The sequence below is a fragment of the Shivajiella indica genome (assembly GCF_042683085.1).
Lineage (GTDB): Bacteria > Bacteroidota > Bacteroidia > Cytophagales > Cyclobacteriaceae > Shivajiella > Shivajiella indica.
Genome location: NZ_JBHUIV010000010.1, coordinates 483,685 through 541,355 on the forward strand (window position 1 = coordinate 483,685; position 57,671 = coordinate 541,355).

At 38.8% G+C, this 57,671-nt stretch carries 52 protein-coding genes and 3 tRNA genes (2 of these 55 only partly in view); 40 read left to right on the plus strand and 15 right to left on the minus strand.

Annotated features, from left to right (window positions below; translation table 11 throughout):
* Window positions 1-188 carry the 3' end of a bacillithiol biosynthesis deacetylase BshB1 gene (gene bshB1, locus ACFSKV_RS05475; protein ID WP_380800894.1) on the plus strand. It extends 529 nt beyond the left edge of the window, so 188 of the gene's 717 nt are visible here — the last part of the coding sequence; its start codon lies beyond the left edge, outside the window; the stop codon is at window positions 186-188.
* Window positions 189-210: 22 nt separating this feature from the next.
* On the opposite strand, the gene pdxH is transcribed toward bshB1, so the two are convergent.
* Window positions 211-846 (minus strand): pyridoxamine 5'-phosphate oxidase, encoded by a 636-nt coding sequence (pdxH, locus tag ACFSKV_RS05480; protein ID WP_380800896.1) that lies wholly within the window; start codon window positions 844-846, stop codon window positions 211-213.
* 88 nt (window positions 847-934) lie between these two features.
* Between pdxH and ACFSKV_RS05485 the strand changes: the two genes are divergently transcribed.
* The 9 genes from ACFSKV_RS05485 (at window position 935) to ACFSKV_RS05525 (ending at window position 7,277) form a co-directional block, all read left to right on the plus strand.
* Window positions 935-1,504, plus strand: a complete 570-nt coding sequence (locus ACFSKV_RS05485; RefSeq protein ID WP_380800897.1) for a YqgE/AlgH family protein — start codon at window positions 935-937, stop codon at window positions 1,502-1,504.
* A gap of 51 nt (window positions 1,505-1,555) precedes the next feature.
* Window positions 1,556-3,448 carry a DUF349 domain-containing protein gene (locus ACFSKV_RS05490; RefSeq protein ID WP_380800898.1) on the plus strand — a complete coding sequence of 631 codons (1,893 nt, stop codon included), beginning with the start codon at window positions 1,556-1,558 and terminating at the stop codon, window positions 3,446-3,448.
* A gap of 125 nt (window positions 3,449-3,573) precedes the next feature.
* A tRNA-Thr gene (locus tag ACFSKV_RS05495) sits at window positions 3,574-3,646 on the plus strand.
* 81 nt (window positions 3,647-3,727) lie between these two features.
* Window positions 3,728-3,801: transfer RNA gene (locus ACFSKV_RS05500), tRNA-Asp, on the plus strand.
* Window positions 3,802-3,851: 50 nt separating this feature from the next.
* Window positions 3,852-3,925, plus strand: a tRNA-Asp gene (locus ACFSKV_RS05505).
* A gap of 127 nt (window positions 3,926-4,052) precedes the next feature.
* Window positions 4,053-5,000, plus strand: a complete 948-nt coding sequence (locus ACFSKV_RS05510; protein WP_380800899.1) for an acetyl-CoA carboxylase carboxyltransferase subunit alpha — start codon at window positions 4,053-4,055, stop codon at window positions 4,998-5,000.
* Between the two features lie 84 nt (window positions 5,001-5,084).
* Window positions 5,085-5,930: an MBL fold metallo-hydrolase gene (locus ACFSKV_RS05515; protein ID WP_380800900.1), complete on the plus strand. Its 846-nt coding sequence runs from the start codon at window positions 5,085-5,087 to the stop codon at window positions 5,928-5,930.
* Window positions 5,920-6,720 carry a patatin-like phospholipase family protein gene (locus ACFSKV_RS05520; RefSeq protein ID WP_380800901.1) on the plus strand — a complete coding sequence of 267 codons (801 nt, stop codon included), beginning with the start codon at window positions 5,920-5,922 and terminating at the stop codon, window positions 6,718-6,720. Before ACFSKV_RS05515 ends, ACFSKV_RS05520 begins: the two co-directional genes overlap by 11 nt.
* Window positions 6,717-7,277, plus strand: a complete 561-nt coding sequence (locus ACFSKV_RS05525) for a 1-acyl-sn-glycerol-3-phosphate acyltransferase (protein WP_380800902.1) — start codon at window positions 6,717-6,719, stop codon at window positions 7,275-7,277. Before ACFSKV_RS05520 ends, ACFSKV_RS05525 begins: the two co-directional genes overlap by 4 nt.
* A gap of 1 nt (window position 7,278) precedes the next feature.
* Here the strand turns inward: ACFSKV_RS05525 and ACFSKV_RS05530 are convergent, their stop codons facing one another.
* Entirely contained in the window at window positions 7,279-7,872 is a 594-nt protein-coding gene (locus tag ACFSKV_RS05530; RefSeq protein ID WP_380800903.1) for a hypothetical protein, read from the minus strand.
* Window positions 7,873-8,016: 144 nt separating this feature from the next.
* Between ACFSKV_RS05530 and ACFSKV_RS05535 the strand changes: the two genes are divergently transcribed.
* Entirely contained in the window at window positions 8,017-9,591 is a 1,575-nt protein-coding gene (locus ACFSKV_RS05535) for a hypothetical protein (protein WP_380800904.1), read from the plus strand.
* A gap of 24 nt (window positions 9,592-9,615) precedes the next feature.
* A complete protein-coding gene (locus ACFSKV_RS05540) occupies window positions 9,616-10,473 on the plus strand; it encodes a bile acid:sodium symporter family protein (protein ID WP_380800905.1) in 858 nt (285 codons plus the stop codon).
* Window positions 10,474-10,518: 45 nt separating this feature from the next.
* Here the strand turns inward: ACFSKV_RS05540 and ACFSKV_RS05545 are convergent, their stop codons facing one another.
* From ACFSKV_RS05545 to ACFSKV_RS05560, 4 genes are all read right to left on the minus strand, one after another.
* Window positions 10,519-12,006 (minus strand): M28 family peptidase, encoded by a 1,488-nt coding sequence (locus ACFSKV_RS05545; protein WP_380800906.1) that lies wholly within the window; start codon window positions 12,004-12,006, stop codon window positions 10,519-10,521.
* A gap of 82 nt (window positions 12,007-12,088) precedes the next feature.
* Window positions 12,089-12,811 (minus strand): pseudouridine synthase, encoded by a 723-nt coding sequence (locus ACFSKV_RS05550; protein WP_380800907.1) that lies wholly within the window; start codon window positions 12,809-12,811, stop codon window positions 12,089-12,091.
* Between the two features lie 13 nt (window positions 12,812-12,824).
* Entirely contained in the window at window positions 12,825-14,039 is a 1,215-nt protein-coding gene (gene mnmA, locus ACFSKV_RS05555) for a tRNA 2-thiouridine(34) synthase MnmA (RefSeq protein ID WP_380800908.1), read from the minus strand.
* A gap of 93 nt (window positions 14,040-14,132) precedes the next feature.
* Window positions 14,133-14,870 (minus strand): NYN domain-containing protein, encoded by a 738-nt coding sequence (locus ACFSKV_RS05560; protein ID WP_380800909.1) that lies wholly within the window; start codon window positions 14,868-14,870, stop codon window positions 14,133-14,135.
* Window positions 14,871-15,064: 194 nt separating this feature from the next.
* Between ACFSKV_RS05560 and ACFSKV_RS05565 the strand changes: the two genes are divergently transcribed.
* The 7 genes from ACFSKV_RS05565 (at window position 15,065) to ACFSKV_RS05595 (ending at window position 22,894) form a co-directional block, all read left to right on the plus strand.
* On the plus strand, window positions 15,065-15,469 hold the full coding sequence (locus ACFSKV_RS05565; protein ID WP_380800910.1) for a hypothetical protein: 405 nt from the start codon (window positions 15,065-15,067) through the stop codon (window positions 15,467-15,469).
* Window positions 15,462-15,665: a helix-turn-helix transcriptional regulator gene (locus ACFSKV_RS05570; RefSeq protein ID WP_380800911.1), complete on the plus strand. Its 204-nt coding sequence runs from the start codon at window positions 15,462-15,464 to the stop codon at window positions 15,663-15,665. The genes ACFSKV_RS05565 and ACFSKV_RS05570 overlap by 8 nt, the downstream gene beginning before the upstream one ends.
* A 111-nt stretch (window positions 15,666-15,776) precedes the next feature.
* Window positions 15,777-16,868, plus strand: coding sequence for a 6-phosphofructokinase (locus ACFSKV_RS05575; RefSeq protein WP_380800912.1), 1,092 nt, complete (start codon window positions 15,777-15,779; stop codon window positions 16,866-16,868).
* 9 nt (window positions 16,869-16,877) lie between these two features.
* The gene (locus ACFSKV_RS05580) at window positions 16,878-17,324 is read left to right on the plus strand and encodes a DinB family protein (protein WP_380800913.1); all 447 of its coding nucleotides are present in this window, start codon (window positions 16,878-16,880) and stop codon (window positions 17,322-17,324) included.
* Window positions 17,325-17,352: 28 nt separating this feature from the next.
* Window positions 17,353-18,813 carry a sulfatase family protein gene (locus tag ACFSKV_RS05585; protein WP_380800914.1) on the plus strand — a complete coding sequence of 487 codons (1,461 nt, stop codon included), beginning with the start codon at window positions 17,353-17,355 and terminating at the stop codon, window positions 18,811-18,813.
* Window positions 18,814-18,969: 156 nt separating this feature from the next.
* Window positions 18,970-22,032 carry an AsmA-like C-terminal region-containing protein gene (locus ACFSKV_RS05590; RefSeq protein ID WP_380800915.1) on the plus strand — a complete coding sequence of 1,021 codons (3,063 nt, stop codon included), beginning with the start codon at window positions 18,970-18,972 and terminating at the stop codon, window positions 22,030-22,032.
* 283 nt (window positions 22,033-22,315) lie between these two features.
* Entirely contained in the window at window positions 22,316-22,894 is a 579-nt protein-coding gene (locus ACFSKV_RS05595; RefSeq protein ID WP_380800916.1) for a hypothetical protein, read from the plus strand.
* Between the two features lie 96 nt (window positions 22,895-22,990).
* Here the strand turns inward: ACFSKV_RS05595 and ACFSKV_RS05600 are convergent, their stop codons facing one another.
* From ACFSKV_RS05600 to ACFSKV_RS05620, 5 genes are all read right to left on the minus strand, one after another.
* On the minus strand, window positions 22,991-23,425 hold the full coding sequence (locus ACFSKV_RS05600; protein WP_380800917.1) for a hypothetical protein: 435 nt from the start codon (window positions 23,423-23,425) through the stop codon (window positions 22,991-22,993).
* 93 nt (window positions 23,426-23,518) lie between these two features.
* Complete coding sequence (locus tag ACFSKV_RS05605) at window positions 23,519-24,700, minus strand: class I SAM-dependent rRNA methyltransferase (RefSeq protein ID WP_380800918.1); 1,182 nt, start codon at window positions 24,698-24,700, stop codon at window positions 23,519-23,521.
* On the minus strand, window positions 24,678-26,081 hold the full coding sequence (locus ACFSKV_RS05610; protein ID WP_380800919.1) for a high affinity choline transporter 1: 1,404 nt from the start codon (window positions 26,079-26,081) through the stop codon (window positions 24,678-24,680). Before ACFSKV_RS05610 ends, ACFSKV_RS05605 begins: the two co-directional genes overlap by 23 nt.
* Window positions 26,082-26,277: 196 nt before the next feature.
* Window positions 26,278-27,891, minus strand: coding sequence for an ABC-F family ATP-binding cassette domain-containing protein (locus tag ACFSKV_RS05615; RefSeq protein ID WP_380800920.1), 1,614 nt, complete (start codon window positions 27,889-27,891; stop codon window positions 26,278-26,280).
* Between the two features lie 459 nt (window positions 27,892-28,350).
* Entirely contained in the window at window positions 28,351-29,112 is a 762-nt protein-coding gene (locus ACFSKV_RS05620; RefSeq protein WP_380800921.1) for a 3-keto-disaccharide hydrolase, read from the minus strand.
* 128 nt (window positions 29,113-29,240) lie between these two features.
* Between ACFSKV_RS05620 and ACFSKV_RS05625 the strand changes: the two genes are divergently transcribed.
* The gene (locus ACFSKV_RS05625; protein ID WP_380800922.1) at window positions 29,241-30,143 is read left to right on the plus strand and encodes a DUF1684 domain-containing protein; all 903 of its coding nucleotides are present in this window, start codon (window positions 29,241-29,243) and stop codon (window positions 30,141-30,143) included.
* Between the two features lie 2 nt (window positions 30,144-30,145).
* On the opposite strand, the gene ACFSKV_RS05630 is transcribed toward ACFSKV_RS05625, so the two are convergent.
* Window positions 30,146-31,180 carry an alpha/beta hydrolase gene (locus ACFSKV_RS05630; RefSeq protein ID WP_380800924.1) on the minus strand — a complete coding sequence of 345 codons (1,035 nt, stop codon included), beginning with the start codon at window positions 31,178-31,180 and terminating at the stop codon, window positions 30,146-30,148.
* 617 nt (window positions 31,181-31,797) lie between these two features.
* Here ACFSKV_RS05630 and ACFSKV_RS05635 point away from each other — a divergent pair.
* The 9 genes from ACFSKV_RS05635 (at window position 31,798) to ACFSKV_RS05675 (ending at window position 44,382) form a co-directional block, all read left to right on the plus strand.
* Window positions 31,798-33,450 carry a M28 family metallopeptidase gene (locus tag ACFSKV_RS05635; RefSeq protein WP_380800925.1) on the plus strand — a complete coding sequence of 551 codons (1,653 nt, stop codon included), beginning with the start codon at window positions 31,798-31,800 and terminating at the stop codon, window positions 33,448-33,450.
* A 768-nt stretch (window positions 33,451-34,218) separates the two neighbouring features.
* The gene (locus ACFSKV_RS05640; protein WP_380800926.1) at window positions 34,219-34,899 is read left to right on the plus strand and encodes a TetR/AcrR family transcriptional regulator; all 681 of its coding nucleotides are present in this window, start codon (window positions 34,219-34,221) and stop codon (window positions 34,897-34,899) included.
* Window positions 34,889-36,589, plus strand: coding sequence for a peptidase domain-containing ABC transporter (locus ACFSKV_RS05645; protein WP_380800927.1), 1,701 nt, complete (start codon window positions 34,889-34,891; stop codon window positions 36,587-36,589). Before ACFSKV_RS05640 ends, ACFSKV_RS05645 begins: the two co-directional genes overlap by 11 nt.
* Window positions 36,590-36,604: 15 nt before the next feature.
* Window positions 36,605-37,951, plus strand: coding sequence for an HlyD family secretion protein (locus tag ACFSKV_RS05650; RefSeq protein ID WP_380800928.1), 1,347 nt, complete (start codon window positions 36,605-36,607; stop codon window positions 37,949-37,951).
* 11 nt (window positions 37,952-37,962) lie between these two features.
* Window positions 37,963-39,357, plus strand: coding sequence for a TolC family protein (locus ACFSKV_RS05655; RefSeq protein WP_380800930.1), 1,395 nt, complete (start codon window positions 37,963-37,965; stop codon window positions 39,355-39,357).
* Between the two features lie 410 nt (window positions 39,358-39,767).
* Complete coding sequence (locus tag ACFSKV_RS05660; RefSeq protein ID WP_380800931.1) at window positions 39,768-41,336, plus strand: arylsulfatase; 1,569 nt, start codon at window positions 39,768-39,770, stop codon at window positions 41,334-41,336.
* 53 nt (window positions 41,337-41,389) lie between these two features.
* A complete protein-coding gene (locus ACFSKV_RS05665; RefSeq protein ID WP_380800932.1) occupies window positions 41,390-42,424 on the plus strand; it encodes an HAD family hydrolase in 1,035 nt (344 codons plus the stop codon).
* Window positions 42,421-42,963 (plus strand): hypothetical protein, encoded by a 543-nt coding sequence (locus ACFSKV_RS05670; RefSeq protein WP_380800933.1) that lies wholly within the window; start codon window positions 42,421-42,423, stop codon window positions 42,961-42,963. Before ACFSKV_RS05665 ends, ACFSKV_RS05670 begins: the two co-directional genes overlap by 4 nt.
* Window positions 42,964-43,212: 249 nt before the next feature.
* Entirely contained in the window at window positions 43,213-44,382 is a 1,170-nt protein-coding gene (locus ACFSKV_RS05675; RefSeq protein WP_380800934.1) for a helix-turn-helix domain-containing protein, read from the plus strand.
* Window positions 44,383-44,611: 229 nt separating this feature from the next.
* On the opposite strand, the gene ACFSKV_RS05680 is transcribed toward ACFSKV_RS05675, so the two are convergent.
* On the minus strand, window positions 44,612-45,259 hold the full coding sequence (locus ACFSKV_RS05680) for a TetR/AcrR family transcriptional regulator (protein ID WP_380800935.1): 648 nt from the start codon (window positions 45,257-45,259) through the stop codon (window positions 44,612-44,614).
* Between the two features lie 216 nt (window positions 45,260-45,475).
* Here ACFSKV_RS05680 and ACFSKV_RS05685 point away from each other — a divergent pair, with 216 nt between their 5' ends.
* The 8 genes from ACFSKV_RS05685 to ACFSKV_RS05720 all read left to right on the plus strand — a co-directional run bounded on the left by ACFSKV_RS05685 (window position 45,476) and on the right by ACFSKV_RS05720 (window position 51,249).
* Window positions 45,476-46,987, plus strand: a complete 1,512-nt coding sequence (locus ACFSKV_RS05685; protein ID WP_380800936.1) for an arylsulfatase — start codon at window positions 45,476-45,478, stop codon at window positions 46,985-46,987.
* A gap of 49 nt (window positions 46,988-47,036) precedes the next feature.
* Window positions 47,037-48,029, plus strand: a complete 993-nt coding sequence (locus ACFSKV_RS05690) for an SDR family NAD(P)-dependent oxidoreductase (RefSeq protein ID WP_380800937.1) — start codon at window positions 47,037-47,039, stop codon at window positions 48,027-48,029.
* Between the two features lie 79 nt (window positions 48,030-48,108).
* The gene (locus ACFSKV_RS05695) at window positions 48,109-48,393 is read left to right on the plus strand and encodes a Rossmann-fold NAD(P)-binding domain-containing protein (RefSeq protein ID WP_380800938.1); all 285 of its coding nucleotides are present in this window, start codon (window positions 48,109-48,111) and stop codon (window positions 48,391-48,393) included.
* Window positions 48,368-48,631: a phosphate-starvation-inducible PsiE family protein gene (locus ACFSKV_RS05700; protein WP_380800939.1), complete on the plus strand. Its 264-nt coding sequence runs from the start codon at window positions 48,368-48,370 to the stop codon at window positions 48,629-48,631. The genes ACFSKV_RS05695 and ACFSKV_RS05700 overlap by 26 nt, the downstream gene beginning before the upstream one ends.
* A 140-nt stretch (window positions 48,632-48,771) precedes the next feature.
* Window positions 48,772-49,104 (plus strand): hypothetical protein, encoded by a 333-nt coding sequence (locus tag ACFSKV_RS05705; RefSeq protein WP_380800940.1) that lies wholly within the window; start codon window positions 48,772-48,774, stop codon window positions 49,102-49,104.
* Window positions 49,101-49,463, plus strand: coding sequence for a DUF2200 domain-containing protein (locus ACFSKV_RS05710; RefSeq protein WP_380800942.1), 363 nt, complete (start codon window positions 49,101-49,103; stop codon window positions 49,461-49,463). Before ACFSKV_RS05705 ends, ACFSKV_RS05710 begins: the two co-directional genes overlap by 4 nt.
* Window positions 49,464-49,482: 19 nt before the next feature.
* Window positions 49,483-50,403, plus strand: a complete 921-nt coding sequence (locus ACFSKV_RS05715; RefSeq protein WP_380800944.1) for a DUF6624 domain-containing protein — start codon at window positions 49,483-49,485, stop codon at window positions 50,401-50,403.
* 51 nt (window positions 50,404-50,454) lie between these two features.
* Window positions 50,455-51,249: a cation efflux transmembrane domain-containing protein gene (locus tag ACFSKV_RS05720; protein ID WP_380800945.1), complete on the plus strand. Its 795-nt coding sequence runs from the start codon at window positions 50,455-50,457 to the stop codon at window positions 51,247-51,249.
* Between the two features lie 268 nt (window positions 51,250-51,517).
* On the opposite strand, the gene ACFSKV_RS05725 is transcribed toward ACFSKV_RS05720, so the two are convergent.
* On the minus strand, window positions 51,518-52,978 hold the full coding sequence (locus tag ACFSKV_RS05725; protein ID WP_380800946.1) for a Gfo/Idh/MocA family protein: 1,461 nt from the start codon (window positions 52,976-52,978) through the stop codon (window positions 51,518-51,520).
* A gap of 229 nt (window positions 52,979-53,207) precedes the next feature.
* Between ACFSKV_RS05725 and ACFSKV_RS05730 the strand changes: the two genes are divergently transcribed.
* Window positions 53,208-54,806, plus strand: coding sequence for a beta-N-acetylhexosaminidase (locus ACFSKV_RS05730; protein WP_380800947.1), 1,599 nt, complete (start codon window positions 53,208-53,210; stop codon window positions 54,804-54,806).
* A 119-nt stretch (window positions 54,807-54,925) separates the two neighbouring features.
* Here the strand turns inward: ACFSKV_RS05730 and ACFSKV_RS05735 are convergent, their stop codons facing one another.
* Window positions 54,926-55,414 (minus strand): hypothetical protein, encoded by a 489-nt coding sequence (locus tag ACFSKV_RS05735; RefSeq protein WP_380800948.1) that lies wholly within the window; start codon window positions 55,412-55,414, stop codon window positions 54,926-54,928.
* A gap of 251 nt (window positions 55,415-55,665) precedes the next feature.
* On the opposite strand from ACFSKV_RS05735, the gene ACFSKV_RS05740 reads away from it, so the two are divergent.
* Together ACFSKV_RS05740 and ACFSKV_RS05745 are read left to right on the plus strand one after the other, a co-directional pair.
* Window positions 55,666-57,012, plus strand: coding sequence for an alanine/glycine:cation symporter family protein (locus ACFSKV_RS05740; RefSeq protein WP_380800949.1), 1,347 nt, complete (start codon window positions 55,666-55,668; stop codon window positions 57,010-57,012).
* A 55-nt stretch (window positions 57,013-57,067) separates the two neighbouring features.
* A protein-coding gene (locus ACFSKV_RS05745; protein WP_380800950.1) for a glycerate kinase crosses the window boundary here: on the plus strand, window positions 57,068-57,671 show its 5' portion. The gene runs 491 nt beyond the window's last position; only the first 604 of its 1,095 coding nucleotides appear in the window; the start codon lies at window positions 57,068-57,070; its stop codon lies beyond the right edge, outside the window.

Below are 57,671 nucleotides of genomic sequence, written 5' to 3' on the forward strand. Positions count from 1 at the left end.
GGGCTTTTAAATCCCAATTTTACGATCCCAGTAACAAAGAGCCCGAAAGTTTTATTTCTTCAGCAGGCTTTTTGGAATTTATAGAGGCAAGGGCAAAAGAAATGGGTCATAGTATTATGGTGAAGTATGGGGAAGGCTTCACCGTGGAAAGAATGATAGGGGTTGAAAATTTATTTTCACTCAAATAAAAATCCTTCCAAGGATTTTTATTTAGGGTGCTAATCTAACTATTTTCCAAGTATTGGTTTCATCCAAAGAATAATGGATCCTGTCATGGAGTCTGCTTGGCCTTCCTTGCCAGAACTCCATTTCGTTTACCAAAATTCTATATCCTCCCCAGTTTTCGGGTCTTTTAATGGTTTCTGGAGAAAATTGTTCTTGAAGTTTGTTTTCTCTTTCTACCAGGAATTCCCTGTTTTTGATGGGCTGACTTTGAGGAGATACCCAAGCACCAATTTGACTTGAATAAGGTCTGGAAAAGAAATACTCATCAGATTCGTTTTCTGTTACTTTCTCAACTTTTCCGAAAATCCGAACCTGTCTTTCAAGCTCAGCCCAATAGAAAGTGGCTGCCACATAAGGGTTATCGGCTAATTCCTGCCCTTTGGTACTGTTGTAGTTGGTGAAAAATAGAAACCCGGAATCCACACCTTTCAGTAATACGATTCTTGCATTTGGTTGTCCATTTTTATTGATTGTGGCCAAACACATGGCATTGACCTCCAGAACCTTAGCATCTAAAGCTTCCTGAAACCATATTTTGAATTGATCTATAGGGGAATTCAGTACATCAGAAACGTCCAGGGATTTTAAAGAATAATCAATTCTTATGTCCGAAATTTTCATTGCTTTAATCTTTTTATCATAAAATTATGATACTTATTGCATTTAAAAAATTTAGATATAAATTAAGCGGTAAGAATACTTTGTTTTTATGAGTAATGATAACCATATTTCTCCTAAGCCTGGAAACCTTTTGATTTCAGAGCCTTTTTTGCAGGATGAGAATTTTGTCCGTTCCGTTGTATTAATATGTGAAAATAATGAAAATGGGTCTTTTGGATTGGTCCTGAATAAACTTTCCATTTTAAAACTCAATGAAATTATTGATGATGTGGAACCCTTAAATTGTGATGTTTATGTTGGGGGGCCCGTAGAGCAGAATACGCTTCACTTTATTTATTGCGGAGAGCAATTATTTGAATCTAGTATTCAGCTGGGAAATGATATTTGGTGGGGAGGAAATTTTGATGAACTTTTATCACTTTTAAAACTTGGAAAAATTAAAGAAAATACCATTCGGTTTTTTATTGGATATTCAGGATGGGCTCAAGGTCAGTTGAATGATGAGCTTGAAGAAAAAACCTGGATTGTCTGCAACACATTGGATTCTGACAGTGTTTTTTTCTCCTCACCTGAGGAATTATGGAGAATCATTTTGAAAAATATGGGTGGTGAATACAAACAAATGGCAAATTATCCAATTGACCCAAGATTAAATTAAATACTATTTATTACTTTTGTTTGGTTAGCTCTTAATAAGTACTGAATAATTATGGATAAGGATAAGGAAATGTCGGAAGAGGACAAGGTGACCAAGGCCCAAGGTGATCAAGTGGCTGAAGGTATTGAAGATAATGAAGTTACCGATCAAAATTCAGCCGAGAAAGAAAAGGAGACGGAAGTTCATGATGATGCAGGTGATTCCCAGGAAGGGCATCATGAGGAAGAACATGAGGAAATTGATTATTCCAATTTTTCTAAATCCCAGTTGATTGCTGCTTTAAAGGAATTGAATTCTTTGGGTAATTACCTCAAAACTGAATCGTCGGTAAGTGATATCAAAGCTCATTTTGATGAAATTTTCAACAAAGAAAAGGAAGATGCTGTCGAAGAGTTTTTAAAAAATGGAGGATCAAGGGATGATTTCCAGTATAGAACTTCAGATGAGGATAAGATATTCTTTGCTTTATACAATGATTACAGGGAAAAGAAATCCAATTTTTTAAAAGAACAAGAAAGGCAAAAGGAAAAAAACCTTTTTGCCAAAAATCAAATTTTGGATCGCCTTAGAGAATTGGTGGATGGGGAAGAAACTACCCATAGTATAAATACCATTAAGCAGATTCAGTCAGAATGGAAAAGTATAGGTCAGGTTCCAAGTTCCCAAAACAGAAACCTATGGGCATCTTACAATGCCTTAATGGATAGATTTTATGATAATAGAAGCATTTATTTTGAGCTAAAAGAACTAGATAGGAAGAAGAATTTAGAACATAAACTTGAAATCTGTGAAAAGGCAGAAGCTTTAATGTCTGTTGAGGATTTAAAAGAGGCAATTAAAGCCCTGAATGATCTCCATGAGGAGTTTAAGCATATAGGTCCTGTACCCCGGGAGGAACAAGAGGGCCTTTGGCAACGTTTTAAAGCCGCTTCAGATGCCATATATGATAAAAGGAAAGAGTTCTATGAAGGGCAAAAGGAAAGCTTTAAGCAAAATTTAGAACTGAAGGAAGCCCTTATAGATAAATTATCTGCCTACAAGGATTTTAAGGCTTCCAAAATAAAAGACTGGAATCTAAAAACCAAGGAAGTTTTGGCCATTCAAAAAGAATGGGAATCTTCCGGCCCTGTTCCCCGGGAATTTGGAAAGGAAATTAACAAGAAATTCTGGAGTTTGTTTAAACAGTTCTTTCATAATAAAAACCTTTTCTTCAAAGAGTTGGATGAAATAAGGCTAGCTAACAAAACCAAAGCGGAGGAATTAATTTCCAAAGCAGAAGAAATGATGGATCATACCGATTGGCAAGAAACCGCAAATAAGCTGATCAGTTTACAACAAGAGTGGAAAAAGCTTGGTCCAACCCCTGAGAAGGTAAGGGATGAACTTTACGCTAAGTTCAAACATGCATGTGACACTTTCTTCGAAAACAGGAGAAATGCAAATAAACAGGTAAATAAAGAGTTTGAACAAAACTTACAAAAGAAGGAAGAACTCTGTCAAACCATTCTTCAGGAAATTTCTGAGGCTAAGGGTTTGTCCGAGGAAAGTTTGGAGAAGTTTATCCTTGAATTCAATTCCATTGGATTTGTACCCCGAAGGAATATGAAGGAAATTATCGCCAAATTCAATGATGCTGTTGATAGTTATGTAAAAAAACTAGGTATAGAAGGAGGGGAGAAGGATGAATTCTTGTTTAGGCTGAATCTGAATAAGATACAGGCTGATCCAAATAGCAATAGGGTATTGAATAAAAAAGAGCACGGTATCAGAAAGCAGATTGCAGATCTTGAAAACAATATCACGCTCTGGAAAAATAACCTGGAATTCTTTGCTTCTTCCAAGACTGCTGATAAATTGAAAGATCAATTTGATGAGAAAATTTTGAAGGCTGAAAAGGAAATCGACAAGTTAAAGAAGAAACTTAACATACTCAGGGAATTTTAATTCACTCATAGATAAGGGAATAGTAAATATTCCCTTATTTTTTTTTAAAAACCTTTTGCAGCATTGCACTATCCCTATATATTTGCACCACTATTTAGGTCAAAGTGCTGAAAATAGTATTTAATGCCTCCTTAGCTCAGCTGGTAGAGCAACTGACTTGTAATCAGTAGGTCGCTGGTTCGATCCCGGCAGGGGGCTCTTTTTGATTTCTGGTTTTACAACTTAGAGACTTTTTGTTTCTGCCTAGAAGTAAAAGTAGATTAATTGAAAATTACATTAGGAGTGGTAGTTCAGCTGGTTAGAATGCCTGCCTGTCACGCAGGAGGTCGCGGGTTCGAGTCCCGTCCATTCCGCAAGTTTTATCGAAAGTGATAATTCATTGATGTTATTTATTATTTATCTTGGAGTGGTAGTTCAGCTGGTTAGAATGCCTGCCTGTCACGCAGGAGGTCGCGGGTTCGAGTCCCGTCCATTCCGCAAAACCTCAGTCAAAAGTTGAGGTTTTTTTATTCCTTAATAGAAGCATAAAATTTCAATAAGCTCGATTTTAAAATTTTTCTTCGAAATAATATTTTTATCTTTGCCTTAGTCAAAAAACCTAAGTATGCTACTAGAATTCGAAAAACCAATTGCTGATTTAGAGCTGAAACTTCAGGAAATGAAAGATTTGGCAAAAGGTAAGAATATAGATTTAACTACCGATATTCAGTCTTTGGAAGAAAAAATTCAGACTTTGAAAAAGGAAACTTTCCAAAATTTAACCAGATGGCAAAGAGTTCAGCTTTCCAGGCACGCTGACAGGCCATATGCTTTAGATTATATTTATGAGATCACCAATGACTTTATAGAATTACATGGTGACCGTACAGTGAAGGATGACAAAGCCATGATTGGAGGGCTTGGTGATATTGATGGCAGAACGGTAATGTTTATTGGTCAACAAAAGGGAAGGAACACCAAACAAAGACAGGAAAGAAATTTTGGAATGGCTAACCCTGAAGGCTACCGAAAAGCGCTGAGGCTGATGAAGATGGCTGAAAAATTTGGCAAACCCATTGTTACTTTAATTGATACCCCTGGGGCATTCCCGGGAATTGAGGCTGAAGAAAGAGGTCAGGGAGAAGCCATTGCTAGAAATCTGAAAGAGATGTTTATGCTGAAAGTCCCAGTTATCTGTATTATTATTGGAGAAGGTGCTTCTGGAGGTGCTTTGGGGATTGCTATAGGAGATAGGGTTTACATGCTGGAGAATACCTGGTATTCAGTTATCTCTCCTGAGTCTTGTTCATCCATCTTGTGGAGAAGTTGGGATTACAAAGAACAGGCGGCGGAAGCCCTTAAACTTACTGCCACAGACATGAAAAATAACGGTTTGGTTGATGGCATTATTGAAGAACCACTAGGTGGGGCTCATAAAGACATGAAAGCCATGGCTAAAACTTTAAAGCAGACGATTTTGGATTCTCTAAAAGAATTGGATAAAATAAAACCTGAAAAGCGTATCGAGCAAAGAATAGACAAATTCTGCTCAATGGGTGTTTTTGAAGGTTAAAAATAGATAATAGCCCATAAACCTTATCTTATCCTAAAGGATAAAGGTAAGTTTTATGGGATTTTTTTTTACAATGGATCAATCATGAATTTACACGTCATCAATACAGGTTTTTTCAAACTTGACGGTGGGGCAATGTTTGGGATCGTGCCTAAAGTACTATGGTCAAAAACAAATCCTGCAGATGAAAATAACCTTTGCAGCTGGGCCATGCGCTGCTTATTGGTGGAAGATGGTGATAGGCTGGTATTAGTGGACAATGGAATCGGCGATAAGCAGGATGCCAAATTTTTCTCTCATTACTATCTACATGGGGAGGATAGCCTACAAAAATCAATAAAGAAAAAAAGTTTTTCTTTAAAAGATATCACTGACAATTTCCTTACCCATTTCCATTTTGATCATTGTGGTGGGGGAGTCAGGTACAAGCAGAATGATACTACAAAACTTGAATTGACCTTTCCAAATGCGGTCTATTGGAGCAATAAGGACCATTGGCATTGGGCAATTGAGCCAAATGAAAGAGAAAAGGCCTCCTTTTTGAAAGAAAATATACAGCCCATGCAGGAAAGTGGGCATTTGCAGTTTTTGGATCTGGACAAAAGAAGCCTGTTTGAAGGATTTGACTTTTTTACAGCCGATGGTCATACAGACAAGCAAATGATACCAAAAATCTCCTATAAAGGACATACAATAGTATTTGCTGCAGATTTATTGCCCTCTGTCGGGCATATTCCATTACCGTATGTGATGGGCTATGATACCAGACCTTTGATTACTTTGGATGAAAAAAAGAAGTTTTTGGAAGAAGCTGCAAAGAATAACTATATTATTTTTCTTGAGCATGACCCCGTTCATGAATGCTGTACAGTAAAAATGACAGAAAAAGGTGTTAGATTAGATCAAACTTTTTCTTTAAATGAACTCTGATAAAAAAATAGGAATTGCCCTTTCAGGAGGAGGAGTAAGAGGAATATCGCATTTAGGCGTATTGAAAGCACTTAATCAAAAAGGTATTTTTCCCAACCGGATTAGTGGAAGCAGTGCCGGGGCTATAGCTGGAGCGCTTTATGCCTCCGGACTAAGTCCTGATCAAATTTTAGAGATTATCGTCAAAACAAATTATTTCAAATTTTTAAAGCCTGCGATTTCATGGACCGGCATCTTGAAAATGGATACCGTACAGGAACTATATGTAAAATATTTTCCTGAGGATTCTTTTGAAGCACTAAAGATACCACTTATCATTGCTGCCACTGATTTAAGGAGGGCGAAAGTAGTGTATTTCTCTGAGGGAAAATTGATAAGGCCCTTGTTGGCATCTTCCTGTATCCCGGGTATGTTCGATCCTATTTTGATTGATAAACATTATTACATCGATGGCGGGGTATTGAACAATCTCCCCATTGAGCCGTTGGATGGCATCTGTGATGTGGTAATCGGGGTGAACTGTAATCATTTACCTGATGAGCACAATATTAAAAATATTAAAAACCTGATTGAACGCACAGTTATCATGTCTATGAATTATAATGTCTATAGCAGAAAGGATAAATGTGATTACTTTATAGAACCCAAAGGATTGGCGAAATATGGTGTGTTTGATATTAAAAAGTCGGATGAAATATTCAATGCAGGATATGAAACCGCCTTACACTTTATTGAGGAAAATGAAAGTATTTTAGATTTTGCAACAAAACCTAAAAAGAAAAAACAATGATGAAATTCCTGTCCCGAATTGTTTTTTGGATCAGTGGCTGGACCTTGAATGTTGGCTGGCCAAAAGACCTTAAAAAAGCGGTTTTGATTGCCATTCCACATACCAGTAACTGGGATTTACTGTATGCCAGGGCTGCATTTTACCTGATGGATATCCCTGTGAAATTCACCATTAAAAAAGAAGTTATGGTTGGGCCTTTAGGTTGGTTGATCAAAGGTTTGGGTGGAATCGCCATAGACAGAAAAAGGATACCTGGCGGGAGAAAACAAACCTACACAGAGGCAATGATCAATATGCTAAAAGATACCGATGAATTGGTAATTATGGTTACTCCTGAAGGTACCCGAAGTTATGCCCCTAAATGGAAAACAGGGTTTTACCATATTGCATTAGGTGCAAATGTTCCTGTAGTAATAGGATATTTAGACTATAAGAAAAAAGAAGCCGGTATAGGACCTGTAATTTATCCCGATGGGAACATGCAGGATCAGATTGAAGAAATGATGGCTTTTGGAAGGACTGTTACTGCTAAATACCCTGAAAAAGGAATCCGATAATTTATTCAACAGTAAGTGTTACGTCATCAAAATATACCTTACCTGTTGCCCTTGGTCCCATTACCAGATAAACCATGAGAAAATCAACCTGTTCAGGTAACCTTGGCAGCGTAATTTCAAGTGGTTCCCAATCAAATGTTCCGCTAACCAAAGTTCTGTTTTGTGAAGTAACAAACCTTCCTGTAGTTGATCCATTGCTATCTTCAACTGGAAATGCTCTCATAGATATATATACATTACTACCAGGTCCTCTCAGGGTAATGTCTTCTCCTTTTATGTAAGCCTTCAATTTTAAGCTTCTTCCTTCCCTGGGCAAGGCTCCATTGTAGCTTTGCCTCCAAGTGCCCGTATTTTCATTCAGACTATCCAGATTTTCTATAAAAACCGACTGAAAGCCTGATCTGAATACTTCCTGGCTGATCCCAAGATTAAAACCTGGAGCCTGTACTGCGCCCCATGGAGAAATAGAGTTTGGACTGGCAGAAAAGTCAGTATTGACCAAAAATTGACTTCCTTTTGGAATAGGATCCTTGCTGTCAATACAGGAAAAAAGTAAGGCAAGGCTCAAGAATAAAATATTGAATACTGACTTCATGTGTTTTTAATACCCCACTTTATTTGAACGATTTCCATTCTGCCTTGTTTCATCATTTTTTTTAAACCTCTTGAAATAAATTTTGATTTTCTCATGAAATATAATTGATTAAATTGGTGCTTAACTATTCATACCTAATTATTTATGAAAAAATGGCTGAAAGTCAGTATTGGATTTTTTTTATTTCTTTTGATTTTATTCCTGGCCTTCACCTTTTATCAGTTTAGGGATAGACATAAAGGTTATGACTTGGCTATTTCATACAAATCACAGGTATCCTCCTCAATAAACTCCGGGTTTGGTAAAGTTGATATTAGCCCTTTGGGTTTTGATACTTGGAATGATGCCAATGGAGATGCCCGATTTCAGGAAAAAGATGGAGACACCTATAATGACCTCAATGGGAATGGAAAATTTGATCCTATCTGGTTGGCTGGTTTTCATCAAAACAGACCGGCATCCGACATAAATGATCCCTTGTGGGCCAGGACAATGGTATTGGATAATGGAGACTTTAGATTGGCAATTTGCGTGATTGATATGATCAGTTTTGGAAATGATGAGGTGATTTCGGTAAGAAAAAGGCTAGATCCCTCCTTGGAAATTGATTACCTCATCATTTCCAGTACACATGTCCATTCTTCTCCGGATTTGATGGGGATGTATGGTCCAAATGAGTTTACAAATGGAGTAAATAAAGATTATTTGGAATTTGTTAAAAAAGGCATACTCCAATCCGTGGAAAATGCTGTAAAGCATTTGGAACCTGCGTATTTCAGGTTCGGCAAAGAAGACCATGCTGCCTTGTCCTTGGTAGGTGATACTAGGGATCCCCAGGTACTTGACGCTGGACTTAATTTTATGCAGGTCTTAAGTGTAAAGGAGGATAGGACGCTTGGTATTATTTTAAATTGGGGTAACCATCCTGAAACCTTATGGTCAAGAAATACCATAATCAGTTCTGATTTTCCCCATTTCTATAGGAAATATGTAGAAGAAGGTATTATGAGGGGAGATTCTATTGTAATGGAAGGCATAGGGGGGACAGCTATTTTTATGAACGGAGCCTTGGGTGGTTTGATGACAACTCATCCCAGTATACCTATTTATCATCCCTATTCACAGGAAGCCTATCAAGAACCTGGTATTGCGAAAATTGATGCACAAGGGATGTCTTTGGCCAAAATCACACTTGAAAAACTTAAGTCTGATGATATTATTGACATAGATAATGCTGATTTTGGTTTAAGTGCAAGAAGTATTGAATTATCCCTTGACAATACCTTATTCAGGTTAGGAGCATGGATGGGTATTTTTGACAGAGGATTTGTCCGGTGGGGAAAAATCAGGTCTGAAGTATCAGCCTGGAGATTAGGTCCGGCTTCTTTTGTACATGTTCCGGGAGAACTTTATCCTGAAATTTTGAACGGTGGTATTGAGAATCCTGATGGTGCAGATTTCAAAATGGAGCCTGTGGAATTTCCAGCAATAAGAACGCAAATGACAGGAAGCTATAAGTTTTTCAATGGGATGTCCAATGATATGATAGGATATATCGTTCCAAAAAGCCAATGGGACGAAAAGGCACCTTTCAGTTATGGTAGAACCGAAAGACCATATGGTGAGATCAATTCATTAGGACCTGAAACTGCCCCTGCGATACATGGGGAAGTGATGAAAATACTTAAGGATTTGAATAATGATATTGAGAAAAAATAATGCAAAACCAAAAAAACCTTTACCATGCAAGATAGTATTCTGACTGCTGTTTTTTTACCCCTGGCACTTGCCTTTATCATGCTGGGTATGGGATTATCCCTTACCGCCAAAGATTTCAAAAATATCCTTATTTATCCGAAGGCAATGATCATAGGGTTATTCAATCAATTGATTTTATTGCCGGTTTTTGGTTTTGCATTGATCCAGCTTTTTGGATTATCAGGTGCTATGGCTGTAGGTATCATGATATTGGCTGCATGCCCGGGCGGGGCCACCTCCAACTTGATTACCCATCTTTCAAAAGGGGATATCGCACTATCTATCAGCCTAACGGCCGTCAGTTCCTTTATAACTATCCTGACTATTCCCCTTATTGTTAATTTTGCCATCAATTTCTTTGGGGAAGAAGGAAGTGTGACCCTTCCGGTAATGGAAACCATCATTCAGATTATGGGTGTTACTGTCATTCCAGTATCAATAGGCATGGCTCTTAAAAAAAGATTCCCAAAAATGGCTTTAAAAGCAGACAAACCGGTCAGAATTGCATCAGCTGTTATTTTTGCAGCTGTATTAATTGCTGTAATTCTTAAAGACAGAGATTCAATTGTGGAGTTTTTTATTCTTTCAGGACCTGTTATGCTAAGTCTCAATATACTTACACTAGTGGTCGGATTCTTCTTGGCGACAGTTTTTATTTTACCAAAAAGACAAAGATTGACCATATCTATAGAGTCAGGGATACAAAATGGAACTTTAGGGATAATGATTGCGGCAACATTGTTGAAAAACTCAGAAATGACTATCCCTATTGCCATTTATAGCCTGATCATGTTCATGACATCTGCTTTGATTATCTTTTTGGCCAATAAAAAAGCCCACTGAAAACAGGGGCTTTTTAATTTAGAAAGGAATAAATAGAGTCAGAGATTACTTTATACCATAAAGGGATTTACTGATTTCCTCGTATTTATCACCTTGGTTCCATTTTGGTTTTTCGTTCCAATTAGCAATATTCTCTGCAGCTAAAATATAGGACTTCCAATACTTAACTGCATAATCCAAATCAAAAACATCAACATGATCTCCAGCTTGATGGTAGTATTTTCGGATTTCATCATCAAAGGCTGTAAATCCTAAACTGAAAGTCGGTGAGGGGATACCCTTTCTGGCAAAATTCACATTATCTGAGCGGTCATACAATCCCTGTTCCGGTGCTGGATCTGAAATGGATTTCAAACCAAACTCTGCAGTTGCTTTTTCAATTAAGGGGTCAGCAGAAGTTCTACCTAAACCAACCACAGTTACAATTGAAGTATCATTATATCCGGCATTATCAATATTAAGGTTAAAAATAATCTGATTAAGCGGAACCAAAGGGTTTTCAGCAAAATAAGCACTTCCCAAAAGGCCTTTTTCTTCTGCTGTCCACGCACATAACAATACAGAGCGTTTGGGTGGGTTTTCTGCAAAAAAACGGGCAGCATTGATGACAGCAACCGTTCCCACGGCATTGTCCCTGGCTCCATTATAAATGGAATCACCTTCAGGATTCGGTCTTCCAACCCCTACGTGGTCATAGTGGGCTGACAGCATGATATATTCATTTTTCAAAACAGGATCAGTACCTTCAATGATAGCTACTACATTTTTACCGGTAATTTTTCTGTTTGATTTACCTTGAACATCAAATTCTACAGTTTTAACTGAGCCACTTCCTATAGCATTGATTTGTGTATTATCTAGGTCTTTTAACCAAATGTAGGGGATGCTTTCTTCTCCTGATGTATTATCAATGGTCAATTGGGGTCTATTCAAGAAATTGGCAGCCAAATTCCAAGGTACAGTTGGAACATTATAAATCTCAATCAAGGCAATGGCACCTTTTGCCTTTGCTAAAGCTATTTTTTCCCTTCCTGAAGCAAACAGGTCCGACGGGTTTAAACGATTTGGAGCACCCACATTGGTGACCACTACTTTTCCGTTTACATCCTTATTTTGATAATCAGTCTCAAGACCATAACCCAAGACAATCATTTCATATTTTCCTGAAATTGCACCTCCATCCAATACCAAAAGATCCTCACCCTGACTGAAGTGTTTTTCCCCCAATTTTACCTCTCCTTTTGTTGGAGGAGTTGACAGGCGAAATGGAATATGTTGGTAATATCCCTGAGCACCTTCAATTTCCTTTGCGCCATATTTCCAGAATTGCTCGGCAATATACCTAGAAGCGGCATCTATTTCTGGACGGATGGGATCTCTTCCCATCAATTCATCAGAAGCAAGATAACGGAAATGGGAAATTGTTTCTTTTTCATTAAAGTTGGCCTCAATGGCCTTTTTCCCTCCCTGACCCATCACAGGCATGCAGGAAATAGCAGTGAATAATAGTAGGCTTAATTTAAATTTCTTCATAATCGAACAGTTAAAGTGTCTAAAGTAAAAATAATTCCAGGTAGAGACAATGAAAAAAATTTATAAATGCCAGATATCCTTTTTATATGGTATCAAGCTCAATTAATTCAAGATTGATCCGGCGCATAGTTTCAATAAAATAATCCGGTAAGCCTGCTTTTATTTTAATGGTTTCCTGGCTATGAGGGTGGATAAATTCCAGCTTCCAGGCATGAAGTAACATATACTTTAAACCAAATTGATTTCTAAAAAAATTATTCTGTTTATTATCGCCATGAGCCGTGTCACCAATTATATAATGCCTGGCATGGGCCATATGTCTTCTAATCTGATGCATTCTGCCGGTATGGGGATAAGCCTGAATAAGGGAGTACCTGCTGCTCTTGTATTTTGGAGAAGATGCAAAAGGGATTTCAGTTTTCCCTAAACTCCAATACTCTGTTTTAGCTTCCTGTAAATCCCCGTATAATTTCTTTTTTAAAGGATGGTCAATAAATCCATGTCTTTCCGGCATATACCCTCTAACGATACTCAAGTAAAACTTTTTTACCTGCTCAGTAGGAAATAAGGGCTGCAATTGAGCTGCTGCTTCAGGTGATTTCCCAAAAAGCAGCACTCCTGAGGTGGGGCGGTCAATCCTATGTAAAGGATAAACTTTGCTTCCTAATTGATTACGGAGTATTTGAACAGCTAATAATTCGTTTTCTTCTTTAGCCAGCGAGGTTCTATGAACCAGTACGCCGGAAGGTTTATTGATAGCGATATAGTGATCATCTTCAAAGAGGATGGGAAGTCGTAAATCCAATTTTCAAATTTTATTAAAATATTACTCCTGAACCAATGCACTCATCTTTCTGATACCATGCTACAAACTGACCTGACGCTATTCCTCTTTGGGGTTTTTCAAATATTACGTATAGACCATTTTCTTTCATGATCAAGGTTGCAGGGCTTAGGGTTTGTCTATACCTGATCCTGGCTTGATAAGTTGCCGATTCGTCGGGTAAAAGGGAAAGATCTTTCCTGATCCAATGCACATCTTTGGAGGGTACAAAGAGTCCATACCTATTTAAACCTGGATGATTTTCTCCCAATCCGGTAAAGATAATGTTACTTTTTGTATCGGTATCAATAACAAAAAGAGGTTTCCCGGTTCCCCCTACTTGTAAACCCTTTCTTTGGCCAACGGTAAAGTAATGGGCACCATTATGTTCTCCTATTTTTTTTCCTTGAAGAGGACTGTATTTTAGGGGTAAACAAATATCATCCAGTATTTCCTTTTCCATATCCCGATATTCCATTCCAGCAGGAACCTTTAATTTTTCTGAGTAGATAGGAAGGTTTTCAGGAATGACATAAATATCCCCCTTTTTGGGTTTCAGCTGCTGTTGAAGAAATTCCGGAAGCCTTACTTTTCCAATAAAACAAAGTCCTTGACTGTCTTTTTTATCTGCGGTTACCAGACCCTGGTCTTTGGCAATTTTCCGTACTTCTGATTTTTGCAAATGGCCAATAGGAAACATAGCAATTGAAAGTTGTTCCTGGTTCAATTGGCATAAAAAATAGCTTTGGTCTTTATTGGGATCTGCTCCTGCAAGTAAACGGTAAACTTTTTTACCATTCATTTCGATACTGTCCTTTTGACAATAATGACCGGTAGCTACAAAATCAGCTTTCAGTTTTTTGGCGGCCTTTAAAAAAATATCGAATTTGATTTCTCGGTTACAGAGAATATCGGGATTAGGCGTACGTCCAGCCTTGTATTCTGCAAACATATAGTCTACTATCCTTTCCCTGTATTCTTCGCTGAGATCGATTGCCTGAAATGGAATATTTAACTTTTCTGCAACGAGCATAGCATCAGTACTATCCTCCATCCAAGGACACTCATTAGATATTGTAACCGATTCATCGTGCCAGTTTTTCATAAACATACCGATGACTTCGTATCCCTGTTCTTTTAAAAGATAGGCGGCAACTGATGAATCTACACCGCCGGAGAGTCCCACTACAACTCTTTTTTTATTGTTCATGGTTTTGAAATTGTTCATGGGGTCAAGGCCCATGAGGTTTCACATGGCTAATCAACAAATACTTCTATTGATTAAGTTCGCAAATTTAACAGATCAATCTTTATTTCTCACAAAAATAAGTTTATGCCTGCCACGCTGGCTTTCTCTTTCCTCAATTTCAAAAGCATTAATGGAGCTTATCATCGGGGTCAATTTCTGGAAACCATAGTTTCGGGAATCAAAATTAGGTTGTTTTTTCTGGATAAGATTTCCCACATCCCCCATAAAGGCCCATCCATCATCATCAGCCAAATCCGAAATGGTGTTATGGATCAATCTGATCAATTTGGTATTGATCTTATCTACCTGAGGTCTTTTTCGCTCCTTTCCTTTGATTTCAAGTGGATCCGACTCTTCTTTTTGCAGTATTTCAACATAGATAAACTTATCACATGCCACTATAAAGGGTTCAGGTGTTTTTTTCTCTCCCATTCCCAATACCAACATCCCAGCTTCCCTTAACCTTGTGGCAAGTTTAGTAAAATCACTGTCACTGGATACCAAACAAAATCCATCGACTTTTTCTGAATACAAAATATCCATAGCATCAATGATCATGGCAGAATCTGTGGCATTTTTTCCTGTTGTGTAGCTATATTGTTGGATTGGATTTATCGCATTTTCCAACAATACATTTTTCCATTTCGCCAATTGTGGTTTTGTCCAGTCCCCATAAATTCTTTTGATAGTTGGATTGCCATATTTTGCGATTTCTTCCATCATCTCCTTTATAGGTTGGGAAGGTACATTGTCAGCATCTATCAGTACTGCGATTTTTAAATCTTTTTGCATCTAAAAATTGATTGTTTATTCCAAGGTAAGGATAAAAAGTGGGATTCAAACAAGTTGGGACAACTTGGAAAATCTTTCAAAATTGGTTTGTTTTTAAAATGATGTTAAATATTCCTAACAATTTTTTCAATTTATTTGAAAGTGAAAGTTATTTATTTCTAACTTTGTGTTAGATATATTTAACAAATTTAATTATGAAAAAGGTCATCTTATTATTTGCATTAATTTTAATGGTAATAATTTCCATTGGGTTATGGTTTTATAAACAATCTTCTTTGGAAGCATCAGAAAAAATTGAAATTTTACATTTCGGAATAATAATTTTGGTAATTGCATTTGCGGTTTTTATTGGGATTAAAAGATATTTAAGCTTAAAGAGGGGAGAGCCAGCGGAAGATGAGATGTCAAAAAATATTTTGCAGAGGACAGCTGCAGTTTCCTATTATATTTCTTTGTACTTGTGGGTGTTCATACTTTTCATCAAAGACAGGGTTAATATTGATACCGAACAGTTGATTGGTTCAGGTATTTTGGGAATGGCCATCATTTATGCATCCATAGCTGTTTTTTTGAATTTTAAAGGAATGAAAGGTGATTAATAATATAAAAGAATATAGGGCAAAGCATAATTTGACTCAGGAAGAGCTTGCAAAAAAAGTTAATGTCAGAAGGGAAACAATAGTGTTTTTGGAGAAGAATAAGTACAATCCTTCCCTAAAGTTGGCATTTGACTTGGCCCGGGTTTTTGAGGTAAAAATTGAGGATATTTTCTCCTTTGAGGATGAAAAAAAGTAAGAGGCTTGATTATTTAAAATACTGTTCTTTTTATTTAATTGGGACCTAAAAACTTCTGTATTATTCCCTTCAAATTTTGTAAGTTGCATCACCACAAACATTTCTAAACTTATGAAAAAACTTTTAATTGCCACAGGTGGTGGTGACTGCCCCGGACTTAATGCGGTAATCCGAGGAATTTGTAAAAGAGCAAAAAAATCCAAAGAATGGGAAGTATATGGTAGTAAGGAAGCATTTAACGGGGTTTGGACTGACCCTACCAGAATCATCAAACTGACAGGTAAAAGGACTGCCGGAATCCATGTGCGGGGAGGTACCATTCTTAAAACCACCAATAAAGCAGATCCTTTGCATTATCCGGTTAAGGACAAAGAGGGAAATATAAGGTTTGAGGACCGGACAAAAGAATTGGCAGAAAGGATACTGTCTTTGGGTTTTGATGCGGTGATCAATATAGGAGGAGATGGATCACAGAAAATTTCGAAGGCTTTGTTCAATCATGGTCTTCCTATAGTGGGAGTACCTAAGACCATTGACAATGATCTTGCAGCAACAGATATGACCTTTGGGTTTCAGACCGCTGTTCAGATTGCTACAGACAGTTTTGATAAATTGGTGACCACAGCAGAAAGCCACCATCGGGTAATGATTATGGAAGTGATGGGAAGGGATGCAGGCTGGATTGCTTTGCATACTGCAATTGCAGGGGGTGCAGAGATTTGCCTCATTCCTGAAATTCCTTACAATGTCAATAAGTTGGTAAAAAAGATTGAATCCCGGTATGAAAAAGGAAGGGGTTTTGTAAATATCGTCATTGCTGAAGGAGCCAAGCCATTGAATGGGGATGTGGTGGCAAGGAAAGGAGAAGAAGGATCACGACATGTTAAGTTGGGTGGAGTTGCATTTCAATTGTCTCAGGAACTGAAAGATGCAGGAGTAAAAGCAGAAATCAGGGAAACCATTTTAGGTCATGTCCAAAGGGGAGGAACTCCATCTGCATTTGATAGGGTATTGGCCTCTTTATTTGGGGTAAAAGCTTTTGAAATGGTTTTAAAAGGAGAATTTGGAAAAATGGTTGCATTCAAAAACAACGATTTTATTTCTGTTGACCTGGAAGAAGCCACAAAAGGAAATCATACAGTTGACCCCAAAGGGTATATTGTAAAAGGCGCAAAGGGTTTGGGCATTTCATTCGGAGACTAAGCAATTATCATGAAAAATTCACTCATATTTTTCTTTGACCGTGACTTGAATAAGTTAAAGCAAGAACTAAAAGCTTATAAAAAGGAGGAAAATATTTGGAAGATATCCGGTGAAATCTCCAATTCGGCAGGTACTTTGGCATTACATTTAATCGGTAATCTTAATCATTATATTGGGTCAGAAATGGGTAATTCAGGGTATGTGAGAGATAGGCCCGCAGAATTCTCCAAAAGGAATGTTTCAAGGAATGACCTCTTGAATGATATTGAAGAAACCAGGCAAGTTGTTACGAAAGCACTGCTTCAGTTTCCGGAAGATTGGTTTGATCGAAAATACCCTCTGGAAGAATTTGGTTATCCCATGACCTATGAATATTTTATGGTCCATTTGGTCAGCCACCTGAATTACCATTTGGGACAAGTAAATTATCATAGGAGGCTACTGGATTTAGAATAATTGTTTTATTGCCCATAACCCAACCAAAATGCATTTAAGATTTAAAAAAAGATTTTATTCAGGTCAAGCTTTTTTAATGTTCATCTTCTTTTCATTCCTCTTGGCTTCCTGTCAAAATACTGTCGAAAAAGAGGAAATCAATGCTCCGAATATTGTTTTGATTTTCACTGACGATCAGGGATACAATGATGTCGGGGTATATGGATCTCCTGATATTCTAACCCCAAATTTAGACCAAATGGCAAAAGAAGGGGTCAGGTTTACCAATTTTTATGTGGGACAGGCAGTTTGCTCTGCCTCTCGGGCCGCATTGCTTACCGGTACCTATTCCAATAGATTGGGTATTCATGGTGCATTGGACCATAATAGTAAACATGGATTGAATCCACAGGAAACCACCATTGCAGAGATGCTAAGACCCTTGGGGTACAAAACTGCCATATTTGGGAAATGGCATTTAGGACACCATCCAGATTTTCTTCCCACCAACCAGGGATTTGATGAATTTTTGGGAATTCCCTATTCCAATGATATGTGGCCTAATCATCCTGAAACCAAAAACTACTATCCTCCATTGCCATTATATTCAAATGACCATGTGATTGATACAATTTGGAATGACCAAAGTAATTTGACCACATTGTTTACGGAAAAAGGTGTTGAATTTATCAATAAAAATAAAGAAAATCCTTTTTTCCTTTATTTGCCGCATCCTATGCCCCATGTTCCCCTTTTCGTCTCTGATAAATTTAAAGGAAAATCCGATAGGGGTTTGTACGGAGATGTAATCATGGAAATAGATTGGTCTGTTGGAGAAATATTAAAAGCTTTGAAAAATAACGGACTGGAAGAAAATACCATAGTGATATTCCTTTCTGATAATGGTCCCTGGCTTTCCTATTCAGGTCATTCAGGTTCAGCCTATCCTTTAAGAGAAGGAAAAGGCACCTCTTGGGACGGTGGTGTAAAAGTACCTGCCATCATGAAATGGAAAGGTCATTGGTCAGAAGGTCTGATACAGGAAAATCCAGCCATGAGCATTGATATTCTTCCCACAATCGCCAAAATTACCGGCGCAAAACTTCCGGAAAAATCCATTGATGGTATGGATATTGCCCCGATGTTGAAAAATAAAACCTCCAAATCTCCCCAGGAAGCTTATTTTGTCTATTACAATAGAAATGAACTTCAGGCCATGGTCATGGGTGAATGGAAATTGTATTTTCCCCACCAATACAGAACAATCGCACCCGGACAGGTACCAAGAAGTGATGGATTTCCAATTCAATATACAATGAAAGACCTGCAGGAAATGGAGCTTTACCATATTCCCTCTGATCCATCCGAAACCACAAATGTCATCAATAGTCACCCTGATATTTTGGAGAAAATGATAAATTTGGCAAAAAAAGCAAGGGAAGATATGGGTGATGCTTTAATGAAAATGGATGGGAAAAATATTAGGGAACCTGGTAGGGTAGAGGATTAAATTTTGAATTTTTATTTGGCATTACTTATCACTTTGCCTTTTATTTACGTTTTTAAAGTTAAAGTACCCAAGTATTTTATGTATTTTAGAAAGAAGCTTGTTGTTTTTGTCTTTATCGGACTTGTTTTAATACTGCCTTTGATATCCATTTTAATCTTGTACAAAAACCAAAGGCCATTCACCCAAAAAATAATTGCAAGTTTAAATGAAGATTTTCTTGGGCAGCTCGAAATAAAAGATTCTAATATCGCTGTATTTGCCAATTTTCCCTACATATCTATTGATCTTCAGGACCTGGTCTTTTTTGGGGACAAGTCAAGTAAAAGTGATACCATTTATTTTGTAAAGGATGTCTACCTGGGATTTAGTGTGATGGACCTTCTTTTGGGAAAAAAACAGATCAGATCCATCAAGCTTTCACAAGGTAAATTGGACCTTGAAAAGGATGAAGAGGGCAAACTTAATTTATTGAAATACAAAGGAATATATGAATTATCAGATTCCGGGAAAAACGATGAATTGAACCTTGATTTATCAGATATCCGTCTCAGTTCCATCGAAATTGGTTACAATGATATCACTACACGGACATCCTTAACTACATTTATGGACAAAGCCATAGCAGCCCTTAAAATTAAGGATGACCATATTTTCGTCAATTTGGACAGTGAATTTATTTTAAACCTTTTGTCGGAGAATCAACCTACTTTTTTCTCAAATAAGCATATAGCGCTTGATCTTGATCTTGACTTTGATCCCAATGAATCTTCCCTGAGCATTCAAAATTCTGAACTCATTCTGGAAGAAGCACAATTTTCTCTAACTGGTACAATCGATTTTGATGATGATGTCAATCTGGATATTCAGGTTTCAGGAGAGAAACCTGATTTCTCATTATTGGCCGCATTTTTACCCAATGAAACAGGTAAGGCATTAAAGAGATATAAGAATGAAGGTGAAGTGTATTTTCAGGGAAGTGTTCGTGGTAAAACAGGTAGCGGCCATGTACCTGAAATTTCCATTGAGTTTGGTTGCGATAATGCCTATTTCCTGAACCCTTCCGTGGGCAGAAAAGTGGAAGACTTGAGGTTTGTGGGTTTTTATACCAATGGCCCTGATAGGAGTTTGGAAACCTCAGAATTCCAATTGCTTAATTTCAATGCCAGACCGGAACAGGGAATCTTCAAAGGAAAATTGATAATCAGGGATTTTACCAATCCTTATGTAAATATTAACCTCAATACAGATTTGGATCTTGGCTTTCTCGGGCAATTCTTTGAAATTGAAGGGCTCGAAGGAATCAGTGGGCAGGTGGTAGTGAACATGGAATTTAATGAACTTGTTGATCTAGAAGTTCCTGGGGTAGCTGGGGCCGAAAACAGCATAAAAAGTGAATTGATGGTCAATAACCTAAAATTCACCCTGCCGGATTATCATTTGCCTATTGAAAATGCAAATGCCAAAGCCTCCATGGTAAAAGGTAATCTTTACCTTGAAAAGGTGAGTTTTCAGATAGGTGAATCTGATTTTTATTTTTCAGGAAACATCAATGATTTTCCTGCCATTTTGCATGGGGAGGATAGACCGGTAAAGGCTGATCTAACTTCAGGATCAAAAAAAATCAATTTGGAGGAGTTATTCCAAGGCGATAGTACTTCACTCCAGGAAGTTGTTACTGATTTTGAAATTAAAATGTCATTTGAGTCCAATGGAAATGAATTGAAAAACTTCGTCCATTTGCCAAAAGGGGAATTCTTTATTGAGGATTTTCATGCCAAACTCCAAAACTATCCGCATGCTTTTCATGATTTCCACGCAGATGTACTTATAGGGGACAACGACCTGGCGGTAATTGATTTTACCGGTGAGATTGACAAATCTGATTTCCATTTCTCAGGCAGGCTTGAAAATTACTCCAAATGGTTTCAGGAATATCCATCAGGGAAAAGCAGGTTTGAGTTTGATCTGGTGTCCAAACATTTGGCAGTACATGATTTGTTGACTTATGCAGGGGAAAATTACATTCCAAAAGATTATCAAAATGAAGAAATTAACAATCTTTTTGTCAAGGGATCTCTGGAAATGGTTTACAAGGATAAGTTTCAATCTGCAGACCTATGGTTAAACCATTTGGAAGGAAAATTCCTGCTCCATCCCTTAAAACTGGAAAAATTTAAAGGCCGGTTGCATTATGAGAGTGATTATTTTACCCTTGAAAACTTTGGCGGAAAACTGGGAATATCTGATTTTAATATCCAATTGGGGTATTATCTGGGAGATAAGTCAGTTGGAGAAATTCCCAGAAACCATTTTGTGCTTCAATCAGAAAGATTGGATCTGGATGCATTGATGGGATTTGAGGATTTTGAACAGGACAGCAACCATGCAGAAGCTTTCAATATTTTCCAGATTCCTTTTTCTGAAATGGATTTTTCAGCTCAGATAGGAAAGTTGAATTATCACACTTTTTGGCTGGATAATATAACCCTTAAAGCTAGGACTACAGCGGATCATTATATCTACCTGGATACCCTTGGTCTACAAGCCGCAGAAGGAAAATTGAAGATAAAAGGCTATTTCAATGGGTCTGATCCTAATGAAATTTACTTCCATAGCACTATGTTAGCCGATAAGGTGGATCTGGACAAACTCATGTTTAAATTCGAAAATTTTGGACAGGATTACCTCATCAATGAAAACCTGCATGGTTTGGTGTCTGGCACAATTGAAAGTAAATTTTTGGTTTATCCTGACCTTACACCTATTCTGGAAAAGTCTGAAGCCAATATGAACCTTACGGTTTACGAAGGAAGGTTAGTTAATTTCACCCCACTTCAGGCTATGGGAGACTATTTTAAAGACAAGAATTTGAACAATGTCAGATTCGATACCCTTTCCAATACCTTTGAACTCAAAGAAGGGGTGTTGAATATTCCTAGAATGAATATCAATTCCAGTTTGGGTTTTATTGAATTGTCCGGAAAACAAAGCCTGGATATGAATATGGATTATTTTATCAGGATTCCCCTTGGATTGGTGACGCAGGTTGGATTTCGATCCTTATTTGGAGGAAAAGGTAAAGAAGAAATCGATCCTGATAAAGAAGATGCCATCGTATATAGAGATGAAAACAGAAGGGTAAGATTTGTCAATGTGAATATGCGTGGTACACCTGATGATTATACCATTGGATTGGGTAGGGATAGAGGGTTGAAATGATAAATTACCAATTATCAAAATCCAAGTTTCAAACTCCAAACTCCAAATCTCAAATTCACAGAGTTTTCTTTTCCGATGATGGATCAATTTCCATCTTGACCTGTTAAATCAAGAAACTTTTCATTCTTTGTGTTACCTTGGCGTCTTTGTGGTATATGATTTATTCCACCAAGGCCTCAAAGTACCACAAAGAAATTTTAGAGAATGGATGTTTTTTTTAATTAATAAAATTTTTATATTTGATTGATTTTTAATAGGTTATGAAATAATTAAAAAGGAATTTATGAAATCAAAAATCATCTTCATTTTATTTCTTTGTGCTGGTTTATTCTTCTCGTGCAATCAGGATGAAGGTCCAAAAACCAGTAATGAATATTTCGTAAAATTCAATGTTAACAATGCAAATGTTAATTTTCCCGGAAACCCATCCCAACCCGCAACTTTCTTTTATGATCCAAATGGAGAAGTCTATGCCGGAATAATTCAGGGTTTTGCCCAGGGAAGTAACGGAACCAAAAACGCCATTCAAATCTCCTTTTATAATGAAGAAGAATTTGAAATCAATAAAACCTATGAACTGCAAAACCCTATTCTTTATAATACATCAACAGTCCCTAGGGTATCCATAACCTATTTTGATGCAGAGGGAAAAATATTTAATGCCGTTGTTTTACAACAGGACAACACGGCAATAATGGTAAAAGACAGAGCAAGTATCCGCTTCAAAAACATTGGTAACAGTACTATTGAAGGAACATTTGAAGGACTATTAATGGGACCCTTTGATGTGGCTTCCGGAAGAGGTAATGAGGAAAGACTAATTGCTTCAGGAGAATTCAAATTGCCCTTAATTAAGAATTAATAAATCCTTAAACTTAAGCATAACTGAGGTAAACAAAGTAGCACCCAAAACTCTATTTGGGTACTTCTTTGTTTTACTTATTTGACTTGGTTCGGATTACCCCAGCCAACTGGACCAAGGAATTCTGCTGATAATCAGAATAAGACCAATGGCATACAACATATAGATTGAACGGAATTTTGCCCTGCTTTCAGAGAATTTTTTGGCCCTGGAATAACCGATGGTGATCACCACAATGGCTAAAATATTAATCAGAGGGTGCTCTAAAGCGGTTAATCTTGCAACACTGTCTGACATGGCTCCTCCTCCCTTTAACAAAGAAAAGCCAACCGGACTGACAAAATACAGGATCAATCCCACCAGAAGCTGAACATGGGCAAGAATAAATGCTATCAAAGCGAATTTTCTATCTTTCTCAGTAAACTCCTTGTTGCTTAGGGCACCGACCAGTGCATATATAAAAACAATAAATAAAGCTGCCAGAGCCAGATAGGCCAAACCAGAATGAAGATGCTTTAAACCTGTATACATTTTGTCTATATTTTTTTAAGATTTTACAATTCCACACAAATTGATAGATAAACTTCCAAGTTCCAAATCAAGTTTGAAATTCGATCAAATTATTTATTCCACATATAATACGAGGCCCTTTAAATATTCGGATTCTGTATGGAAAATATTGATGGGATGGTCTCCAGGTTGGGATAAGTAATGTAAAATGCGGACACTTCTTCCTGATTCCATGGCCGCAGCGGTTAGGGTATTGGCAAAAAGAAACTTATCCACCACCTGTGAACAGGAAAAAGTAAACAAAATCCCTCCTGGTTTTATTCTTTTCAGTGCTTCAGCATTCAGTCGCTTATAGGCTTGTACGGCATTGTGTCTTGCCTTGATGTTTTTTGCAAAAGCAGGTGGATCAAGTACGATGATATCAAAATCATTGGCTATTTCGCGGATATATTTTACCACATCGGCCACCACTGATTGATGTATTCCCGGAAAACCTGCATTCAGAGCCACATTTTTTTCGGTAAGTTCAATCGCCTTGACAGAAATATCCACTGAATGTACTTCAGTGGCTCCTGCTTTTAATGCCGCCACAGAAAAGCCTCCTGAGTAACAAAAAGTATTCAATACTTTCTTGCCCCTGCTATACTTTGCCAGCAGGTTCCGGTTTTCCCTCTGATCCACAAAAAAACCTGTTTTCTGTCCTTTCTCCCAATCAATTTCAAAGTGACAACCGTATTCCTTCACCAAGTTAGTTTGGGGGGCGCCAAATAAAACCCTGTTCTCTACACCGGAATTCTTTGGAAGTGTCTCGGCACTTTTGTCGTAAACTGCCTGTAACTTTTCCCTATAAATTTTTTGGAGGGCCATGCTGATTTCTTTTCCTTGTTTGAAAATACCGATATGGTGGGTCTGTATGACCGCAGTTCCATTATAAAAGTCGATGATCAAACCGGGAAGTCCATCTCCCTCACCATGAACCAAACGGTAAACATTCGTTTGGTCATTGTCGGTTAGTCCTAGGTTTTTTCTGACCTGGAAGGCCTGAAGCAGTTTTTTCTCCCAAAATTTAGCATCAATCATTTCTTCTTCAAAACTGAGAATCCTGACCATGATGGAGCCATTTTGGTAATGTCCTATAGCTAAAAAATCGCCTTTTTGGCTGATTACCTGTACCAAATCCCCGTTTTGAAGATTTTCATCTTTCTCGGCAATAGCTCCGGAAAAAATCCAATGATGTTTTCGAAATACTGATATTTCTTTTCCTTTGAGCAGTTTAATTTTTGGATAGGGTATCATGGTTATTGTTTTTAAGCGGGAAAAGGTAGGAGCCCATGATCATGGAAAGTGCACTGACCAATAAGGCTGGTAGGTGAGGGTAGAAAGGTAAATCCATGGAAGAAAAGCCAAGGAAAGCTATCATCCCGAAAACCAGAGACATTAGGGCACCCATTTCCGATGCTTTTTTCCAGTAAAGTCCAGCAGTTAGAGGAACAAACAGGGACACCAACATCAAAATGGAGGCTCCTGCCACCAATTCATAAATATTAGTTTTCCATTGTGCCATAACAGTGGCAATTACAGCAACAGAAATAATATTGAAACGGAGTATCCAAAGGAAATGCTTATCCTTTAGCCGTTTTCCAAAATAGGGCCGGATAAGGTTTTCAGAGATAATCGCTGATGGTGCCAATAAACCCGAACTGGTGGTGCTCATGATCGCTGAAATCAGGGCACCAAAAAACAAGATCTGCACATGCATTCCACTGTGTCTTAAGACCATTTCCGGCAACAGCAATTGATTGTTTTCCAGATAAATTTCCGGATAAAGGTATTTTGCACCTAAGGCAATAAACAAAGGAAGAAGCCCTATGGTCACATAAAAAGCACCTGCCAGATAAGTAGAACGGATGGCTACTCTTTCTGATTTTGCGGACATCACTCTTTGGTAAATGTCCTGGCTTGGAATGCTGCCTAAACCCAATATTATCCAGGCCCCTATATAATTTAACCAGGAAATTGGATTGGATTCAGGGAAAAACTGAAAACTGCCCTCAGGTGCTGATTCCAAAATCGGCATTACCCCACCGGCTTTTTCAGCAACCAGCACTGCTACCCAAATCAATCCAACAACGATCAGGGTAGTCTGAATAAAATCTGTGATCGAAATGGCCCACATACCACCCAAAAAAGTATAGAAAACTACAATGCAGGCACTAATGACAATCCCGGTGGAAATGCTGATGTCTGCTACTGTGGTAAATATTAGGGATAAAGCAACCAATTGGGCAGCCACATATCCGAAATAGGGTGGAATCATAAAGATAGAAGCAAAAAACTCCACCCTTTTCCCAAATAAATTTTTATAAACATCGCCAATGGTCAGGACATTCATTTTGTACATGGGTCTGAGATAAAAAACGCCAAAGAGGATCAAACACATGGCTCCGCCAAAAGGGTCTTCAATAACTCCCTGTAATCCATGTTCCAAATATTCTGAAGATGCTCCGAATATGGTTTCAGAGCCAAACCAGGTAGCAAATAGGGCAGAGGCCGATAAAAAAAGTGGTAACTGCCTGCCCGCCAAAACAAAGTCATTGGAGTTTTTGACCAATTTGGAAGACCAAGCTCCTATGGCTACGGTAATCAGTAAGTATATGATGATTGCTGTAAGGAGCAAATTCTGTAAATTTTAGTTAGTGGTAAGGTTGAAATATAATCGAAATAAGGTGGAAATAAAGTTGAAATATGGTTGAAATAATAAAACACACCATAAATACATACTAGCTTAGAATAACTGTCTGCTAAGACAGAACATAGTTCTACTGTATTTCACGAAGTTTATTTCCACAATATTTCAAGAAGTATATTTCTATTTACTTATACATCTTCTCCCTCAATGCCTTTATTTCTGCTGAATCCAGATAATCATCATAAGGCATTCTCCTGTCAATGGTTCCTTTTGGGGTAAACTCAATAATCCTATTTGCGGTTGATTGGACAAAGGCATGGTCATAGGAAGTCATGAGCACTGTGCCGTTGAAATCAATGATGGCATTGTTGAAAGCCGTTATCGATTCCAGATCCAGGTGGTTGGTAGGTTCGTCCATTACCAATAAGTTAGGATTCTGAAGCATCATGCGTGAAATCATGCACCTTACTTTTTCACCTCCTGAGAGGACAGAAGCTTTTTTCAATGTTTCTTCCCCTGTAAATAGCATCCTGCCCAGAAAGGTCCTTACATACGCCTCTTCCTGATTGCTGGAATATTGTCTCAACCAATCAATCAGGTTCAATTCTGTCTGGAAATACTTGGAATTGTCATTAGGTAAATAGGCTTTATTGATCGTTACACCCCATTTGAAACTTCCTTTTTGGACCGGAATATCCTCCATGATCGTCTGGAAGAATTTGGTTACTGCCTGCTTGGTTTTAGAGATAAAGGCAATTTTATCCCCTTTGTCCACCATCAGGTTGACATCAGTAAAATAGGTGGCATTTTCATCTTTCAATTCAAGGCCTTCAGTCATGAATATCTGATCACCAGCTTCACGCTCTGGTTTGAATATGATTCCAGGGTATTTTCTGGTAGATGGTTGAATTTCATCCACATTCAGTTTCTCCAACATCTTTTTTCTGGCTGTTGCCTGCTTCGATTTAGCCACATTGGCGGAGAACCTGGCAATAAATTCCTGCAATTCCTTTCGCTTCTCCTCAACTTTTTTGTTTTGATCGGATTTCTGTTTGGCAGCCAATTGGGAAGATTCATACCAGAAGGTGTAGTTACCGGAATAAATTCTGATTTTTCCAAAATCAATATCTACGATATGGGTAGAAACAGCATCCAAAAAGTGACGGTCGTGGGAAACCACAATGACCAGGTTTTTGAAATTAACCAGGAAATCTTCCAGCCAGTTGATGGTTTCGGTATCCAGGTCATTTGTAGGTTCGTCCAAAATCAAAATATCAGGGTTTCCAAAAAGCGCCTGGGCCAATAATACCCTAACTTTTTGATTACCGGCAAGTTCTTTCATTTTAAGGTAATGCAGGTCTTCGGTAATCCCCAGTCCGGATAAAAGTGAAGCAGCATCGGATTCTGCATTCCAACCATCCATTTCAGCAAATTCCGCTTCCAATTCTGAGGCTTTGATCCCATCTTCCTCTGTAAAATCCGCTTTCATATAAATAGCGTCTTTTTCTTCCATGATGGCATACAGCTTTTTATGACCCATGATCACGGTTTTGAGTACCTCAAATTCATCAAACTCGAAGTGATTCTGTTTCAAAACAGCCATTCTCTGGCCAGGAGTAATATTGATAGATCCCGTGGTGCTGTCCTGTTCACTGGAAAGGATTTTCAAAAAAGTAGATTTTCCGGCACCATTGGCGCCAATGACACCGTAACAGTTGCCGGGAGTGAATTTTAAATTGACGTCTTCGAATAAGGTTCTTTTACCGAACTTTAAGGAGAGGTTATCTACAGAAATCATTGAATGGCTATTATTTTTGAAGGGGCAAAGATAGGCAAAAATCAAGAATGTCCGCTAACTAGCCATGGCAAAGTGGATTTCATACTAAGAGAACACTAAATGAGGTTAAATTTAAATTTAATGGCATATCCAAATTTCTAACCAAAACAAGTAATCAATTAGTTTTATAGGGCCAGATATTTATAGATATTGGATATTGAATAGATATTTAACCACAATAAATCTAAAATCCTCCAGAAGTTAACTGGTGGTAAGAGATCTGATAAACATTAAAAATTATCTGATTTTGATATAATTTGAGCTAGGATATTTTATTTATCCCCAATCATTTTCAAATAATTTAAAGGTACAATAACAGCAATTTCTGAATTTCGGTATTCTTTAACATTTCTTGTTTTGATGGCTTCAATACCATTTATGGTCACAACAGAGGAATATTGAACTGAATCCTCATATTCATTAAAAATCCGTACTGGATTGATCCAAATTGACTTCCTTGATCCAAATATTTCTGTAGAGCACATTATGTCCTTCTGCCTGTAGTTTTATTCCTCCGGGCCGGTCGGTGATTCCCTTTCCTCCGTCATTACCACCGTCCATTCCTGAATTGGGGCCTCCCCAAACCTGGGTTATTTCTCTATCCTCATGGATTTTTTTACCATTGAAATATATAGTTACCCTGGCTTTTTCAGTTTTGACTCCATCTTTGAAGCGGGCAGCCCTGAACATAATGTCATAAGCATTCCACTTGCCCACACCATTATAAGCCTCCTGAGTAGGTAGATGTTCATTGATAATGGCAGCTATTCCATGTAAGCCATAATCCCCGTCCAAAATCTGGATTTCATACCTGTTTTGAAGATATACTCCGGAGTTTCCTCCTTCCTCCTTGATCAAAAACTCAACATGTAATCTAAAATCCCTGAATTCTTCTTTGGTAACAATGTCTGCGGCCCCATATAATCCTCCTGCAGCTGCCGGGTCATTGCTGTTCATGGCAAATCCCTTATCCACTGGATCGGCAACAATTTCCCATTTGATGGGAAGCTCTGCCTTCAATCTTGGGCCGTTCCAATAAGTCCATTTTTCATGGAGCATTTCTTTGCTGCCATCAAATAACATTTTGGCATCAGCTGGTTTTTGTGTTCCAACTCCAACTTGTCCATAGGTTAAGGTCATGGTGCAAATTAAAGTTAAAAGGAAGGCCAAAGACTTTTTCATAGGTTTTCAGGTTTATATGTAATGGATTATCAATTAAGTAATTTTTTGACAGGAAAACATGCTGTTTATGTATTTTTCGGTTGGAGATGAAAAAATCTTATTAATTTTCTTCCATTAAAAAAATCCCCATGAAAAAACCACTTCTGAAAGCACTTATTCTTTTACCGCTTGTGTTCTCATGCCAAAAAAATGAAATCCTTTCTGAAGAGGAGCATAGGAAAGAAATTGAGGCATGGCATGAAGAAAAAATGACTTCACTTAAAGCAGAAAACGGCTGGTTGAACCTGATCGGGCTATATTGGTTGGAAGAAGGAGGAAATAGCTTTGGTTCAGGGGAATCCATGGATTTTAAACTTGAAAATAGCACTTTTCCTGTTGAATTGGGTGTCTTTTTTCTGGAAGAAGGGAAGGTATATTTTGAACCCTTGGTAAATGAAGTTAAAAGTGATGGCATTGCGGTAGAAGGAAAAACCTTGATTTTTGATGCTGAAAATAAAATCACAAAGCCCTTATCCTATAAAAGTCTTCATTGGCTTATCATCAAAAGAGCTGATGCCTATGGGGTGAGGTTGAGAGATTATGAGGCAGAATCTGTAAGGAATTTCAAGGGAGTTGAACAGTTCCCTATCGATCTGAACTGGAGGCTTCAAGCCCGGTTTATCCCATATGAATCTTCCAAGACAATAGCCATTACCAATGTTATCGGGCAGACTACCCAAAATCCCTGTCCCGGATACCTGGAATTCGAAATAGCTGACAAAACATTCCGATTGGATGCCCTTGAAGCTGAAGAGGAAGATGAGCTATTTCTGATATTTGCAGATGAAACAAGCGGGAGGGAGACTTATGGGGGAGGAAGGTATATGTATGTTAAAAGAGCTGATGTTTCAGGAAGAGTTATCCTCGATTTCAATAAAGCCTATAACCCTCCCTGTGTCTATACGCCTCATGCCACCTGTCCTTTACCGCCAAGACAAAATATGTTGGATGTGGCCATCTCAGCCGGACATAAAAATTACGGAGACCACTAAGATTAAGCTGCCTCCTTGAATTCTGAGGTTTCTTCAAAAGGGACAGGTACTTTCGCCACTCTTTCAAGAAATTGTATAGATTCCCGTAATACGCCTTCCCAATCATGGGAAGTAATGCTTGAAGCAATGACATGGTCACCGGTGTTAGGAAAGGCCATCTTTCTTTTTTGGCTCTCCTCTGTACCCAACTGATCATACATTTCCAGCATTTTTGGTACAGAAACCACAAAGTCCTGTTCCTGTTCATTTTTGTAATAGTAAGCTAAAAATACAGGAACATGAATGTTTTGAAAGGTCTCTACGGTCATTTTGCTTCGCAATAATACAGCAAGACTTTCATAGCCATTAACATGATACTGAGAGGACCAATATTTAGCTTTTTCGCCCTCACGGGCAACTATATTTACCCCATTTTTTAATCCAAAGTTTTCAGCAATGAACTTGTACCAAGGTCTGAAAAAGGAATCCAAAGCACCTCCTCCGGCTTCAATGGCAGGAGAATATATGACCAAAGCCTTCATATCAGGTCTTTCCGAAGCAAGGATCAGGGAAAGTGCGCCACCCATCGAAGTACCTACCACAATTACAGAATCCCCCAAACTCTTACCGATCATATAGGCTTCCCTGACTTCATCCACCAATTTTTGTGCGCTCAAATGCTTCATGGCATCTTCCCTATCGATTCCATGTTCAGGTAACCTGACCAAATAGAGGTTTGCCCCAAAATGTGCTGCTAATTCCCTGTTCACGGGTGACCCTTCCATTTCACTGGCGCCGAATCCATGGATATAGACCACAGAATAAGGTGTTTTACTTTTATTCAAACTATCAGCCCAAACAATTTTAGCTTCATTTCCTGGCTTTAAACCCCGTATAGTATCTTGCTTGGCCCTTACAAAGCTTTCGATATCAGCGATTCTTGTAGGAACTGAGGGATAATCACCTTCCAGGCTCTGTATTTTGGACTTTGGTCCCAACATATATACTACAGCAAGTACAATTGCCAAACCCAATACAACTTTCAACACTGTTTTCATAATCAGGGGAATTAGTTTGTAAATGTAAAACTAAAACCATGAAAAATTTTCAATTACCCTATTACAAGTTAGCAAATTCCAAATCAATCCACAGCTATGAAACCAATTATAATTTAATATTCGACCCCGATGGGGTCGTAGATTTATAGCTGCAATTTGTTTCTAAAAACATGTGCCCCCCTTGGGGTCAAACAGATTACTAAGCTTAAGGGTATTAATTTGTCAATAACAATTTACCAGGTCCCGAATATTCAGAAGAGGGATTTTGATTGAAGAACTTTTGTGATTCTTTTTTGACTTTTGTGGTTCGAAAAAAAGACCTTAATGAAACCCTTAATACCTTAACTCTTTAATGGTTTTAAAACTCCAAACTTCATACTTCAAAAATTGCGCAATAGACGCTGTCATGCTGGATGAAGAGAAAGCCTGTCCGGCAGCATTGCGGGGCTTCCCTAAAACTTTATGACATATAATCCCTACTTCATCCAACATCCCGCATCTAACATCCGTCAACCTACACCTGACATCCGACTTCCAAATTCAATCCTTCGTGATTTTATCTAAGCATTTACCGATAAGGTATTTATTCCTATATTTCCCTAAAAAATATTCTACCAATGAATTTCAATCAGTTTAAATCATTATTATCAGCAACCATTTCAGGTATAATTCTCATAGCATGCCAAAACAAAGAATCATCTACCTACCAATTTCAAATTTCTGATCTGGAGAATCATTTGGTAACCCTGTCCTCTGATTCATTTATGGGAAGGATGCCATTTACGGAAGGTGAGGAAATCGCTGTCAAATACCTTGAAAATGAATTCAAATCATTGGGTTTGGAGCCTGGCAATGGAGATAGTTATTATCAGGATGTGCCAATGGTTTCTATTACCACCCGGCCTTCCAATGAAATGACTATAAAATCTGCATCTAAAGAACTGAAGCTGGAGGGTTTGAAAGATTATGTGCTTTGGACCCAAAGAACAGAGCAATTTCAAAAGTTCGAAGATATTGAAATTGTTTTTGCAGGATTTGGGATTATTGCGCCCGAATATGGCTGGAATGATTACAAGAATATTGATGTCAAGGATAAAATCGTCATGGTCCTGGTCAATGACCCTGGGTTTGGTACAGAAGACGAATCCCTATTTAAAGGCAATACTATGACCTATTATGGGCGTTGGACCTACAAGTTTGAAGAAGCGGCTAGACAAGGAGCATTGGGAACTTTGATAGTCCACAATACCATTCCTGCAGGTTATGGATTTAATGTAATACAAAACAGCTGGAATGCATCCAAATTGTATTTGGACAACAGAGGCAAAGAAAATTACCAACCAAAATTTGAAGGTTGGGTTACTCTTCCTGTGGCAAATCAATTGTTTGAGATGGCGGGACTTAATGAAAGGGAAATGCTGGCTCAAGCGAGGAGGCCTGAATTTCAAGCTATTCCTATGAACCTGAAGGCTAGTTCTTCGATGGAGGTAGAAGCAACTTACGATATTTCCAGGAATGTCATTGCCAAAATCACAGGAAGCAAAAAACCAGATGAATATATCATTTATACCGCTCATTGGGACCACTTGGGTATTGGTAAGCCGGATGAGTTTGGGGATAGTATTTACAATGGGGCATTGGATAATGCCAGTGGTACAGCAGCCCTTATGGCATTGGCAAAAGCTTTTAAAACAGATAAGCAACCTGAAAGGACTGTGGTATTTCTATCCGTAACAGCAGAGGAACAGGGACTTTGGGGCTCTGCATATTATGCGGAGAATCCCATTTATCCTGTAGAAAAAACGGTGGCCAATATCAATATGGACGGGATTAATCCTTATGGAAAAATGAAGGATGTTTCCCTAATTGGCATAGGTCAATCCGAAATGGAAGACCTCCTCAATGTAGAATTGGCCAAAGTAGGAAGGTACAGCGCTCCCGAACCAACCCCTTCTGCCGGTTACTATTTCAGGTCAGATCATTTCAATTTTGCCAAGGTAGGAATTCCTGCACTTTACTTCGGAACAGGTATAGACCATGTTGAGAAAGGCAAAGCTTACGGAAAAGAATTGCAGGATGATTACACCGTAAAATATTATCACAAACCTTCTGATGCTTATGATCCTGAAAGGTGGAATTTGGAAGGAGCTGTTGATGATGTGCAACTTTTATACAATGTAGGTAAAAACTTGGCTAATAGTGATATATGGCCACAATGGAAAGAAGGTTCTGAATTCAAAGCCATTCGGGAAGGATATATGAAGAAGTAAGGGGTTTCGGAAAGCGGAAGTAGAAAGGCGGATTTTAGAACCATTGAGGATTTAAGGTGTTTAGGTTTTCATTATGGGAGGAAATAAAAGAGCCAAGGTAAAAACTTGTCCCTGAGAATTTCAGGAGGCAAAAGTAAAAAGTGGCAGATAACAATGACTTAGAGACTTAGGGAGTAGGTGACGAATGGACTTAGAGTTTGGGAGCCTAAGAGAATGGAAGATGATGAATAAAAGAACTAAAGTAAAAAAAGAGGGAAGCTTTGATAGTTTTGGAAATAGGATCCAATAGGTTGGAGGTTTTATGAAAAGAAGAATTGGAAAATGGACGGATCAGGCCTGAAGGGCCGAAATGTGATAACCCAGGGCATCGCCTGAGGAAAAAGGGTAAATCTCCTCATGGAAGTGCTGCAAGTGCTGGATAAATAGGAAAGCCAAAGGCGGATGTCGGAAGGTTTAAAATAGGTTCACCTTTTGATCTTGAAAGCTTATTAAGGACTGTTTCACTTTATTCAGCATAATGGCCCTGATTGGGATTTTGGATATTGTAGCTTAAGCTTTGGACTTTTGGAATTTGGATTTTGTGGTTTGGATTTTTTGAAGCTTTGAATTTAGTAATTTGTAATTGGTCATGGATCATTTAAAATTGACCACTTCCCAACTCCGACTTTCTACTTCTGAAATTATTTGCGTGTATTACAAACTTTTTGTATAATATTTTAAACCTTTTGTAAAGTAATACCGTTATCTGCTTATTGTAATCCTTAAATTATGGAAAGCATTCTACAGAAAATAAGGGTGGATATCAATGAGGATATATTTCTTAAGGATCCGCTCAGCTCTGAACTGGGTAAAGAAATTATCCAACACAGTGTGGAAATGATGATTGAATTGGGATTTGAACAATTCACTTTTAAAAAATTAGCTACGCAGATTGGATGCACAGAATCGGCAGTTTACCGTTATTTTGAGAACAAACATAAATTGTTGTTGTTTTTGAACTCCTGGTATTGGGGTTATCTAGAACAGAATCTGATTTTTGGAACTGCCAATTTAACTGATGCTAGAAAAAAACTGGAAATTGCCATCATAATTTTGGTAAAAGGCCCCATCTTTACCCATAATGATTTTATAAATCCATTATCCTTACGCAGGTTGTTTACTGACGAAGCCACAAAGGCATTTATGACCAAGGAGGTGGATGAGGAGTACAGGAAGGGTTTCTTTAACCATTACCATAAACTGGGGGAAAGAATCGCCAAAATCATATTGGAAATAAACCCAAATTTTAAATACCCCAAGACTTTGGTTTCCACCGTCATGGAATCCAGTTTAATCCAGTCTTATTATTCCAGGCATTTGCCAGGGTTGACCGAACAGCATCCCGGTAATGACAGTAGAGTTGATTTTTTCAATCAATTGGTTTTTAAAACAATAGAAAATGAAAATTGAGGTAGCACTAACACCTTTAAAACGGTTTTTCAAACTTCTAAATGAGGAAAAAAAGGAAGTTTATGCCATTTATTTCTATTCCATCCTGAATGGTGGAGTTTCCTTAATCTATCCATTGGGCATTCAGGCTATAGTCAACTTTGTTTTAGGTGGAAGGGTCAGTACTGCATGGTTGATTATGGTGTTGGTGGTGGCTTTGGGGATTACTTTCGGGGGATACCTGCAGATTTCCCAACTTTACCTAACTGAAAAATTGGAACAGAGGGTATTTACCAAAACAGGATTTAGTTTTGCCTATCGATTGCCCAGATTGAAATTGGACGAATTACAAAATAGCCATACACCAGAACTTGTGAACCGGTTTTTCGATGCAGTAAGCCTTCAAAAGGGATTAGCGAAGATCCTGATAGATTTTTCATTTGCCACAGTTCAGATTTTCTTTGGAATGATACTTTTGGCCCTTTACAACGTCTTTTTTGTGATTTTCAGTTTGATATTGATCGCTTTGGTTGTATTGATTTTCTATTTCACCAGTCCTAAGGGAATGGAAACCAACCTGAAAGTTTCTTCGCAAAAATATAAAACGGCATTTTGGTTAGAAGAAATCGGTAGGACTTTGGCCACATTCAAATTGGCAGGAAATTCAAAATTGCCTTTTTATACGATTGACAAACTTCTGCAGGCCTATGTAGACTACAGAAACAAGCACTTTGCGGTTTTGGTCATGCAATACAAAGTAATGATCATTTTCAAGGCTTTGATTGTTACGGTTCTTTTGGTGGTAGGAAGTTTATTGTTGATTGACAATCAGATCAGTATTGGCCAATTCGTTGCAGCGGAAGTGGTGATCATTTTGATCGTCAGTTCGGTGGAAAAGGTAATTCTCTCCTTGGATACTGTTTATGATACCCTGACAGCTACCGAAAAAATCGGTCAGATTATGGATTTACCTATGGAACGTCAGGAAGGAACAGAAAAATCCCTGACTACAAACCAACAAAGCCTGCAATTTGAAGTGAGAGATTTGAAATTTAAAGCCAAAGATACTATTGAGGATATTATCAAAGGAATTTCTTTTTCTTTGGAAGCAGGGGAGAAGGTTATTCTGACAGGCAAAAGTGGTAGTGGAAGAAGCACCTTATTATATCTGATGTCCGGTCTTTACAGTGAGTATAGAGGAAGAATTATTGTCAATGGACTTCCAATTGACACCATGAATCTTGACAGATTAAGAAGTTATATTGGAGACAGCCTATCCCATCAATCCATTTTCTATGGGTCCATTTATGATAATATCACGCTGCACAAGGAAGTCAGTGAGAAGCATGTGAGGGAAATCATAGACTTGGTTGGGTTGAGGGAGTATATTTATCAGCTTCCTGAGGATTGGGATACCTACCTGATGCCGGAAGGTAAAAACCTAAGCAAATCCAACATCAGCAAAATTGTATTGGCAAGATGTTTGGTCAATTTCCCTAAAGCATTGCTTTTGGAAGATATGATATCCTGTTTTGATGAGGAGGAACAAAAACGGTTTATCAAGCATATCCTTTCAGGAAATTGGACGGTCTTGATGATATCTGAAGATCCCGAAGTCATTGCCCAGTTCCCAAGAGTAATCGAACTCAAAGAAGGTAGGTTGACCTATGATGGACCTACAGGACCCTATTTAGCAGAAAAATCCAAATAAACCCCTTTGTCAGTTATGATCGATATTTCAAAAAATAAGATTGGGGAAAAAGTATCCTTTACAGGATATAAAAGTATGGGAATGAGTTTCCCAAAGGATGAAAGCCGTAGAAGGATACAGATATTGATCTGGTTTCTTGTTGCTCTATTTCTGTTTCTGTTTTTGCCCTGGACACAAAATATCAGATCAAAGGGCTTTGTTACTGCATTACGGCCTGATCAAAGGCCTCAGACGGTGCACTCCATTATTGCAGGAAGGATCGAAAAGTGGTATGTAGCAGAAGGTAATTATGTGCAAAAGGGAGATACTGTCCTATTGGTATCGGAAATCAAGGATGATTATTTTGACCCCATGCTTTTGGAGCGGACGAAGCTCCAGGTTGATGCAAAGACCATGTCTGCCAAATCTTATTCTGAGAAGGTGCGAGCCCTGGAAATACAGATCAGCGCCTTGAGGGAAAACAACAAACTCAGAAAAGAACAGGCTGATAACCGCTTGAGGATGGCAGAACTTCAGGTGACTTCCGACAGTATACGTTTCGAACAGGCTAAAGTAAATTATGCCATTGGGGAAGAGCAGTTGCAGCGTACGGAAAAATTATTTGAAGAGGGGTTGCGCTCTAAAACTGATTTTGAACAAAGGCAATTGCGTTTTCAGGAAGTGCAGGCTAATTTGATTGCAGCTGAGAATAATCTTTTGAAAAGCGTTAATGCAAGGATTGCAGCCCAAATTGAACTGAATGCGATTGACAATGATTTCAGAGATAAGATGGCCAAGGCACAGGCGGATATGTATGAGGCCATGTCGTCCCAATTTGATGCAGAGGCAACTGCCACCAAGTTGGAAAACCAATATACAAATTACGAAGTCAGAACAGGATTTCGCTACATTTTAGCACCTCAGGAAGGATATATCACCAGGGCCATTCAGGTAGGTATTGGGGAAACCATCAAAGAAGGGGCAGAAATTATCAGCATTCTTCCAGGAAATGCCCAGTTGGCCGTGGAGATGTATGTAGAACCCGTTGATTTTCCATTGATCCGTTTAGGCAATAAGGTAAGGTTCATCTTCGATGGTTGGCCGGCCATCGTATTCTCTGGTTGGCCCCAGATTACCAATGGTACCTTTGGGGGAGTAGTACATGCCATAGATAATTTTTCAGGTCCTGATGGTAAATACAGGATTCTGGTAGTAGAAGATCCGCAGGAAAAACCCTGGCCTGAAGCCTTAAGGATAGGTTCTGGGGCTGATGGCATAGCCCTCTTGAATGATGTGCCCTTATGGTATGAATTGTGGCGTCAACTCAACGGTTTCCCACCTGATTATTACACTGCAAGAGAAAAAGCAGCGAATAAAAAGTAATTGATTAACCCATGCGCAGACTCTTAGTCCTTTTTACATTCATTACCATTCATTCTTCGGATGCCCAGGAAATGCTTTCCTATGACCAATATATGGAATGGGTAAGGTCTTTTCATCCTGTGGCAAAACTGGCAGATGTCAACCTTGAGTTTGGGGAACAGGAACTCCGGGCTTCACGTGGGGGATTTGATCCCATAGTCTATGTGGATTTGGACAGGAAACGCTTTAAGGAAACGAATTATTTTGATAAAAGAGAAGGTGGTTTGGTAGTACCGACCTGGGCAGGGGTGGAATTGAAAGGTTTGTACGAATTGAATTCCGGTACCTTTTTGAATGAAGAAAAACGAGTGCCCGACAACGGCCTGGTGGCATTTGGTGCTTCTGTGAATATTGGCCAGGGTCTTTTCATTGATAAGAGAAGGGCTGCTCTGAGACAGGCTCAGATTTATGTGGATGCTACCAAGGCGGAAAGGCAGCAGATTTTGAATGAACTCTATTTGGACGCTACGGATGTCTATTGGACCTGGGCATCCAATTACAATAACCTGAAAGTCCTGGAAGAAGGAGTGAGGTTGGCACATCAACGCTTTGAAATGGTCAAGGAGAGTTATATTCTTGGGGATTTCCCTGCCATTGATACAGTAGAAGCGTATACGCAGGTGATGGACCGAATTTACCGTTTTCAGACTGCCCAGATTGATTTTTTTAGATCCACCCAGGTTGTCAATACCTTTCTTTGGGATGAAAATGAAGAAGAAGTCGAATTATTGGAGGGGGTATATCCGGAGAACGTATTAAATGATATGCTGTTTGACTACAACAAGGAATCGCTGAGGGAATATGTTGTATTTCATCCTGAGTTACAGCTGAAGGATTACGATATTGCATCTACTGAAGTAGAAAGAAGATTAAAAGCAGAAATGTTGAAACCCGTTTTGAAAGTAAATTACAACTTTCTCACAGAGAATATTGGTGATATGGGTTTATCCCCCTTTCTGGAAAACAATTACAAGGCAGGTTTAACATTTGGGATGCCCTTATTTTTGAGAAAGGAAAGAGGAAATCTGGGTTTCACGAAAGCCAAACTGGAGATTAAAAACTATGAGCGGGATCTGAAATTTGTACAGTTGAAAACCAAATTGGAAGCGGAGATTTACAATTTTGAGACGGTAGAAAACCAGTTACAGATATATTTCAACAATGTAAATGGTTTGCAAAAGCTACTCGATGGAGAAATGACACGCTTTGAAATAGGGGAGAGCTCACTGTTTTTGGTCAATGCCCGTGAAGTCAGTCTTTTCAATGCCCAGGTCACCTTAAACCAGCTGGCCGCCAAGCGGAAAACTGCCTATGCAAAAATGCTGAATGCCGCAGGTTTAGGTTTCGATGAGCAAGCTCCACAGTAGTTCGGTCTGTAGTGCGGTTTTCCAAACCGCATAAAATTAACATGTATTGCGGTTTTCCAAAACCGCACTAAATCAACATATAATTTGATTTTTCAAATCATATAAAAATTGACTTTTTTTCTTTAAAATTGTAAAATTATTTCGCTTCATCAACATCCTTTATATAAGGAAGAACTAATAAGCTTTGAATATTCAGGCATCTTTTCTTAAAAGACCAAAAACTTATTTTCACAAATTAAGAAACAAAGAGCGGCCTGGCTCATTGCTTAATTTGTTACTGATTTGTCATCTTTAGGATAAAAGTGACAAAACTCTTTACTTCTTAATCACAGTTCTAACAAATAAAGACACTTTTTTGTATATTAATAGTTTTTAAAATTGATTACATTAACCATAACCACTCTCTTATTATGAAAAAAATTTCCTTTTTGATTCTACTATTGGCAGGATTAATTACAATCTGCCAGGCACAAGCCCAAAAGAAGCCCAATATTTTGGTCATTTGGGGAGATGACATCGGCACTTGGAACATCAGCCACAACAACCGCGGCATGATGGGTTACATGACTCCAAATATTGACCGGATAGCTAGGGAAGGAACCGGATTTACCGATTATTATGCCCAACAAAGCTGTACAGCAGGTAGAGCAGCATTTTTGGGTGGAAATGTACCTGTTCGAACAGGGATGACCAAAGTTGGCATGCCAGGTGCAAAAGAAGGCTGGCAAGCTTCTGATATTACGATTGCTACGGTGATGAAAAGCTTGGGTTATTCTACTGGTCAATTTGGGAAAAATCACCAGGGGGATCGTGATGAACATCTTCCTACTATGCATGGATTTGACGAATTCTTTGGAAACCTGTACCACTTGAATGCGGAAGAAGAACCTGAACAGGAGGATTATCCTACGGGAATGGTTTTGAAGGATGGTAGCAAATTTGAAGACAAATTTGGTCCAAGAGGAGTAATCCATAGCTGGTCAGATGGTAAAGGGGGACAAAAAATAGAAGATACTGGAGCTTTGACTAAAAAGCGAATGGAAACCATCGATGATGAAAGTATGGCAGCTGCCAAAGAATTTATCAAAAAGCAGGTAGCGGACGGAAAACCATTCTTTACCTGGTGGAATGCAACCCGAATGCACTTCCGTACACACGTAAAAAAAGAGCATAGAGGAATTTCTGGCCAGGATGAGTATAGCGATGGGATGGTGGAACACGATATGCATGTAGGTGAACTTTTGGCTCTCTTGGATGAACTGGGAATTGCAGACAATACTATTGTATTCTATTCTACGGATAATGGACCACACTACAACACTTGGCCTGATGCAGGAACTACTCCTTTCCACGGCGAGAAAAACTCGAGCTGGGAAGGTGCATATCGGGTTCCTGCTTTTGTGAGATGGCCTGGTAAAATCCCTGCAGGAAAAACACTCAACGGAATTGTAGCTCACGAAGACTGGCTTCCTACATTTGCCGCTGCAGCAGGTGATGCCAATATCAAATCCAAAATCATGAACGGATATGCTGTAGGTGGAAAAACCTATAAAAATTACATCGATGGAGTAAACCAATTGGATTATCTTACTGGAAAAGTAAAAGAATCTCCAAGAGAGGGATTTGTTTACGTGACAGATGGAGGCAATATTTCTGCTCTTCGATTTAACGATTGGAAGGTAATGTTTCAGGAAAACAGAGCCGATCAACTTCAAATTTGGTTAGAACCTTTTGTTGAACTAAGAGCCCCTTACCTGTTTAACTTAAGGCGAGATCCTTTTGAAAAAGCCCTGAAAGGTTCTAATACTTACTATGACTGGTATATTGACAGGGCATTTATCATCATGGCAATTCAAGGTTATGCTTACAATTTCCTTTCAACCTTTAAAGATTATCCACCAAGCCAAGCAGCTGGGGATTGGAGTTTGTCTAAGGTTGAAAAACAAATAGAAAATATGGTGAAAGGTCAAAATCAATAAAATTATAGGAGCCATGTCTTTTGTACATGGCTCTTTTTTTAACTTAAAGCTCAATGAAAAATTATCACATTAACTTACTGGCAATTTTATCTCTTTTTGTTTTTATTTTTTCCTGTCAATTCACTACAAATACCAAAGATTCGGAAACAATAATACTTGAATACAACTTCTTGGAATCTTGGAATGAAGGCGCTACTAAAACGTCTATTCAGGATTTTGTAAAAAGAACCACCACAGAAAACAGTGCTGATTTTATCCCAGAAAAAGATCGGATTGCCGTCTTTGACAATGACGGTACGCTTTGGGGAGAACAGCCTTATTATTTTCAATTGGCTTATGCCATAGACTTTGTAAAAAAAGAAGCACCTAATCATCCGGAATGGTCAAAAGATCCCATATTTCAAGCGGCTATCGTTGGCGATATGAAAGGGCTGATGGGAGGAGGAGAGAAAGGTTTAATCGAACTGGTTATGAAGTCCCATGCCGGAATGACAGAAGATCAATTTGAGGCTGCCGTTCGAAACTGGCTTTCTACTTCCAGGCATCCGGATACCGGGCGGCCTTATGATGAAATGATCTTTCAACCAATGCTGGAGCTGCTGGATTTCTTAAGGGCTCATGACTATAAAGTTTTTATTGTTTCCGGTGGAGGTATAGATTTTCTCCGGGTATGGGCAGAAGAGGCTTATGGCATTCCTCCTTATCATGTCGTAGGTTCTTCAATCAAGGCAACCTATCAGGAATTAAATGGAAAAATGGAGATTGTAAAGATTCCCGAACTCAATTTCATAGATGACAAATCCGGAAAACCCGTAGGCATCCATCAACATATCGGTAAAAAGCCAATCATTGCTGTTGGTAACTCAGATGGGGACTTTGAAATGTTGGAATATACCACCCAGCTACCTGGGCTAAGACTTGGTTTGTTGATCCATCACACAGATTCAGTCAGGGAGTATGCCTATGACAGCCTTTCACATATCGGCAGGTTGAGAATAGGATTGACGGAGGGGCCATCCCGAGGTTGGGTTGTGGTAGATATGGCCAAGGATTGGAATACCATCTATCCAATTTCTAAAGACCAATGAGATATCTTTCCGTTTTTTTCTGCATTTTAGGAATAATAGTTCAATCATTTGCCCAAGAAGAGGAAAAGGACTCAAAATCCTTGGGTCATGAGCCTCGCTGGAGAGGCGCAATTATGATGGGCAACTCCCACGTGCCAAAAGCATTTGATGGTGAAAAGAATATTCTGGTGATCCCGACTTGGGGATTCGACTTGGATTATTATTTCCATCCGAGTTGGTCTTTTGCGTTTCAATCTGATATCAAGCTTCAGTCCTTTGAAGTAAAGGAGGAAGGGGCACTATTGGAAAGAAGCTTTCCTTTTTCTACCATTTTGGTCGGTCATTACCATTTCAAACGGCATTGGTCTGTATATGCCGGACCCGGTTATGAATTTGAAAAAAACGAAAACCTGTTTCTGTGGAGGATTGGGACCGAATACAGCTTTGAAATTTCAGAAAACTTTGAAATCGCCCTCAACTTTATCTATGAAAACAAACAAAATATATATGATACCTGGATGTTTGGAGTAGCCTTCAACAAAGTCTTAGGAAGAAAGTGAAGGTAGTTAAAGAATATGGCATATATAAAATTATTAAGCATCCAATGTTTTATCGTAATTATTAACTCTTTGGCAACATGTGAAGTATATTTGGCCTAGAAGAATTAAATTCCTATATCGCCTTGATTTTTTTAAGTTAGGAACAATTAGGAGATTCATCAGAAACAAATTTGTCCATTTAAATTGAAAGGTCTAACGTTGTTTTGATTTGAAGGTTTTTTCTTCTATTTTCTCAGTTTCAATTTTGAGATGGAAATAGTCATTCACTTCAAGGACTTGGTTTATTTGGGTTCCCAATTTTTGGGATTGGTGATTTCGGTGGTATTGTTGTACGTAGGTTTGAAAAAGTACCCAGCCAATATTTTGTTGGGTCTATCTTTTTTTACCTTGACATATGGCACCTTTATCGCATGGCTGGTTTCTTCGGGTAATTTTGTTTATTTCCCCCAACTTTATAGGACCGGTAATTTTGCTGGGCTTTTGTTCCCTCCGTTTTTCTATCTTTATATCAGAGCTGTACTTTATCCAAACTCTCATAATTACTGGGATTTTGCTTTTTTCCTTCCCGCATTACTATTTGTTGCGGATTATTCTCATGTAATTTTCGGAATGTCAGTGGCAGAGAAAAAGGAATTGATCATGCAGGAAATATATGACCCTCAGCTATTTGTGGCTTACAACCAATCGCTTTTTCTTCCCAAAAATTTCCATACACTCTTCAGAACATTTGTAATTTTATTTTTTTGGATACTTTCCTTTAGGTTATTGATTCAGCGGTATCATAAACAGGTAATTCCAAAATTTGAAAAACCCTGGCTCAATTGGATGCTGATATACCTGGTTTTTTCATCCTTGATGATCTTCCCATTTTTAGTGGCAAACCTTTTGAAACTGGGTCATTTGCAATATGACCTGGCACACTTGACAGGATCCATTTTAGTCTTGGGTTCTGGATTGACCATTTTATTTTTCCCCAAGGTGTTGTATGGCCATAATGAGTTTGAATACTTAAGTGTGATTCAGGAAGAAGTCTTCCAAGATACGGTAAAGACAGAAATATGGTCATCTGAGAAATCAGCACATTTTGAAGAGAGACTCAAGGAATGTTTGGATATCAATAAGTCCTATTTGAAAAAAGGATATACCCTTGCAGATTTGGCAAAAGACACCAGGATTCCTTCCTATCAACTCACTCACTTTATCAACCATGTTCATGGCTCAAATTTTTACGATCTGATCAATAGGCATAGGATCGAAGAAACATGCAGAATTATTGAATCCGGACAATTCCAACACCTCACACTTGAGGCATTGGCAGAGAAAAGTGGATTTAACAACCGTAATTCCTTTTCTGTTGCCTTTAAAAAATTTAAAGGAATGAGGCCTTCTGAATTTTTAAGGAGTATTCAGAAATCCTGACCAATTAAACCGGTAGAAAATTTTAACAATTCTAATAAACCAGCATCATGCCAACTTATACCACAAACAAGTACATTAGTGGAAGTGAGTAAATTAGTAAGACGGCTTATTCATTGAGATTGAAGCAACAGTTATTATTCCTAAACACAATTAAAAGAAATCAAAAATCCGATAAAAGCAGTTTGGCTTGATTAAAGAACTAAGTCCTGAATTTTGGGCTGAATTATTTTCAACTACGCATAAATAATTCATTGAATTGATCAAGCCCTTTTGGGGTCAGGTAAGGAAAATAGGTCCCTATTATTCCTCTCAGATAAACAGGCTTCATTTTTTTGTATGTTCTCGTACTGTAATAAATTTCCTGACTTATAACCCAGGTGGTAAATAAACTTACATGTTGAAAACAAAAAACCTCATAGTTTGAAGGCGCTAGAATATCTGGTTTCAGTAAATCTGATTCGACTAAGGTTCGAGCTGTTATTTCAACTTGTTTACTATTCGAGCGATAGCTTTTTGTGATCTGGTCATGCATGTCCTTTTGACTGCTGCTGGTAGTAGATACAAAAACTATTGCACTGCGATATTCATATTGCAAATCCATAATCATGGCAAACACTTTAGCCAACCAACTTAAGCTGATTTCTGAGTCTCGGTCCACAGAGGCAAGCAATTCCTGAAAGCGAAGGTCATAGTCTTGGGAAATAGCTACAAAGAGTTTGTCTTTGGTGGGGAAATAATTGGTAATCCTCCCCTTGGTAATATTGAGTTTATCCGCTAGCTGGTTCAAAGTGAGTAAAAGACCCTCTTTATTGAATACAATGCGGGACTGTTCAATGATATTTTTGCGCATTTCGACGCCTTTTGCATAGTTCGCCATAAATTCAAAAAAAAATTTTGTTTTGGATTAAGCAATAATTTAAATTTATATGAATTATTACAAGATCCAAAAGAACTCTTGAAAAATTATGTAGTTGGTTAAGGCTCACAACTTTTAGGATTCTTTAGAAAACTTATTGTTGGTCTTATTTTCTGGCTGCCATAAGTAGATCACCTATTCTCTATTTACCATTACTACCAAATAAATTTCAAATTCATGAAAAGACTAGCGACAATAATCCTGCTTTTTGCCTCTACTTTGGCATATGGCCAGAAGAAATCGGATAAACCAAATATCTTATTAATTTGTACTGATGATGTTGGTATCTGGAACGTCGGCGCATACAGTCACGGAATGATGGTACCTACGCCCAACATTGACCGCCTTGCGAAAGAAGGTATGTTGTTTACAGATCATTATTCTGCGCCCTCTTGTACCCCAGGGCGTGCGATGATGGTCACAGGACAATTGCCGATCAGAACCGGTTTAACCACAGTAGGTATGGCCGGCTCACCAATTGGATTGAGCCAGAAAGATCCGACCTTGGCTGAAATCCTCAAACCACTTGGATACAGGACCGGGCAATTTGGAAAAAACCATTTGGGCGACAGGAATGAACATCTGCCAACAGTACATGGTTTTGATGAGTTTTATGGTAACCTATATCACTTAAATACCGAGGAAGAACCTTTCCTTGCCTCTTGGCCAAAAGACCCAGGTTTTGACCAAAGATATAAGCCCAGGGGAGTCTTGGATTGTAAAGCAACGAAAGTGGATGATCCTACAGTTGATGGGCGTTTTGGCAAGATTGGAAAACAAATCATTAAAGATACAGGCCCTTTGGACCCTAAGCGAATGGAGACGGTGGACGATGAGTTCAATGACAGGGCAATGGATTTTATGGAAAGGGCAGTGAAAGCAGGGGAGCCATTCTTCGTATATCACAATCCCACCCGGATGCATATCTACACCCACCTGAGGCCGGAGCACCGGAATCTTGCAACCCCATACTCCTCTGAATTTGATCTTTTTGGTAGTGGGATGATAGAGTTGGACATGATGGTAGGTGAGTTACTTAAAAAACTCGAAGATCTGGGTGTTGCGGACAATACAATCGTTCTTTTTACGGCTGATAATGGGCCCATGTCTGATTGGTTCCCTGACGGTGGTACCACACCTTTTCGTTCTGAAAAAGCAACTACCTGGGAAGGTGGCGTGAGGGTTCCATTGTTGATTCGTTGGCCTTCAAAAATCAAAGCAGGGTCAGTTTCCAATGGTATTCAAGATCAGACTGATCTGTTTACAACCTTAGCTGCAGCTGCTGGCGTAGATAATCTTCATGAAAAACTGAAAGAAAGCCACAAGGTATACATTGATGGTGTGAATAACCTAAACCATTGGATGGGAGAAGGCCCTTCAAACCGAAATTTTATTCTTTACTATAACGAAAAAGAGCTTACTGCTATAAGAATAGGTAATTGGAAATCCCACAACATGCAACGGGAGGGATTTTTTGATTACAACAAACCCAGTGCTTTGATTTTCAATCTTAGGGCTGATCCATTTGAAAGACATGATGATTGGAAATCCCGCGAAATTGCCATGAAATTGGGAGTTGCATGGGGTGGTCAGGTACAGGACCTCATCTTGGAGCACAGCCAGTCATTGGTTGATTTTCCTCCAAGACAAGAAGGAGGATCCCTCCGAATGGGCGATAAAGAAAATTAGAACTACCGGGTAATTCGAATATTTTCAATTCCTATTAATATTAGATTATATGAAAACAATTTACATAAAGTCCCTGATTCTTTCATTGATAACAATGATGGTCTACATCGGTGGTTTTTCAAAAATTTTCGCTCAGGAAAATGAGGCTTTCAAAAGAAATGATATCAAACCTATTGACTCTGCCTACTTTGCGAAAGATCGGTTGAAGGGCAAAGTGATTTTGGTAACTGGGGGTGCAAGAGGGATTGGTCGTGCCACAGCAATCAGGGCCGCTCGTGAAAGTGCAGCAGTGGTCATCGGTGATTGGCTGGAGAAAGAAGGTGAGGAGACTGCTTCTTTTATCCGCAAAGAAGGGGGTAAGGCATTGTTCGTTAAAACAGATATTCGAAATTCAGAGGATTGCCATAATCTCGTCTCTGAAGGGGTAAAGAAATTTGGTAAAATAGATATTGCCCTACTTAATGCAGGTGTAATGGACGGCACCTTCTCAGGGGACACGTTCAACTTTGACAAGCAAAAAGATTTATTGCCCAATGCAGTGCATCTCGCATCAGATGAATATTGGGAAAATGTGGTGGAGATAAATGTCACAGGAACATTTAAATCAATGAGAGCGGTCATCAAGCAATTGCTCCTGCAAGGAAACGGCGGTGCCATTGTAACCGTTGGTTCGATTGCTGGCCTGACTGGTCTTGCAGGTAATCCGGCATATGTGGCGAGTAAACACGCGGTAAATGGATTGACAAGAAATGCAGCGGTAGATTACGCTCCCTATGGCATTCGCATAAATTCCGTAAACATGGCTGCTACAGCTACGCCAATGACAGATAAAGCCTTTGAATTTGTAAAGGAAATGCAACAGCGCGGTGTAGCAGGAATGGGAGGAGCCAAAACAGAGAGTCTTTTGATGATGAATGACTCAAAACACCGTATGGCAACTGTTTGGGAGCAAGCTTCTGTAATACTGTTTCTACTTTCGGATGAAGCCTCAAACCTTACGGGGGCACTTTATCCCACAGATGGAGGTTGGACTGCCTATTAAAGGATAGGTTTGATTACAAATACTTTATAAAGTATAAGATTATCAACTTTTGCCATCAAAATAAAATATGTATAAAACAATGGGACAAAAGATCGTTGCCATAAGCGGAAGTCAGTCTGGTATGGGATTGGCATTTCGCAACTTGTTGGAAGAATCAGGGTATAAAATAATTGGAATCGACCTACCAGGAAAGGGCGCTGAAGTTGAAGCTGATTTGACAATCCAGCAAGAGAGATATCGGGTGGTAGAAGAAATCAAAGATAGATGCGAGGGAAATCTTTATGGGGTTATTGCCAATGCAGGGATTGATTTCTGCTGTACTGCTACTTACAATATTGATGGAACTGATAGCATCTTTGGTTGAATACCTCAAAGTTGGAAGTAAAAACTACGTTAAAGTAATTACTGAAATAGCTTTGATTGCAACTGTTAGACACCTTTTAGCGATTGATTTTGAGCATATGAATGCTAATGTATTGTTTGGATTATCAGCTCTGATTTTTGTTTTGGGCCTTTTTTTCCTGCTTGCTACCAAGCAAATTTCATTCAATAATGGAATGACAACAAAAAATGAAAACTCAGAAGAGAACAAGAATGGATAAAAGATCCATATAAAAAATATGTTTTAAGGTTCAAAATCCAATTGAGTTTTGAGTGATTTAGTTTTGATGTTAAAATTTTCATTTATTCCTTTATCTTGGCTTTGGAACTCTAAATTTTGTCTTGGTTAAATATTTAAAAAATGTGTACGACAGAATCGCTTTGGTTTGAAATAGCCATTGTCAGCATTATTTATGCCCTGGGAAATATACTCTTGGGGCACTTTGAGGAAAGGACTTCCAAAACCCGAAGGCTTGGGAAATACATCATGACCCTTTTGATAGTTTGTGGAATATCCACCTACATTGGAAGGGAAATATCCATGATTTTTCTTTCGGTTTTCATCATTCCATTGCTATATATCCACGGCTATTATTTGCCGAAGAAAATAGGAGTCAATGGTTGGACCGGTGAGCCCAAAAGCAAATACTATGAATTTCGGAACTGGGACAAAAATATTTTTTCAGAAAAATGAAACCTACTGCTGAACACCATGAGCGAATGGCCAAAATGACCTTTGCATCCGTTTACCCACATTATGTCAATAAGGTAGAAAAAAAAGGGAGATCCAAAGAAGAACTGCACCAGGTTATCCACTGGTTGACCGGTTTTGATGACAGCAAACTGCAAGAGCTGGTAGCAGAAAATGCGACTTTTAAAACCTTTTTTGAGCTGGCCAACTTAAATCCGGCTGCCGAATTGATTACAGGAATGATCTGCGGGTACCGAATTGAAGAAATCGATAATCCCTTAACCAAACAGGTTAGGTATCTGGATAAGTTGGTAGATGAACTGGCTAAAGGAAGGAAATTGGAAAAGATACTAAGAAATTGATAATCAAAACAAACAAAGCATGAAACCACTATTTACCCTGATTTTTTGTCTGATAATGGTCCTTGTTCAGGCCCAGACCTTTGAAGAACTGATCCAACAAGCTGACCAAAGTTATAAAGAGGAAAAGTATTCCGAATCTGCTGAGATTTACCAGAATGCATTTAAAATTAAAGAGGGCTCCGCCTATCAATACTACAATGCTGCCTGTTCTTTTGCCTTATCCGGTAACAAAGAATTAGCCCTCAACTATTTGAGCAAGAGTACGGATAAGGGCTGGATGAATGTCAAACATCTAAAGAGGGATAAGGACCTGGCGTCCTTGCATGATGAACCCGAGTGGGAAAGGATATTGGAAAAAGTGCAAGCCAATCTGGATGTGTATGAAAAGGACTTTGATAAGCCTTTAAAGGCGCAACTGGAAAATATCTATGTAAGGGATCAGACCTTAAGGCAATTGTACCGGGAAGCAGAGGAAAAATTTGGTGAAGGCTCAGATGAAATGAATTATTTCTGGCAGCTCGTTTCAGAACAGGACAGCCTCAATGAACTGGAAGTGGTAAAGATCCTTGAGGAAAGGGGATGGGTTGGAAGAAGTCAGGTGGGAGGTCAGGCCAATATGGCCTTATGGCTGGTCATTCAGCATGCTCCGGTAGAAATGCAGGAAAAATACCTTCCTCTTCTTAAAGCCTCTGTTTTGGAAGGAGAATCCCAGGGAAGTCACTTGGCCATGTTGGAAGATAGGGTACAGATGTTTAAGGGGGAGCCTCAAACTTACGGTTCCCAGATCGTGCCCGATGAAGTCACAGGAAAAATGAAAGTCTATGAAATCCGGGAACCTGAATACGTCAACCAAAGACGAAAAGAAGTGGGCCTAGGTCCGATTGAGGAATATGTGAGAATATGGAACATTGAATGGACGGTAGAGCAGAAAGAAAAGTAAATTATAAGATAAAATTTCAGGAAAACTGAAAATCCGGTTTTTGATTGGAAAATGAACAAATCAGTATTCAAAGTCTCAAAAATGGACTGTCCTTCGGAAGAACAAATGATTAGGATGAAACTGTCAAATTTGAAGCGGATCATTTTATTGGATTTTGATATTCCTGAAAGAAAACTGGTCGTATTTCATTCCGGTAACAGTCCAGAGATATTTCATGAGCTGGAAAGTTTGAAATTGGACACTTCCCTGCTTTATACAGAAACAGTGGATGAAAAACCCACAATTGATATTCAGGATGGAGAAAGTAAAACACTTTGGGCAGTCCTGATCATCAATTTTTTATTCTTCCTTATTGAAATTTTCGCAGGTTTAATTTCCAATTCTATGGGACTGGTAGCTGACAGCCTTGATATGTTGGCCGACAGTTTGGTTTATAGTATGGCCCTAATTGCAGTTGGAAGTACAGCAAGCCAAAAAAAGAAGGTAGCCCGGTTTGCCGGATATTTCCAGATTATCCTGGCAGTCTTTGGTTTTATTGAAGTGATCCGAAGATTTGTCGGTTTTGAAAAAATGCCTGATTTTCTGACAATGGTCTATGTTTCTTTTGCAGCATTGTTCGCCAATGTTTTATGCTTATACTTATTGCAGAAAAGAAAAAGTAAGGAAGCGCATATGCAGGCCAGTATGATTTTCACTTCAAATGATATCATCATCAATTCCGGAGTAATTGTAGCTGGATTCTTGGTCCATTGGTTGGATTCCTCTTACCCCGACCTGATTATCGGAGGTGTGGTTTTCATCCTCGTGGCCAGAGGTGCTTACCGAATCCTTCAGTTGGCCAGGTAATGAGATTTTCTGTAATACGATTTTCCCAAATCGTATCCCAGTAATGCGATTTTCCCAAATCGCATACCTTTATTTTTGTTTTGATTCTGCGATTTAGAAAATCGCAGTACAATGGATCTCTGCGATTTAGAAAATCGCAGTACTATAAATTCGATTTGGAAAACCGCAATACAAAAAGGCACTTCAAAGAATTTCCTTGAAGTGCCATTGATTATTTTCTAATATGAAGTTTTTAAATTTTGGTAATTGGAAATTAGTAATTGGAAATTTACAATTTCCACCCTTCCCGGTATTCTCTTTTCACAAACTGATTGGCAGGTTCAAAATTGGTCACTTTCATATTAGGTCCATCCCAAACCAGCTTGATACCACGGCCTGGGTAATCAAATCTATTGGATCCATCGGTTCGGGGAACTCTGTAATCATAACTTCTGATAGCGAGGTTACCCATTAGTACTGATTCAGTCAATGGTCCTGCTACTGAGAAAGGTGAGCTAAGTTGTTGAAATTCTTTACTTCCATAACCGCCGATACACGCGTCCACCCAGTTGTTGTAATGACCGCGATCACCTCCGGGAACACGGTATTCAGTCTGTGGAACCGTTACTTCTTTGGTTCTTGAAGTTGGTAATAATTGAGGGTTGGCCCCGTAGGTTCCGCACATCATTTTGCCTTTGGTTCCTTCGATGATCACCCCATTTCCACCATCACCCATCACTTCATTTGGACCCAGTTCGATAGGCCTCGTAGGCTGAATTCCACCATCCATCCAATGGAACTGTAAGTCTTCCTTTCCTTCTCTTTTAAACCTTAAGGTTATATGTGAAGAGGGAGGACAGCTGTCCGGGAAATATCCTCTTTGGAATTCACCTACATAGACAGAACCTACACTACATTCGGCAGATTCAGGATAGCCCAATTCCAAAACCCTAAAGGCCGGTTCCATGATATGGCAGGCCATATCCCCCAAGGCACCGGTTCCATAATCCCACCAACCTCTCCAATTAAACGGAATGAGATTGGGTACATAATCTTTATAAGGTGCTGTACCTAGCCACAGGTCCCAATCAAGGGTTGCAGGTGGAGTAGCTGATGCACTTGGCCAGGGAATACCCTGTGGCCAAACCGGACGGTCAGTCCAGGAATAAACCCTGGTGGCTTCTCCTATCAAGCCTGCCTTGTACCATTCTACCATTTGCCTGACGCCATCTCCTGAAGATCCTTGATTTCCCATTTGGGTCACAACCTTGTATTTATCGGCTGCTTCAGTAAGCATTCTTGCCTCGTAAATATCATGGGTCATAGGCTTTTGAACATATACATGCTTGCCCAATTGCATGGCTGCCATCGCCTGAACGGCATGCATATGGTCAGGTGTGGAGATAGTGACCGCATCTATATTTTTGTGTTCCTTATCCAACATAACACGGTAATCCCTGTAATATTTGGCTTTGGGATGGGCATCCACGCTTCCTTTTGCACGTACATCATCCACATCACATAAAGCGATAAAATCAGCCTTGCCACTATTAAAAACACCACGGACATCGCCACTTCCCATTCCGCCTACTCCAATTCCTGCAACCCGAAGTCTATCAGAAGGAGCAACGAAACCAGGCCCTCCAATCACATGGCGCGGTACAAAATAGAAACCTGCCAATGCAGAGGCAGAAGCCTTGATAAAATTTCTTCTGGAACTAGCGGGTCCAGCTTTTTCTTCTTTTTTCATTGAAAATCTTTTTAGGTTAGGATGGTTCTATTTTAGTGAAACAATTTATCAAATAAAAAGAATTATGCCTTTAAGAAAAGGGTAATTGGTAAAAAAGGAATTTTGAAAGGATAAATGGGTATTCCATAAACTTTAAATAAGTTTTAAATAAATGGCTAGTTCTTATTTAAAAATTTTATTTAAGTTTGAACTCAATTCATCGGATAAACCTTCCAAATACATCATCAAAATGAAAAAAAATATTGCTTCAATCTTCCTCATTTTATTAGGAATGGGACTTTACTCTTGTTCCAAAGAGAAAATTGCCCCTCTAAGTCAGGAAAATGTAATTCCATTACCGGTTTCTGTTTCTGATATAGATGGAAACTTTCAGTTAAATGGCAACACCAAAATTGTAAGTCTGGGTGATGCAGCACAATTGAATGGCGTTGCAGAATATTTAAAAAGCAGTGTTTATTCCCTGACAGCTTTGAATTTGAGTACCGCTGAACAGGAACAGGATAATGCGGTTATTCTGGAATTGAATCCCAATTCTGGTCTTGAAGCGGAAGCGTATCAATTGACCATTGATGACAAAAATGTTAGGATCATGGCTTCTCAACCGGCCGGATTATTTTATGGGGTTCAGTCTTTAAAACAATTGATTCCTGCCCATGGAAAAGATCTGAATGGTACCAATAATAGCTTTAAAATATCTGCAGGTAAGATAGAAGACAAACCGGAATATGCTTACCGAGGTTTTATGCTGGATGTTGCAAGACATTTCTTTTCTGTGGAAGATGTGAAGCATTTAATTGACCAGATTGCGGAATATAAAATCAACCACCTTCATCTTCACCTTTCTGATGATCAGGGCTGGAGAATTGAGATCAAATCCTGGCCTTTGTTGACTACTATTGGAGGAAGTACGCAAGTGGGCGGACAAGGGGGAGGATTTTATACCCAGGAAGATTATAAAGAAATTGTAAAGTATGCCATGGATCATTTCATCACCATCGTGCCTGAAATTGATATGCCGGGACATACCAATTCAGCACTTGCTTCCTATGGTGAATTAAATCCTGGGATCACCGTACCTGAACAAGGAGCGCTACCTTATGACAGAAGCAATTTGGGAGTTGATGGCATGGCCACGCCTTTATATACGGGGACTGAAGTTGGTTTTAGTACCTTGGCCACCAATAAAGAGGTTACCTATAAGTTCATTGAAGATGTAATCCGTGAAATTTCAGAAATCACACCAGGTCCATATTTCCATATCGGAGGTGATGAATCCCATGTCACTGCCATTGAAGATTATATTCCATTTATCGAAAGGGCACAGGATATTGTCACCAAATATGGCAAGAAAACATTGGGTTGGGATGAAGTAGCCCATGCCAAATTATTACCTACTTCGGTTGCACAATATTGGGCCAAGGCAGAAAATGCCATCATGGCAATTGAGCAGGGAGCACAGGTACTTATTTCTCCGGCAGTAAAGGCATACTTGGACATGAAATATGATTCCACTACCCATATCGGATATACTTGGGCTGCATTGATTGAATTGGATGAGGCTTATAATTGGGATCCCACTGGATTGGAAGAACAGATTAAAAGGGAAAATATCCTTGGGGTAGAAGCCCCGCTTTGGACCGAAACTATTACCACTAGAGCTGAAATTGAATATATGGTATTCCCTAGATTGGCTGCCATAGCAGAAATTGCCTGGACTCCTAAAAACCTGAGAAATTGGGATTCATTCAGCAAGAGGATAGCTTTTCATGGACAGAGATGGGAGGCAAAAGGTATTAATTTCTATAAGTCTCCTAAAGTTAATTGGTAGTGGGAAGGCTTTTATAAAACAATAGATAACATCTGTGTTCAAGTCAACATGTTTGAATAGCCAAGATTTTATTCTGAAATTACAAAAACAAAAAAAGCCGAATAATCGGCTTTTTTTGTTTATTTCTTCAACAGCACACTAGCTGGAGGAGCTTTCCTGTTAGCCCTTTGGGTAGGATGGATGAAAGTGTAGAAAAAAAGTCTGATTTCATATTTGTCCTGGGTATAAAAAACATAGCTCATTCCATCTGTTACCTCATCATAGGTGTTTTTATCTTGTTTTTCAAGCCATTCCGGATCTAGGCTCTTAAAGATGGTACTCATTTCTACAAATGACAAATCATCTTTCTGAATCAAAACAGGTCTTTGTAGTTTTCCTCCTTTCACAGTAGCTTTTCCAAAATAACATTCACTTTTGCCCTGATTAATAATACTGATAACCACATCATGTTGGCCGTCAGTTACTGGGCTGGCACCTCTTTCAGTAAATGCAGTGAAATAATCCGTATAACAGCCCTCAATTCCTTTAGAGTGAATATTTGTGGCCGATTGAGCTGTCGCTTGGTAGGCAGCGAGAGCAAAAACCATAAACAAAAGAATTTTTTTCATACATTTCAATAATTAGCAGTTAAAATTGTGTGTCCTAAATTAGAAAGAATAAATTACCACCAAACAATTAATGTGAAATTTTACCAAGTTTTTTTATTGTGGGAATGCCTGCCAATTTACTTTTAGAACAATCTTAATTCTTGTATTTATCACTTGGGTTAAATTTCCATACCCCTTTTCCTAAATTCGCCCTCCCATTTGTCTTTTCAAAATTTTGCCATTAATATGCTGTTTCAATTGAAATGAAAAATATGGGACAGTTTATCATTGATTTCAGTAACTGGATTTGGGATACTCCCATGCTGGTATTATTGATGGGAGGAGGGTTTATTTTATTTGTCTACTCGGGATTTTTGCCCTTCCGTTATTTTGGGCATGCCTTGAAAGTAGTCAGGGGAAAATATGATGACGAGAATTTACCGGGACAGATTTCTTCCAGACAGGCCTTATCCGCGGCCATTGCGGCCACTGTTGGATTGGGAAATATATCAGGAGTGGCCATTGCCATCAATATGGGAGGGCCAGGTGCCATATTTTGGATGTGGGTTTCTGCTTTTGTAGGTATGGCTACCAAATACTTTACCTGCTCTCTTGCCATTATGTACCGTGGGGTGGATACTGCTGGTGTGATTCAAGGCGGGCCTATGTATGTCATTGAGGAAGGGATGGGGAAAAAATGGAAACCTCTAGCCATTCTGTTTTCAGTGGCCGGGGTTTTGGGGCTTTTGGCTATTTTTCAAGCCAATCAGTTGACTGCTGTATTCCGTTCTGTCATGCTTCAACCTTATGGTCTTGATCATGGGGAAAATACCAAATGGGTCTTGGGGATCAGCATGATGATCATTGTGGCGATAGTTATCCTAGGGGGTATTAAAAGGATAGCAGCAGTGGCTTCCAAGTTAGTGCCATTCATGGTATTGCTATATTTTGGGACAGTTTTAATCATCATGTTTAAGTATTATGAAAACATCCCTTCCATGTTTTGGATGATTTTGGAAGATGCTTTCACCGGAAATGCTGTAATGGGTGGTGCTGTTGGAGCCGTGATGGTCATTGGAGCGAGGAGGGCTGCATTTTCAAATGAAGCTGGAATCGGTACCGCACCCATGGTACATGGCGCTTCAAAAAATAATGAGCCGGTAAGGGAAGGCCTGATTGCAATGTTAGGACCTTTTATTGATACGGTAGTAGTCTGTACCTTGACAGCTTTGGTTATTTTATTGACAGGAGTATGGGAAAGTACAGAAAATGATGGGGTAAAATTGACCTTATCGGCTTTTGAAATGGGGTTGCCCGGAATTGGTAAATACCTATTGATGATGGCAGTTCTGGTATTTGCGCTTTCTACCATGTTTACCTATTCCTATTATGGCCATAAGTGTTTCAATTATCTCTTTGGAGCAGACAAGGCGAAATATTACAATTATTTCTACCTGGTGACCATAGTTGCAGGGGCTGTGGTATCCTTGGAAGTTGTGGTGAGTTTTATTGATGGTATGTATGCTATCATGGCAATTCCTACCATGATTTCTTCCATATACCTCGCGCCAAAAGTGAAAGCTGCCACCAAAGAATATTTCAAGAGGATGGAAAGATAATAGTAAAAATATATTTGGGGGAATTTAAAAAAGTTCTCTAAAAGAGGTGAGAAAAATGAAAATCCTTATTGCTCCCAATGCTTTCAAAGGGACTATTGAAGCAAATGAAGCTGCTGAAATCATTCAAAAAGCCATCTTAGAAGTTCAGCCTAAAGCGAAAACCATGGTTTGCCCGATTGCGGATGGGGGAGATGGTACCTGCTTTCTATTGGGGAAAGCACTTGGATTGGAAGAAAAAAAGGTAATGGCTTTGGATGCTATAGGAAGGCCGTTGGAGGGGCTTTATTTTTTTGATGAAAAAAATAAAACTGCTTATTTGGATGTGTCTACAGTTTCAGGAATCAAATCCCTGAAAAACCATGAACGTAATCCTTGGTTGACCAGCACTTTTGGAACAGGTCTGCTGATCAAACAGGCCATCGAAACAGGAACCGATCATATTGTATTGGGCTTAGGGGGAAGTGCTACGATAGACCTTGGACTTGGGATTATGATAGGCCTGGGTTACAAATTCCTGGATGAAAAGGGGAGGGAGATTCCTGTATTTTCAGAAAATTTTTTAAAAAGGATCAGGTATATCCAAAGCCCCATACCCATACCAAATGTCAGTTTCACCTGTCTTTGTGATGTCAATAATAAATTCTTTGGGCAAGAGGGGG

What these genes read in the sequence shown, in the direction of transcription:
- pdxH (WP_380800896.1), bottom strand. Translation starts at nt 846, where the DNA reads ATGAAAATTTCGGACATAAGAATTGATTATTCTTTAAAATCCCTGGAC.
- ACFSKV_RS05485 (WP_380800897.1), top strand. Translation starts at nt 935, where the DNA reads ATGAGTAATGATAACCATATTTCTCCTAAGCCTGGAAACCTTTTGATT.
- ACFSKV_RS05490 (WP_380800898.1), top strand. Translation starts at nt 1,556, where the DNA reads ATGGATAAGGATAAGGAAATGTCGGAAGAGGACAAGGTGACCAAGGCC.
- ACFSKV_RS05510 (WP_380800899.1), top strand. Translation starts at nt 4,053, where the DNA reads ATGCTACTAGAATTCGAAAAACCAATTGCTGATTTAGAGCTGAAACTT.
- ACFSKV_RS05515 (WP_380800900.1), top strand. Translation starts at nt 5,085, where the DNA reads ATGAATTTACACGTCATCAATACAGGTTTTTTCAAACTTGACGGTGGG.
- ACFSKV_RS05520 (WP_380800901.1), top strand. Translation starts at nt 5,920, where the DNA reads ATGAACTCTGATAAAAAAATAGGAATTGCCCTTTCAGGAGGAGGAGTA.
- ACFSKV_RS05525 (WP_380800902.1), top strand. Translation starts at nt 6,717, where the DNA reads ATGATGAAATTCCTGTCCCGAATTGTTTTTTGGATCAGTGGCTGGACC.
- ACFSKV_RS05530 (WP_380800903.1), bottom strand. Translation starts at nt 7,872, where the DNA reads ATGAAGTCAGTATTCAATATTTTATTCTTGAGCCTTGCCTTACTTTTT.
- ACFSKV_RS05535 (WP_380800904.1), top strand. Translation starts at nt 8,017, where the DNA reads ATGAAAAAATGGCTGAAAGTCAGTATTGGATTTTTTTTATTTCTTTTG.
- ACFSKV_RS05540 (WP_380800905.1), top strand. Translation starts at nt 9,616, where the DNA reads ATGCAAGATAGTATTCTGACTGCTGTTTTTTTACCCCTGGCACTTGCC.
- ACFSKV_RS05545 (WP_380800906.1), bottom strand. Translation starts at nt 12,006, where the DNA reads ATGAAGAAATTTAAATTAAGCCTACTATTATTCACTGCTATTTCCTGC.
- mnmA (WP_380800908.1), bottom strand. Translation starts at nt 14,039, where the DNA reads ATGAACAATAAAAAAAGAGTTGTAGTGGGACTCTCCGGCGGTGTAGAT.
- ACFSKV_RS05560 (WP_380800909.1), bottom strand. Translation starts at nt 14,870, where the DNA reads ATGCAAAAAGATTTAAAAATCGCAGTACTGATAGATGCTGACAATGTA.
- ACFSKV_RS05565 (WP_380800910.1), top strand. Translation starts at nt 15,065, where the DNA reads ATGAAAAAGGTCATCTTATTATTTGCATTAATTTTAATGGTAATAATT.
- ACFSKV_RS05575 (WP_380800912.1), top strand. Translation starts at nt 15,777, where the DNA reads ATGAAAAAACTTTTAATTGCCACAGGTGGTGGTGACTGCCCCGGACTT.
- ACFSKV_RS05580 (WP_380800913.1), top strand. Translation starts at nt 16,878, where the DNA reads ATGAAAAATTCACTCATATTTTTCTTTGACCGTGACTTGAATAAGTTA.
- ACFSKV_RS05585 (WP_380800914.1), top strand. Translation starts at nt 17,353, where the DNA reads ATGCATTTAAGATTTAAAAAAAGATTTTATTCAGGTCAAGCTTTTTTA.
- ACFSKV_RS05595 (WP_380800916.1), top strand. Translation starts at nt 22,316, where the DNA reads ATGAAATCAAAAATCATCTTCATTTTATTTCTTTGTGCTGGTTTATTC.
- ACFSKV_RS05600 (WP_380800917.1), bottom strand. Translation starts at nt 23,425, where the DNA reads ATGTATACAGGTTTAAAGCATCTTCATTCTGGTTTGGCCTATCTGGCT.
- ACFSKV_RS05605 (WP_380800918.1), bottom strand. Translation starts at nt 24,700, where the DNA reads ATGATACCCTATCCAAAAATTAAACTGCTCAAAGGAAAAGAAATATCA.
- ACFSKV_RS05615 (WP_380800920.1), bottom strand. Translation starts at nt 27,891, where the DNA reads ATGATTTCTGTAGATAACCTCTCCTTAAAGTTCGGTAAAAGAACCTTA.
- ACFSKV_RS05620 (WP_380800921.1), bottom strand. Translation starts at nt 29,112, where the DNA reads ATGAAAAAGTCTTTGGCCTTCCTTTTAACTTTAATTTGCACCATGACC.
- ACFSKV_RS05625 (WP_380800922.1), top strand. Translation starts at nt 29,241, where the DNA reads ATGAAAAAACCACTTCTGAAAGCACTTATTCTTTTACCGCTTGTGTTC.
- ACFSKV_RS05630 (WP_380800924.1), bottom strand. Translation starts at nt 31,180, where the DNA reads ATGAAAACAGTGTTGAAAGTTGTATTGGGTTTGGCAATTGTACTTGCT.
- ACFSKV_RS05635 (WP_380800925.1), top strand. Translation starts at nt 31,798, where the DNA reads ATGAATTTCAATCAGTTTAAATCATTATTATCAGCAACCATTTCAGGT.
- ACFSKV_RS05640 (WP_380800926.1), top strand. Translation starts at nt 34,219, where the DNA reads ATGGAAAGCATTCTACAGAAAATAAGGGTGGATATCAATGAGGATATA.
- ACFSKV_RS05645 (WP_380800927.1), top strand. Translation starts at nt 34,889, where the DNA reads ATGAAAATTGAGGTAGCACTAACACCTTTAAAACGGTTTTTCAAACTT.
- ACFSKV_RS05650 (WP_380800928.1), top strand. Translation starts at nt 36,605, where the DNA reads ATGATCGATATTTCAAAAAATAAGATTGGGGAAAAAGTATCCTTTACA.
- ACFSKV_RS05655 (WP_380800930.1), top strand. Translation starts at nt 37,963, where the DNA reads ATGCGCAGACTCTTAGTCCTTTTTACATTCATTACCATTCATTCTTCG.
- ACFSKV_RS05660 (WP_380800931.1), top strand. Translation starts at nt 39,768, where the DNA reads ATGAAAAAAATTTCCTTTTTGATTCTACTATTGGCAGGATTAATTACA.
- ACFSKV_RS05665 (WP_380800932.1), top strand. Translation starts at nt 41,390, where the DNA reads ATGAAAAATTATCACATTAACTTACTGGCAATTTTATCTCTTTTTGTT.
- ACFSKV_RS05670 (WP_380800933.1), top strand. Translation starts at nt 42,421, where the DNA reads ATGAGATATCTTTCCGTTTTTTTCTGCATTTTAGGAATAATAGTTCAA.
- ACFSKV_RS05675 (WP_380800934.1), top strand. Translation starts at nt 43,213, where the DNA reads ATGGAAATAGTCATTCACTTCAAGGACTTGGTTTATTTGGGTTCCCAA.
- ACFSKV_RS05680 (WP_380800935.1), bottom strand. Translation starts at nt 45,259, where the DNA reads ATGGCGAACTATGCAAAAGGCGTCGAAATGCGCAAAAATATCATTGAA.
- ACFSKV_RS05685 (WP_380800936.1), top strand. Translation starts at nt 45,476, where the DNA reads ATGAAAAGACTAGCGACAATAATCCTGCTTTTTGCCTCTACTTTGGCA.
- ACFSKV_RS05690 (WP_380800937.1), top strand. Translation starts at nt 47,037, where the DNA reads ATGAAAACAATTTACATAAAGTCCCTGATTCTTTCATTGATAACAATG.
- ACFSKV_RS05695 (WP_380800938.1), top strand. Translation starts at nt 48,109, where the DNA reads ATGGGACAAAAGATCGTTGCCATAAGCGGAAGTCAGTCTGGTATGGGA.
- ACFSKV_RS05700 (WP_380800939.1), top strand. Translation starts at nt 48,368, where the DNA reads ATGGAACTGATAGCATCTTTGGTTGAATACCTCAAAGTTGGAAGTAAA.
- ACFSKV_RS05705 (WP_380800940.1), top strand. Translation starts at nt 48,772, where the DNA reads ATGTGTACGACAGAATCGCTTTGGTTTGAAATAGCCATTGTCAGCATT.
- ACFSKV_RS05710 (WP_380800942.1), top strand. Translation starts at nt 49,101, where the DNA reads ATGAAACCTACTGCTGAACACCATGAGCGAATGGCCAAAATGACCTTT.
- ACFSKV_RS05715 (WP_380800944.1), top strand. Translation starts at nt 49,483, where the DNA reads ATGAAACCACTATTTACCCTGATTTTTTGTCTGATAATGGTCCTTGTT.
- ACFSKV_RS05720 (WP_380800945.1), top strand. Translation starts at nt 50,455, where the DNA reads ATGAACAAATCAGTATTCAAAGTCTCAAAAATGGACTGTCCTTCGGAA.
- ACFSKV_RS05725 (WP_380800946.1), bottom strand. Translation starts at nt 52,978, where the DNA reads ATGAAAAAAGAAGAAAAAGCTGGACCCGCTAGTTCCAGAAGAAATTTT.
- ACFSKV_RS05730 (WP_380800947.1), top strand. Translation starts at nt 53,208, where the DNA reads ATGAAAAAAAATATTGCTTCAATCTTCCTCATTTTATTAGGAATGGGA.
- ACFSKV_RS05735 (WP_380800948.1), bottom strand. Translation starts at nt 55,414, where the DNA reads ATGAAAAAAATTCTTTTGTTTATGGTTTTTGCTCTCGCTGCCTACCAA.
- ACFSKV_RS05740 (WP_380800949.1), top strand. Translation starts at nt 55,666, where the DNA reads ATGGGACAGTTTATCATTGATTTCAGTAACTGGATTTGGGATACTCCC.